The 56527-nt window shown below is 67.3% G+C and carries 56 protein-coding genes (2 of these 56 cut by a window edge); 38 read left to right on the top strand and 18 right to left on the bottom strand.

Features of this window, described 5'->3' with window-relative positions:
* From HZI36_RS08070 to HZI36_RS08030, 9 genes are all read right to left on the bottom strand, one after another.
* Positions 1-970 carry the 5' portion of an ATP-binding cassette domain-containing protein gene (locus HZI36_RS08070; protein WP_179402118.1) on the bottom strand. 578 nt of this gene lie to the left of the window's left edge, so 970 of the gene's 1548 nt are visible here — the first part of the coding sequence; the start codon lies at positions 968-970; the stop codon falls past the left edge of the window.
* The gene (locus tag HZI36_RS08065) at positions 967-1875 is read right to left on the bottom strand and encodes a branched-chain amino acid ABC transporter permease (protein WP_179402117.1); all 909 of its coding nucleotides are present in this window, start codon (positions 1873-1875) and stop codon (positions 967-969) included. The genes HZI36_RS08070 and HZI36_RS08065 overlap by 4 nt, the downstream gene beginning before the upstream one ends.
* 86 nt (positions 1876-1961) lie before the next feature.
* Positions 1962-2849, bottom strand: coding sequence for a branched-chain amino acid ABC transporter permease (locus HZI36_RS08060; RefSeq protein WP_179402116.1), 888 nt, complete (start codon positions 2847-2849; stop codon positions 1962-1964).
* 20 nt (positions 2850-2869) lie between these two features.
* Positions 2870-4036 (bottom strand): amino acid ABC transporter substrate-binding protein, encoded by a 1167-nt coding sequence (locus tag HZI36_RS08055; protein ID WP_218883730.1) that lies wholly within the window; start codon positions 4034-4036, stop codon positions 2870-2872.
* Positions 4037-4163: 127 nt separating this feature from the next.
* Positions 4164-5102, bottom strand: coding sequence for a 3,5-dioxohexanoate:acetyl-CoA acetone transferase (gene kce, locus HZI36_RS08050; RefSeq protein ID WP_179402114.1), 939 nt, complete (start codon positions 5100-5102; stop codon positions 4164-4166).
* An 11-nt stretch (positions 5103-5113) separates the two neighbouring features.
* Positions 5114-6019 carry a 3-hydroxyacyl-CoA dehydrogenase family protein gene (locus HZI36_RS08045; protein WP_179402113.1) on the bottom strand — a complete coding sequence of 302 codons (906 nt, stop codon included), beginning with the start codon at positions 6017-6019 and terminating at the stop codon, positions 5114-5116.
* Positions 6020-6027: 8 nt separating this feature from the next.
* The gene (locus tag HZI36_RS08040) at positions 6028-6831 is read right to left on the bottom strand and encodes an SDR family NAD(P)-dependent oxidoreductase (protein ID WP_179402112.1); all 804 of its coding nucleotides are present in this window, start codon (positions 6829-6831) and stop codon (positions 6028-6030) included.
* Positions 6828-7175 carry a cupin domain-containing protein gene (locus HZI36_RS08035; protein WP_179402111.1) on the bottom strand — a complete coding sequence of 116 codons (348 nt, stop codon included), beginning with the start codon at positions 7173-7175 and terminating at the stop codon, positions 6828-6830. The genes HZI36_RS08040 and HZI36_RS08035 overlap by 4 nt, the downstream gene beginning before the upstream one ends.
* Positions 7176-7177: 2 nt before the next feature.
* Positions 7178-7999, bottom strand: a complete 822-nt coding sequence (locus HZI36_RS08030; protein WP_343050045.1) for a cyclase family protein — start codon at positions 7997-7999, stop codon at positions 7178-7180.
* Positions 8000-8267: 268 nt separating this feature from the next.
* Here HZI36_RS08030 and HZI36_RS08025 point away from each other — a divergent pair, with 268 nt between their 5' ends.
* The 18 genes from HZI36_RS08025 (at position 8268) to HZI36_RS07940 (ending at position 25932) form a co-directional block, all read left to right on the top strand.
* A complete protein-coding gene (locus HZI36_RS08025) occupies positions 8268-9092 on the top strand; it encodes an IclR family transcriptional regulator domain-containing protein (protein ID WP_179402110.1) in 825 nt (274 codons plus the stop codon).
* 270 nt (positions 9093-9362) lie between these two features.
* On the top strand, positions 9363-10040 hold the full coding sequence (locus HZI36_RS08020) for a beta-ketoacyl synthase chain length factor (protein ID WP_179402109.1): 678 nt from the start codon (positions 9363-9365) through the stop codon (positions 10038-10040).
* Complete coding sequence (locus HZI36_RS08015; RefSeq protein ID WP_179402108.1) at positions 10024-10818, top strand: 1-acyl-sn-glycerol-3-phosphate acyltransferase; 795 nt, start codon at positions 10024-10026, stop codon at positions 10816-10818. Before HZI36_RS08020 ends, HZI36_RS08015 begins: the two co-directional genes overlap by 17 nt.
* Positions 10793-11098: a phosphopantetheine-binding protein gene (locus HZI36_RS08010; protein ID WP_179402107.1), complete on the top strand. Its 306-nt coding sequence runs from the start codon at positions 10793-10795 to the stop codon at positions 11096-11098. Before HZI36_RS08015 ends, HZI36_RS08010 begins: the two co-directional genes overlap by 26 nt.
* Complete coding sequence (locus tag HZI36_RS08005) at positions 11095-11349, top strand: acyl carrier protein (RefSeq protein ID WP_179402106.1); 255 nt, start codon at positions 11095-11097, stop codon at positions 11347-11349. Before HZI36_RS08010 ends, HZI36_RS08005 begins: the two co-directional genes overlap by 4 nt.
* Positions 11350-11369: 20 nt before the next feature.
* Positions 11370-12002, top strand: coding sequence for a COG4648 family protein (locus HZI36_RS08000; RefSeq protein ID WP_179402105.1), 633 nt, complete (start codon positions 11370-11372; stop codon positions 12000-12002).
* A complete protein-coding gene (locus tag HZI36_RS07995) occupies positions 11999-13726 on the top strand; it encodes an AMP-binding protein (RefSeq protein ID WP_179402104.1) in 1728 nt (575 codons plus the stop codon). The genes HZI36_RS08000 and HZI36_RS07995 overlap by 4 nt, the downstream gene beginning before the upstream one ends.
* The gene (locus HZI36_RS07990; RefSeq protein ID WP_179402103.1) at positions 13723-15438 is read left to right on the top strand and encodes a glycosyltransferase family 2 protein; all 1716 of its coding nucleotides are present in this window, start codon (positions 13723-13725) and stop codon (positions 15436-15438) included. The genes HZI36_RS07995 and HZI36_RS07990 overlap by 4 nt, the downstream gene beginning before the upstream one ends.
* Positions 15425-17023, top strand: a complete 1599-nt coding sequence (locus HZI36_RS07985; RefSeq protein WP_179402102.1) for an aromatic amino acid lyase — start codon at positions 15425-15427, stop codon at positions 17021-17023. Before HZI36_RS07990 ends, HZI36_RS07985 begins: the two co-directional genes overlap by 14 nt.
* The gene (locus HZI36_RS07980; RefSeq protein WP_179402101.1) at positions 17020-17448 is read left to right on the top strand and encodes an acyl-CoA thioesterase; all 429 of its coding nucleotides are present in this window, start codon (positions 17020-17022) and stop codon (positions 17446-17448) included. Before HZI36_RS07985 ends, HZI36_RS07980 begins: the two co-directional genes overlap by 4 nt.
* Positions 17449-17483: 35 nt before the next feature.
* Positions 17484-18104, top strand: a complete 621-nt coding sequence (locus HZI36_RS07975; protein ID WP_246326999.1) for an outer membrane lipoprotein carrier protein LolA — start codon at positions 17484-17486, stop codon at positions 18102-18104.
* Positions 18104-20521 carry an MMPL family transporter gene (locus HZI36_RS07970; protein ID WP_179402206.1) on the top strand — a complete coding sequence of 806 codons (2418 nt, stop codon included), beginning with the start codon at positions 18104-18106 and terminating at the stop codon, positions 20519-20521. The genes HZI36_RS07975 and HZI36_RS07970 overlap by 1 nt, the downstream gene beginning before the upstream one ends.
* Complete coding sequence (locus tag HZI36_RS07965) at positions 20518-21699, top strand: beta-ketoacyl-[acyl-carrier-protein] synthase family protein (protein ID WP_179402099.1); 1182 nt, start codon at positions 20518-20520, stop codon at positions 21697-21699. The genes HZI36_RS07970 and HZI36_RS07965 overlap by 4 nt, the downstream gene beginning before the upstream one ends.
* Positions 21700-21783: 84 nt before the next feature.
* Complete coding sequence (locus tag HZI36_RS07960) at positions 21784-22275, top strand: hotdog family protein (protein WP_179402098.1); 492 nt, start codon at positions 21784-21786, stop codon at positions 22273-22275.
* On the top strand, positions 22272-22997 hold the full coding sequence (locus HZI36_RS07955) for a 3-ketoacyl-ACP reductase FabG2 (RefSeq protein WP_179402097.1): 726 nt from the start codon (positions 22272-22274) through the stop codon (positions 22995-22997). The genes HZI36_RS07960 and HZI36_RS07955 overlap by 4 nt, the downstream gene beginning before the upstream one ends.
* Complete coding sequence (locus HZI36_RS07950) at positions 22997-24229, top strand: beta-ketoacyl-ACP synthase (protein ID WP_179402096.1); 1233 nt, start codon at positions 22997-22999, stop codon at positions 24227-24229. Before HZI36_RS07955 ends, HZI36_RS07950 begins: the two co-directional genes overlap by 1 nt.
* Positions 24226-25458 (top strand): beta-ketoacyl-[acyl-carrier-protein] synthase family protein, encoded by a 1233-nt coding sequence (locus HZI36_RS07945; RefSeq protein WP_179402095.1) that lies wholly within the window; start codon positions 24226-24228, stop codon positions 25456-25458. The genes HZI36_RS07950 and HZI36_RS07945 overlap by 4 nt, the downstream gene beginning before the upstream one ends.
* A gap of 51 nt (positions 25459-25509) precedes the next feature.
* Positions 25510-25932 (top strand): signal peptidase, encoded by a 423-nt coding sequence (locus tag HZI36_RS07940; RefSeq protein ID WP_179402094.1) that lies wholly within the window; start codon positions 25510-25512, stop codon positions 25930-25932.
* Positions 25933-25947: 15 nt separating this feature from the next.
* On the opposite strand, the gene HZI36_RS07935 is transcribed toward HZI36_RS07940, so the two are convergent.
* Positions 25948-26670: a class I SAM-dependent methyltransferase gene (locus HZI36_RS07935; RefSeq protein ID WP_179402093.1), complete on the bottom strand. Its 723-nt coding sequence runs from the start codon at positions 26668-26670 to the stop codon at positions 25948-25950.
* Positions 26671-26779: 109 nt separating this feature from the next.
* On the opposite strand from HZI36_RS07935, the gene HZI36_RS07930 reads away from it, so the two are divergent.
* Complete coding sequence (locus tag HZI36_RS07930) at positions 26780-28024, top strand: NAD(P)/FAD-dependent oxidoreductase (RefSeq protein ID WP_179402092.1); 1245 nt, start codon at positions 26780-26782, stop codon at positions 28022-28024.
* 155 nt (positions 28025-28179) lie between these two features.
* Here HZI36_RS07930 and HZI36_RS07925 read toward each other — a convergent pair whose 3' ends face one another.
* Entirely contained in the window at positions 28180-28950 is a 771-nt protein-coding gene (locus tag HZI36_RS07925) for a hypothetical protein (protein ID WP_179402091.1), read from the bottom strand.
* A gap of 348 nt (positions 28951-29298) precedes the next feature.
* Between HZI36_RS07925 and HZI36_RS07920 the strand changes: the two genes are divergently transcribed.
* Complete coding sequence (locus tag HZI36_RS07920; RefSeq protein ID WP_179402090.1) at positions 29299-30015, top strand: autoinducer binding domain-containing protein; 717 nt, start codon at positions 29299-29301, stop codon at positions 30013-30015.
* A gap of 6 nt (positions 30016-30021) precedes the next feature.
* Here HZI36_RS07920 and HZI36_RS07915 read toward each other — a convergent pair whose 3' ends face one another.
* The 3 genes from HZI36_RS07915 to HZI36_RS07905 form a co-directional block, all read right to left on the bottom strand.
* Positions 30022-30729: an MgtC/SapB family protein gene (locus HZI36_RS07915; protein WP_179402089.1), complete on the bottom strand. Its 708-nt coding sequence runs from the start codon at positions 30727-30729 to the stop codon at positions 30022-30024.
* 373 nt (positions 30730-31102) lie between these two features.
* Complete coding sequence (locus HZI36_RS07910; RefSeq protein WP_179402088.1) at positions 31103-32266, bottom strand: metallophosphoesterase; 1164 nt, start codon at positions 32264-32266, stop codon at positions 31103-31105.
* 78 nt (positions 32267-32344) lie between these two features.
* Entirely contained in the window at positions 32345-32929 is a 585-nt protein-coding gene (locus HZI36_RS07905; protein WP_179402087.1) for a malonic semialdehyde reductase, read from the bottom strand.
* Between the two features lie 329 nt (positions 32930-33258).
* Here HZI36_RS07905 and HZI36_RS07900 point away from each other — a divergent pair, with 329 nt between their 5' ends.
* Positions 33259-33867, top strand: a complete 609-nt coding sequence (locus tag HZI36_RS07900) for an alpha-ketoglutarate-dependent dioxygenase AlkB family protein (protein ID WP_179402086.1) — start codon at positions 33259-33261, stop codon at positions 33865-33867.
* A 25-nt stretch (positions 33868-33892) separates the two neighbouring features.
* Here HZI36_RS07900 and HZI36_RS07895 read toward each other — a convergent pair whose 3' ends face one another.
* Entirely contained in the window at positions 33893-34579 is a 687-nt protein-coding gene (locus HZI36_RS07895; protein ID WP_179402085.1) for a TetR/AcrR family transcriptional regulator, read from the bottom strand.
* A 66-nt stretch (positions 34580-34645) separates the two neighbouring features.
* On the opposite strand from HZI36_RS07895, the gene HZI36_RS07890 reads away from it, so the two are divergent.
* Positions 34646-36775: an alpha/beta hydrolase fold domain-containing protein gene (locus HZI36_RS07890; RefSeq protein WP_179402084.1), complete on the top strand. Its 2130-nt coding sequence runs from the start codon at positions 34646-34648 to the stop codon at positions 36773-36775.
* A 227-nt stretch (positions 36776-37002) separates the two neighbouring features.
* Positions 37003-37947, top strand: a complete 945-nt coding sequence (locus tag HZI36_RS07885) for an IclR family transcriptional regulator (protein ID WP_179402083.1) — start codon at positions 37003-37005, stop codon at positions 37945-37947.
* 112 nt (positions 37948-38059) lie between these two features.
* On the opposite strand, the gene HZI36_RS07880 is transcribed toward HZI36_RS07885, so the two are convergent.
* Positions 38060-39139 carry a porin gene (locus HZI36_RS07880; protein ID WP_179402082.1) on the bottom strand — a complete coding sequence of 360 codons (1080 nt, stop codon included), beginning with the start codon at positions 39137-39139 and terminating at the stop codon, positions 38060-38062.
* Positions 39140-39590: 451 nt separating this feature from the next.
* Between HZI36_RS07880 and HZI36_RS07875 the strand changes: the two genes are divergently transcribed.
* From HZI36_RS07875 to HZI36_RS07810, 14 genes are read left to right on the top strand one after another with little or no spacing between them, the layout of a single operon-like run.
* Positions 39591-39908 (top strand): non-heme iron oxygenase ferredoxin subunit, encoded by a 318-nt coding sequence (locus tag HZI36_RS07875; RefSeq protein ID WP_179402081.1) that lies wholly within the window; start codon positions 39591-39593, stop codon positions 39906-39908.
* A gap of 1 nt (position 39909) precedes the next feature.
* A complete protein-coding gene (locus HZI36_RS07870) occupies positions 39910-40221 on the top strand; it encodes a recombinase-like helix-turn-helix domain-containing protein (protein WP_179402080.1) in 312 nt (103 codons plus the stop codon).
* 46 nt (positions 40222-40267) lie between these two features.
* Positions 40268-41350, top strand: a complete 1083-nt coding sequence (locus tag HZI36_RS07865; RefSeq protein ID WP_179402079.1) for an aromatic ring-hydroxylating oxygenase subunit alpha — start codon at positions 40268-40270, stop codon at positions 41348-41350.
* Positions 41343-42137: an SDR family oxidoreductase gene (locus HZI36_RS07860; RefSeq protein WP_179402078.1), complete on the top strand. Its 795-nt coding sequence runs from the start codon at positions 41343-41345 to the stop codon at positions 42135-42137. Before HZI36_RS07865 ends, HZI36_RS07860 begins: the two co-directional genes overlap by 8 nt.
* Positions 42138-42162: 25 nt before the next feature.
* A complete protein-coding gene (locus tag HZI36_RS07855; RefSeq protein ID WP_179402077.1) occupies positions 42163-42690 on the top strand; it encodes a cupin domain-containing protein in 528 nt (175 codons plus the stop codon).
* Between the two features lie 18 nt (positions 42691-42708).
* Positions 42709-43611 carry an alpha/beta fold hydrolase gene (locus tag HZI36_RS07850; RefSeq protein WP_179402076.1) on the top strand — a complete coding sequence of 301 codons (903 nt, stop codon included), beginning with the start codon at positions 42709-42711 and terminating at the stop codon, positions 43609-43611.
* The gene (locus tag HZI36_RS07845) at positions 43608-44480 is read left to right on the top strand and encodes an IclR family transcriptional regulator (RefSeq protein WP_179402075.1); all 873 of its coding nucleotides are present in this window, start codon (positions 43608-43610) and stop codon (positions 44478-44480) included. Before HZI36_RS07850 ends, HZI36_RS07845 begins: the two co-directional genes overlap by 4 nt.
* Positions 44477-45274, top strand: a complete 798-nt coding sequence (locus HZI36_RS07840; RefSeq protein ID WP_179402074.1) for an SDR family oxidoreductase — start codon at positions 44477-44479, stop codon at positions 45272-45274. Before HZI36_RS07845 ends, HZI36_RS07840 begins: the two co-directional genes overlap by 4 nt.
* Positions 45267-46940, top strand: a complete 1674-nt coding sequence (locus HZI36_RS07835; protein WP_179402073.1) for a thiamine pyrophosphate-binding protein — start codon at positions 45267-45269, stop codon at positions 46938-46940. The genes HZI36_RS07840 and HZI36_RS07835 overlap by 8 nt, the downstream gene beginning before the upstream one ends.
* Positions 46933-47754: an aspartate dehydrogenase gene (locus tag HZI36_RS07830; protein WP_179402072.1), complete on the top strand. Its 822-nt coding sequence runs from the start codon at positions 46933-46935 to the stop codon at positions 47752-47754. Before HZI36_RS07835 ends, HZI36_RS07830 begins: the two co-directional genes overlap by 8 nt.
* A 12-nt stretch (positions 47755-47766) precedes the next feature.
* Positions 47767-49257 (top strand): aldehyde dehydrogenase, encoded by a 1491-nt coding sequence (locus HZI36_RS07825; RefSeq protein ID WP_179402071.1) that lies wholly within the window; start codon positions 47767-47769, stop codon positions 49255-49257.
* A 17-nt stretch (positions 49258-49274) separates the two neighbouring features.
* On the top strand, positions 49275-50237 hold the full coding sequence (locus tag HZI36_RS07820) for a VOC family protein (RefSeq protein WP_179402070.1): 963 nt from the start codon (positions 49275-49277) through the stop codon (positions 50235-50237).
* Positions 50234-51478, top strand: coding sequence for an NAD(P)/FAD-dependent oxidoreductase (locus tag HZI36_RS07815; protein WP_179402069.1), 1245 nt, complete (start codon positions 50234-50236; stop codon positions 51476-51478). The genes HZI36_RS07820 and HZI36_RS07815 overlap by 4 nt, the downstream gene beginning before the upstream one ends.
* 36 nt (positions 51479-51514) lie before the next feature.
* Positions 51515-52915: an MFS transporter gene (locus tag HZI36_RS07810; RefSeq protein WP_179402068.1), complete on the top strand. Its 1401-nt coding sequence runs from the start codon at positions 51515-51517 to the stop codon at positions 52913-52915.
* 190 nt (positions 52916-53105) lie between these two features.
* Here the strand turns inward: HZI36_RS07810 and HZI36_RS07805 are convergent, their stop codons facing one another.
* Together HZI36_RS07805 and HZI36_RS07800 are read right to left on the bottom strand one after the other, a co-directional pair.
* Positions 53106-53813, bottom strand: coding sequence for a TetR/AcrR family transcriptional regulator (locus HZI36_RS07805; RefSeq protein ID WP_179402067.1), 708 nt, complete (start codon positions 53811-53813; stop codon positions 53106-53108).
* Between the two features lie 68 nt (positions 53814-53881).
* Positions 53882-55228, bottom strand: coding sequence for an MFS transporter (locus HZI36_RS07800; protein ID WP_179402066.1), 1347 nt, complete (start codon positions 55226-55228; stop codon positions 53882-53884).
* 235 nt (positions 55229-55463) lie between these two features.
* On the opposite strand from HZI36_RS07800, the gene HZI36_RS07795 reads away from it, so the two are divergent.
* Positions 55464-56527, top strand: partial view of an alkyl sulfatase dimerization domain-containing protein gene (locus HZI36_RS07795; protein WP_179402065.1) — the 5' portion only. Its footprint extends 229 nt past the window's final position; the window shows 1064 of its 1293 coding nt (coding positions 1-1064); the start codon lies at positions 55464-55466; its stop codon lies beyond the right edge, outside the window.

Here is a 56527-nt window from a genome sequence, read left to right as displayed (position 1 = left end):
CGAGCGTCGTCTTGCCGGCACCGTTGGTGCCCAGAACCGCGATGACTTCGCCGTTGTTCACTTTGAGATCGATGCCATTGAGGACGCGCGCCTGCCCGTAGCCGGCATGGATTCCCCTGAGTTCCAGCACAGGAACCGACCGCGCTGGTTCGACCGGACGGTCACGCCCGACGTCGCCCGGATGAGGTGACGCTGCCGATCGACTGGCAGCCGCGTCGGCCGAACCCTTGCCGTGCGCATGCGCGGTGCCGAGGTACACGGCGGCGACTTCGTCGCTGGTCAGGACCGCTTGCGTGGGGCCCTCCGCAAACGTGCGGCCGAAATTGAGCACGGCCAGGCGCTGGCAGCATTCGCGAACGATCCGAAGCACGTGCTCGATGATGATCATCCCCTGGACTTCGTGCCGCAGCGACTGGATCAGGTCGATGAGTTCGGTGATTTCGCTGTCGACCAGACCGGCGCCGACTTCGTCCAGCAGCAGAAGTTTGGGCTCGAGCGCCAGCGCCCGCGCAACTTCAAGTCGCTTGCGGCGCAGGAGCGGCAGTTGCCGTGCCGGCAGATCCGCCACGTCGAGCAATCCGGTCCGCTCGAGAATGCGGTCGCAAGCGTCGATCGCCTCGTGTTTCGTGGAAAACGAATCAAGGCTGTAACGCGCCGCGAGCAGGTTCTCCCGCACCGTGACGTTCAGGAACGGTCGCGGGATCTGATACGTCCGGCCGATGCCCAATCGTGCGCGCTCCGCCGCCCCGAGCGTGGTGATGTCGCGGCCGTCGAGCCTGACGGATCCGCCGTCGGCGCGGACGGCGCCGCCCAGAAGACCGATCAGGGTGGATTTGCCTGCGCCGTTGGGACCGACGATGCCGACGATTTCTCCCGCGTTGATCGTCAACGACACGTTGTCCGTGGCGACGAGGCCGCCGTAGCGTTTGACGAGATCCGTTGCTTCCAGCAATGGACGTGCGTTGCTCATGATTTGGCCCTGCCTTTGAAAATCGTCTGTCCGACGCCGGCCAGGCCTTGTGGCGCAAAGCGAATGACCAGGATGAGGATGGCGCCCGTGAGCGCCAGATGCAGGGCAGGCCAGTCCGCGAGCAACTCGCCCAGCGTGACCACGAAGAGCGCGCCGATGACGGGGCCTGCGCGCAATCCCTGGCCCCCGATGATGACGATCGACAACGCGCTGACCGTCCATTGCACGCCAAATGCGCCGTATGGCTCCACGGTGCCCAGTTTCAGCGCCTGAAGGCCGCCGGCCACGCTCGTCAGGAAGCTGGATACGACGAAAGCGGCCAGTTTGATTCGGAACGTCCGCACGCCCATCTGGGCCGCCGCATCCTCGTCGTCGCGCACCGCGCGCAACAGGATCGAAAACCGGGAGCGCGTCGCGAGATCCATGGCGACGACGGTCACGACGAGCAGGCCGATCGACATCAGAAACAGGGTGCGTAATCCCGGCGTATCCTTCGCCAGGAAAATCCCCGACGCGCCGCCGAATCCGCTGTAGTTGATCATGAACAGGCGGAGCGCCTCGGCAAGCGCAAGCGTGCCCACGGTGAAGTACAGTCCCCGCAAGCGGAACACCGCGCGCGAGACCGCGATGGCGAGACCTGCGCCGACCAGTCCGGTCAGCGGCAGGGCGGCCAGGAACGGGAGCCCCATGACGTTGACGAGACCCGTCAGTGCATAGGCGCCCGCGCCAAAAAATGCCGCGGTGCCGAGCGACACCAGGCCGCCGTAGCCGGCCATCAGGTTCCACGCCTCGGCAATCGCGATCAGCAACAACAGGCGAAAGCCGATTTCGAGCGCGTAATCACCCATGCGGGGAACCACGATGGCGGCCGCCAGCAGAAGTGCGCCGGCGACCAGGATCGGCATGGCATCCGCGGTGGCGGAATACCGCCTCGTGGGCTGCGGGTGTCGGGACTGTTCTCGTGAAACGGAATCGTTTGTCATTTGAGCCATCACCGAACTCCGGTAACCATGCCCTGCGGCCGCAGCGTCAGGGCGAGCAGAAAGAGAACCAACCCGACCAGGTCGCGGTAGCCGTCGCCGAACAGCAGCGCGCCGACGCTTTGAAGAAGACCCAGCGTGATCCCGGCGACGAGCGTGCCGAAGATATTGCCGATGCCCCCCATCACCACCACGGCGAAGCTCATGAGCAAATAGGTCGAGCCGGTGCTGGGCGTGAACGAGAACGCCGTTCCGATCAGGACGCCGCCCATCGCGGCGCAGGCGGCCCCGAGCGCGAACGTCAGCGCATGCACGCGGCCGACGTCGACACCCATGACCGCCGCCGCCGTCGGATCCGTGGCGGCCGCGCGCAAGTCCCGGCCAAACGCCGACCGGGTAATGAGGGCATGCACGCTCAGCGCAAGCAGCACCGACACGGCGAAACCGATCGCGTATATCTCGGGAACCGTGATGGGGCCGATCCGCAGCGGGTGCGCGGCGTAGGGCGTCTCGATCGCTCTCGTATCCGCGCTGAAGGCGAGCAGATACAGGTTCTGCAAGATGATCGAGACGCCGAACATCGTCATCATCGGCGCTTCCATGCCTTTACCCGCAAGCGGCCGGATCAGCACGCGATGAAACGGCAGGGCGATGGCCGCTGCCGCAAGCGCCACGAGCGGCAACCCCAGCAGCGGATCCACGCCGGCCACGTGAGTCAGGAAGTAGCCGAGATAGGCGCCTCCCACGAGCAGCTCGCCATGCGCAAGGTTGACGAGCTTCATGACGCCCAACGCAATCGACAGGCCCAACGCGGTCAACGCGAGCATGCCGCCGAGCAGCAGGCCTGACGCGAGGCTGCTCGTGACGACGGAGAGATCCGGCAATGAGAATCCTGACATGACTGTTCTCCTGTCATGCGTTAGCGGGCGGCAGGCAGCGGAAAGATCGGCTTCCCGTTTGCCCTGTCTTTGGGCCAGACGGTCACGGCCTTGCCGTCTTGCCACTGCATGACTGCGATCGGGATTCGCGACGTATGCGCGGCGTCGAACGCGACCGGCCCGACGACGTATGTCTTGTTCGTTTTCCCGATCGCATCGTTGATCTTGTCGCGGTCCACGCTGCCCGCTTTCGAAATGGCATCGAGGAGAACCTGCGCGGCCGTGTACGAGTCCGCGATGTGCTGACTTTGGGTCTGCTTCATTTCGGACTCGAAGCGCTTGCCGAGATCCGCCGCGCCGGGATACGGGAAGCTGGGATCCCAATAGCCGCCCACCAGGATGCCGTCCGACAACTTGCCGAGCGCGCGGGCAAACTGCTCCGGCTCGGCGCCTTTTTCCATCACCAGAATCTTTGGCTGGAAGTCGGCGGAGACCATCTGCTTGCGCATCGCGATCGCCTGCGGCGGAATCGCGTCCACCAGGACGATATGCGCGTCGTCGGCCTTGGCTTCGCCGATCATCGACGTGAACTGCTGGGCGTCCACGGGAAACGTGTTCTGCTGGGCGACGGTGAATCCGCCTTGCTTGGCCGCATTCGGCCAGATCAGGCCGCCGACCACTTTGCCGTCCGGACCATTATCCGAAAAGATGGCGATCTTCTTGTTCGTTTCCAGCCGGTAATCCGCGAGCATGCGGAACGGGGCGGTGCCCAGATCGCCCTCGTCGAAGAAGATGTCCCACGCGTATTTCCATTGGCGTACGGACTTGAACGCGCCCAGCGGATCGCAGCCGGACACGATCGGCACCTTCCGGCGCTCGGCGACGAGCGCGCCGGCGTTGACGAGCGCCGGCGTGCACGAACCGAGCATCGCGACCGCACCGTCCCGGGAGATCAGCGTTTCGGTATTGCTCGCGGTCGAATTGGGATCCGTCTTGTCGTCGCGGATGACGAGCTTGACCTTGTGCCTGACGCCGCCGACGTCGATGCCGCCGTTCTTGTTCACATCGTTGATCGCGGTCTCATAGCCCCACTTCTGATAGGCGCCGAAACCAGCGAGCGGACCGGACAGCGGCAAAGACGCGCCGATGACGATGTCGTCGGCGGCAAGGGCCTGGCCCGCCGACGCAAGAACGAGCGCCGCCGCCATCGCATGCTTTAATTTTGTCATCCTAATCATTTGTGTCTCCAGTATTCTTTTGAATCGTTCCGCTTCCGGTATTTCAAGTTCCGCGAATCAGCGTGACGTCAGCGCTATCTCGTTCGAGGCTTCGCTGTCAGAAGGCCACCGCGTCCGCGCCTTTGAGCTGCAGCATGTCTCTCGCTTCGGCGGGCGTCGCGACGTCAAGGCCGAGTTCGTCGAGGATCCGCCGGATCTTCCGCACCTGGGCCGCGTTGCTCTCCGCCATCTGCCCACGGCCGAGGTAAAGACTGTCTTCCAGGCCGACGCGCACGTTGGCGCCCATGACCGCGGCATGCGTCAGCAGACTCATTTGGTGACGGCCCGCCGCGAGCACCGACCATTGATAACTATCGCCGAAAAGGCGGTTTGCCGTGTCCCGCATGAAGGTCACGCATTGCGGGTCGGGGCCGATCCCGCCCAGCACGCCGAAGATCGTCTGAATGAAGAACGGCGGTTTGACCAGGCCAGCGTCGACAAAGTGCGCCAGGTTATAGAGGTGACCCACGTCGTAGCATTCGAATTCGAAGCGCGTACCGCAGCCGTCGCCGAGTTCGCGAAGGATGTGGCGGATGTCGCGGAACGTGTTCCGGAAGATGATGTCCTCCGTTCCTTCCACGTAGGGTTTTTCCCACGGGTATTTCCAGTCCTTGATTTTGCTTGCGACGGGATGGATCGAGAAATTCATCGATCCCATGTTCAACGACGCCATCTCCGGCTTGAAGCGCAGCGGCGGCGCGAGACGTTCTTCAAGCGTCATCTTCGTCGATCCGCCCGACGTGATGTTGATCACTGCGTCCGTGCCGGCCTTGATCGGGACGAGAATGTCGGCGAATACGTTCGGGTCGGCGCTGGGGCGGCCGTCGTGCGGATCGCGGGCATGCAAATGCAGGATGGCGGCGCCGGCTTCGGCTGCGTCGAGCGCCTGTTGTGCGATCTGCTCCGGGGTCAAAGGCAAATGCGGCGACATGGATGGCGTATGGATCGCACCCGTCACCGCGCAGGTGATGATGACCTTGCTGGATTTTTTTGCCATGGTTTTCCCTCTCAGCGGTTTTCAGCCGCGTTCATCTCGATCAAATGCGCCAGTAACCGGGCGCGAAGCGAATCCTGCTCTTCCTGGGGCCAGCGCCGGAATCCCTCGCCGGTTTTCATGCCGAGCCGGCCTTCCCGGACCAGCGATTCGAGGTAGGGCGAAGGGCCGGCGTGGCTTTCGATGTCGGGCAGGAGGACGCGATGGATGGCAAGCGTGAGGTCGGTGCCGACCAGATCCGCATTCTCGAGCGGACCCAGCACCGGCAGACGGCGACCGAAGCTGGCCTTGACGACGGTATCGACCGTTCGTGCGTCGCAGACACCGTTGGCGACCAATGAAATCGCCTCGCGCCAGAGCGCATGCTGGAGCCGATTGCCGATGAAACCGGCGATGTCCTTTTCCACCATCGCGGGCGTCTTGCCCGCGCGCGCCAACAGATCACACATCCGGTGCGCGTGCGCTGCGTCCGTATCCGGCGTCTTGATGACTTCGACGAGCGGGACCAGATAGGGCGGGTTCCACCAGTGAGTGCCCAGCGCGCGGTGTCCCGATACCAGCCGCTCCATGATTCTGGTGATCGGGATCGCCGACGTATTGCTTGCCAGAAGGGCGTCCGCGGGAGCGAGCCGCTCGAGCTGACCGAACAATGCCTGTTTCCACGCAAGATCCTCCGGGCCTGCCTCGAAAATGGCATCGGCATCGCATACCGTTTCGCGCAGGTCGGAAACAGGCGCGATTCGTTGTGCGGCGCGCTCGTCCTGCCCGAGGTCCACGAGGTTTCGTTCGGTGCGCGAGCGCAGGCTGTCCAGCGCGGCACGCTGAACGTCGTGAACCTTGACTAGATGCCCGGCCAGCGCAAAGACCTGCGCAATGCCTTGCCCCATCAGCCCCGCACCGATGACCGCGATTTTTTCCATGGATTGCCTCACCCGGCCGTATAGCCGCCGTCGGCATACACGGTATGGCCCGTGTGGAAATCCGACGCGCGGGAACAAAGGAACAGAAGCGGGCCGGCGAGGTCTTCCGGTTCACCGAGACGCCCCAGCGGCACGCGCGCCAGAAAATCCGCGCGCACCTTGTTGGCCTTCTCGTTGTCCTCGAACATCCACGCGGTCAGCGGCGAGCGAAACACCGTGGGCGCGATCGCGTTCACGGTGATGCCATGCTTTCCCCACTCGCAGCCCAACGCTCGGGTCAAGCCGTCCGTCGCGGCCTTCGATGCGCAATAGGCCGAATATCCCGCCGGATGCCCGAGCTTGCCGCGTGCGGAGGAAACCAGAACGACCTTTGCCTTCGTACCGCGCAGGATGGCGCGCCGGCCAAACGCCCGGCAAAGCAGCCAGGCGCCCGTGACGTTACCGTCCATCACCGCGTCAAAGCGCTCGGGCGACATGTCGGTGATCGGGCACGGATCGTTCATGCCTGATGCCACGACGAGAATGTCCAACGCGCCGTAGGCCGTCAACGCCGCGTCCATCACCGCTTCGCAGTCGGCTTCCGTGTTGGGCCTGCGCGCGACGATATGGACTTCCGCACCGAGTGCTCTGCACTCCGAAGCTGTCTGTGCGACGGTACTTTCGTTTCCGGCGGCCAGAACGAGTCTTGCCCCCGCACCGGCAAGCACTTTTGCCGCAAGACTTCCGAATGCGCCCGATGCACCCGTCACGACAGCGACTTTGTCGCGGATGTCGAAGAGCGAGCGTGGATCCTTCAACCAGTCCGGGTTCATGCTGTTGCCTCCGCATAAGGCATGACGACGATCATCGTCGCGACTTCATTCCCGTGATTTTTGACCTCGCGTATCTCGTCCGCGGGAATGGCGCAACTGTCGAATGGGCCAAGCACCACTTCCTTTTCGGCGGTTTTGACCGTCATCGCGCCGGCGAGGACCACGTACACCTTCTCCAGGGGTGAGCTGTCCGGACCCGCTCCACCGCCCGGCAGAAAATGCGACAGGCCGACCCAGAATTTTTCCGGACCACCGGGCATGAATCCCTGCAGGCGCAGGGAACGCATGTCGTAGTGGTTGGGGGCCGCATAGGGCGCGGCCTCGCCGAAACGCGTGACGTGCATGGTCAGGCTTCTCCGTTCTCGATGCGGTATTGACCGCTCTTGTCCACGATGGCCACGAGGCGAACGATGCAACCGTCGCCCTGCGTCCAGCGCCATGGGAACGCTGCGAACGTCACGCGTTTGCCGGTCACCTTGTCGATCTCGCCGCCGACGTTCTCGATGCCGCAGATGCCGGCGCTCAAGATTGCCTGGTGGCACGGCTCCCAGTCCGGAAAGTCCTCGATGACCTTGCGGCCCGTCTCGCGTTCGTATTCCAGGTTCACTTGCGGGAGCAGGCCGTTGGGCCAGCCGGGGCCATGCGGCCCGATCGCGGTGCCGAGCGGATGATCGAGCGCCTGGGTGTCCGTGCCGATCATCTTGACTTTCTTCTTCGCGAACCATTCGCCGGCTTCCTTGTAGAAGCCGGGCGAGTACGCGTAGTACATGCGGCTGTCGCTGTAGTGCTTGTGCCACCCGGTGTTGACGATGACGATGTCGCCTTCGCGGATCTGCGGGCTCGCTTTTTCAAGATCCTCCGCGGTGATGACTTCCCATTTCCCTTTCGGAATGGACACCACCACGCCGGTGCCGAAGAAATACGGCAGCGGTACTTCGTCCATGAACGGGGTGCCTTCGACCACGTGAGCGGGCGCATCGATGTGGGTGCCCGAGTGCATCACGGTCGTGATGCGCTGGGTCAGTACGCCGGACTTCGCCATGTTGTGAAGGCGCTCGATCTTGACGTCCTCGAAGTACGGCCAGCACGGCTGGCCGAGGCCCCACGGATGGCTGAGGTCGTAGAACTCCAGCCCCATGTCGTTTTTCAGGTTCTCCTGATAGTTCACACCGCGAACCGTAATAGTCATGAACCAGCTCCTTGCTTATGAAAAGGTCAGCGCGGTTGCGCTTTCTTGTGTACCGCAATACAGTACATGTGTATCTCTATGCGGTTGATGTGATCTTAGGACGTTGATCTCCGATCGTCATCGGTAGCTTCCCCATTGGGGATTCCCCTTGGTCGTGCCGACCAAGCGATCGTGTCGAAACGACTCGGATACCGCCGATCCGATCGGGTCTGGCAAACTGTCGAACCACAGCAGAGAGGAATTGACCGTGAACTTGCCGTCCCCCATCGAACCAGCAGGGCAGACCGACCGCGCAGCCGCCACAACGGATCGCTCGGGGGTTCAGGTGATTGCGCGGGCCGCGGCGTTGTTGCGTGCCCTCGGCGAGCACCCTGACGGGCTGACGTTGGGCGAGCTGGCCAAGTTGCTGACGCTGCCGCGCTCGACCGTGCAGCGGATCGTCGATGCGTTGCATGCCGAGAACCTGGTGATCGCCGCGTCGCTTTCGCGGGGCGTGCGTCTGGGCCCCGCGTTGCTTTCGCTGGCGGCAGCGGCACGCTTTGAAATTGCGGAACTCGCTCGGCCTACGCTTCAACAGATCTCGCGGGAATGCGGGGAGACAGTCGATCTGTCGCTGCTTGACGGCGACCGAGTGGTCTTCGTCGATCAGGTGGCGGGCGTGCATCGTTTGCGAGCGGAATCGGATATCGGCGTGTCGTTTCCGCTGCATTCGAGTGCCCCGGGCAAGGCGATCCTGGCAGCCATGGGCCAGGATCATCTGCAAAACCTTCGCCCAGGCTTGAGGCTCGCGCGATTGACGGACAACACGATTACATCGTGGCCCGTACTCGATGAAGTGTTGGATGCCACTCGGGCATCGGGTATCGGAACCGATCTCGAGGAGAATTCCCTCGGGATTTGCGCGGTTGCCGTGGCGCTTCGCTTGCCTAACGGAGACTTGGCCGCCGTGTCGATTCCGGTTCCGACACAGCGTTTCGCCGAGCTGCGCTCACACCTGGAAACATTGCTGCGAGAACACGCCAGCCGCCTCCAGCAGCGGCTGGGCGGCGGCCGTACCGCGCTTCATGTGTAATGCTTCAGCGGTCTTGGCACGTTGTTCTATTGGGAGTCCAGTTGACCGGGGAAAATCGGACACTGGATTCGCAATTAAATGTGTTTGTGTTGCCGCATCTCAATCATGTCGTATCTTGATCGTTGATCTCGCCGAAATATTCTGTTAGATTGCGCGGCATATGGGGTGTATGCGACGGAAATTAAGTAAAAGACTCTGATCCGTCGATCGTGGTTGCATTGACACTAATCAATAAGTTTCTTCCGAGAATATAAAACAACGAGAACGACAATGGCGGATTTGCGTTGGACCATGCCAATCGCCAGTTGGACGTCCATTTCGACCGAGGGGGTGCCGAGCGTCGAATTTGTCGATCCAATGGTGCGCCGCCGACTGAGCCGGTTATCCCGGTTCGCGTTACGGGCCGCTCACGATTGCGCGACCGATTGCCGAGCAGTGCGGATGGTATTTGCATCCCGCCATGGTGAATTGGCGCGCACGACCGGCATTTTAGAAGCTATTCAAACCGCCGAGCCCGTTTCTCCGACCGCATTCAGTCTGTCCGTCCTTAATGCCGCAACAGGCATTTTCGGCATCGCGCGCGCGGACCGGTCTCCCGCCACCGCGGTTGCCGCCGGGACGGAAACGCTGGGTTACGGGCTGCTGGAGGCGTTTGCGCAATGCGACGCGTCGCCATCGCCCGTGCTGCTCGTCTATGCGAACGAGCCGGCCGATCCCGTGTATGGCGACGTCGACCGGGAGCAGGCCAGCGAGGCACTGGCGATCCTGCTCGATGCGCAAGCGGCAACCGGCTATCTGACTTGCGAGGTCGCGCCACGCGCAGTCGGCGCCGGCTGCGAGCTCACGCAAAGCGCGGCGGTCCGGCGCTGCCTGACGGCGCGCACGGATGCGACATGGCAAGGCCGCGGTTCGTCCTGGCGCTGGAGCTGGCGTGATCATGCGGCTTGACTATGGCTGGCGGTTGATCGCGACCGGCGTCAGCCTGTCGTTCTTTGCGCTGTGCGGATCGGCATTCTCGCTGGCCGTCGTCGTGATCGGCGCGTTCTGGTCGCACCGGCGCTCGCGGCAGCGTGCGGTGACGTTCGTGATCCACCACTTCTTTCGCATGCTCGTCGCGGTGCTGCAGCGAATCGGCGTGATGAAGCTCGAGGTGACGGGTGCGGCGCGATTGCGCGAAGGCGTCCCGTCGATCGTCATCGCGAATCATCCGACCTATCTCGACGTGATGGTGCTGCTTTCGTTGACGCCGAAGGCGTGCTGCGTCGTCAAGCGTGCCCACTGGGGCAACCCGTGCTTCTGGGGCATCGTGCGCGCAGCCGAATACGTGAGCAACTCGGATCCCGTCGAACTGGTCGAGGCCGGCACGCGGCAACTGGCGGCGGGCTACACGATGATCATTTTCCCCGAGGGCACGCGCAGCCCCGGCGCGAGTCGCCTGCATGCCTTTTCGCGCGGCTTCGCGCATATCGCGCTGCAATCGCGCAGCCCGATTCAACCGACGCTGATCGATTGCGATCCCCCCGTGTTTACGAAAGCGCTGCGTTGGTATCACGTGCCATCGCGCGCGTTCCGGATGCGGATCGACGTGCTCGATCCGATCGAAGCGGGTCGCCTGTCCGGCGACCACGCGTCGCAGTCGCTGGCGGCGCGCACTATTGCCCAAGTCGTGGAAGCGCATATCACCCAACGCCTGTTTCAGCATGGATACTTTAAAGCTGCGAATTAAACAATTGCTGATCGAGATGCTCGATCTGCACGACATGACGGTCGACGATATCGATGACGACGCGCCTCTTTTTTCAACCGACGGCATCGGGCTCGACTCGGTCGACGCACTCGAAGTCGGCATCATGTTGCGCAAGGAATTTCAACTGACGATCACCGCGAACGACGAACGCACGCGGGACCACTTCCGCTCGATCAATACGCTCGCCGCGTTCATCGCTGGCCAGCAGTCGAATCAGGCATTGAACGAAGCCGCCACGGCAAAGGGGAGTGACTCGTGACTGATGCAGACATCCTTGATCGCATCCGCGTGATTTTCAACGAGAATTTCGCGATCGAGCCGGAACGCGTGACCCCTGACACTCATCTCTTCGAAGAGCTCGATCTCGACAGCATCGATGCGGTCGATCTCGCGATCAAGCTTCAGGAAATGACCGGGCAGCGGATCAAGCCGGAAGAGTTCAAATCGGTGCGTACGGTCGGCGACGTGATCGCCGCCGTTCACACGCTGCTCGCCCGTGCGAAATGTTGAGACACGCGATGAGACACGCGATGAGACACGCGCGCGAGTACGCGGTCGATTCGACATGGCGGCGCCGTATGCGCGTCGCGGCCAGGGTCGCGCTGATGCTGGCTTACCCGTTCGTGTTTTTGCTCGCCTGGCGCGGCATCGCGCCGCGCTACGTCGGCTGCATGCTGATCCTGCTGCTGTGGTTGCAACGCTGGATCGGGACGGGTTCGTTCGCGTCGGCGCTCAATCGGCTCACGCGTGTCGACTGGTGTGTGGCGCTCGTGCTGAGCGCCATCTCGCTGACGATCGCGGTGACCGACAGCGAGATGCTGCTCCGTTTGTATCCGGCGTTCGTCAGCGCCGGTTTGCTCGCCGCGTTCGGCGTGACGCTGTATCGCGGGCCGTCGATGATCGAGAAATTCGCGCGCACACGCGCACGCGACCCGAGCACGGCCGTCGTGCGGTATACGCGGCGGGTCACGCAGATCTGGTGTGCGTTCTTCGTGCTGAACGGCGCGTTTTCCGTCTATACCGCGATGTGCTGGAGCCGTGCCGCGTGGTCGCTTTACAACGGCGCGATCGTCTATGCGCTGATCGGCGCGCTGCTGGTGGGCGAGTGGATCTGGCGACAGTGGTTCGTCATGCCGCGGCACGGCGGAGCCGGGGCCGCATGATCGCTTTGCACGACCTCCTGGCCGCGAGCACGGACACCCGCGTCGCGGTCTGCCGCGACGGTGGCGCGCGTTTCACGCTGGCCGATTTCCGCGCGCGCGCCGATGCCGTCGCGCGCGCGGTGGAATCCGGCGATGCCCGCCGCGTCGCGATCTGCACGGACGATCCTTACGATTTCGCGTGCGCGTTCTTTGCGATCGCGGCAGCCGGGCGCGAAGTCGTCGTTCCGGCGAGTTCGGCGCCGGACTATCTGAGCGAACTCGCGCAAGGGTACGACCAACTGCTCGATGCGCGTGCGCTCGATGCGTGCGCGAACACCCGCTCGACGCCCGCTGCGCCGGCGCTGTCCCGGGCGATCGACGCCCGGGCCGCGATCACGCTCTACACGTCGGGCAGCAGCGGCGTCGCCAAGCCGGTGCGCAAGACGCTTGCGCAATTCGACGCGGAAGTCCGCACGCTGCAGCGAGAGTGGGGCGAATGTGTCGGCGGCGCGGTCACGCTGTCGAGCGTGCCGCATCACCACATTTACGGGCTGCTGTTCAGGATTCTGTGGCCGCTGGCGGCGGGGCGCGCGTTCGACCGCGCCTCGACGCTCGAGCCGCTGCAACTGCGGGACCGGTTGGCCGCTTATGGCGGCGGTGTCGTCGTGTCGACGCCGTCGCAACTGTCGCGCTGGCCGTCGCTGCCGGGATTTGCCGCGCTGGTCCCCGCGCCGCGCGCATTCTTCTCGTCGGGCGGGCCGCTGACGCCGGAGGCCGCGGCGGCGTACGCATCCGCATTCGGCATGGCGCCGCTCGAAATCTTCGGCAGCACGGAGACGGGTGGCATTGCGTGGCGTCGTCAGGATATGACGCGTGCGTGGCAGCCGATGCGCGGCATCGACGTGCGCTGCGAGGAGGACCGTGACGCGGGCCGTGACGCGGGCAGCGACGCGGGCGGCGCATTGTGCGTGCGCTCCGCGCATCTCGGGCACGATGAATGGCACCGCACCGACGATGCGGCCCGCTTCGACGCGGCCGGCCGCTTCGAGTTGACCGGTCGTCTCGACCGGGTCGTCAAGCTGAACGGCAAGCGCGTGTCGCTGCAGGAACTCGAGGCGCGCATCGTCAGGCATCCGTTCGTCGCGCAGGCGGCGGCGACGGTCATCGACGGCATATCGCGTGCGCGGGTCGGGGTGGCCGCGGTGCCGACCGACGCGGGGCGCCGGGCGCTCGAGACCGACGGGCGCCTCGCGGTCGCCGCGGCGCTGCGCCGCGATCTCGGTGCCTACTTCGATCCGGTCGCGTTGCCGCGTCACTGGCGCTTTCGCCGGGCGATGCCGTTCGATGCCCGCGGCAAACTGCCCAAAGCGGCGATCGAGAGCGTATTCGCGCCGACGCCCGAAGGCTTCGAGCTGCTGGCCGAATGGGGCGACGCGAGCAACCTGCATGCGGAGCTGCGCGTGCCGCCGGGGCTGGCGCATTTCGCGGGGCATTTTCCCGGACTGCCGATCCTGCCGGGCGTCGTGCAGATCGACTGGGCCGTGAGGATCGCCAGCCGGGATATCCCCGGCGTGCGGGCTGTCCGTTCGATCGAGCATCTGAAATTCAAGGCGCCGGTGCCGCCGGGCGCGGTGCTTGCGCTGAGCCTCGCGCACGATGCCGATCGCAGGCGCGTGCGCTTCACGTTCCGGCGCGGCGCACGGGAATGCACGTCCGGCGTGATCGCTTACGGAGAGGGCGCATGAAGGTCGGCATCTGCGTCGTCATCCCGATCTACAACCATCGCGACGCGATCGGCGGCACGCTCGCGCGGCTCGTCGTGCACGGGCTGCCGATCATCGTCGTCGATGATGGCAGCGATGCGCAGACGCAGCAGACGCTCGCCGAGCTTGCCGAGCGCCATCGCGCGTACGTGACGCTGCTGCGTTTGCCCGTCAACGGAGGCAAGGGCGCGGCCGTGATGGCCGGACTGCGCGCGGCGCGCGCGAGCGGATACACGCACGCGATTCAGATCGATGCCGACGGTCAGCACGATGCCGCCGATGTGCCGAAATTCGTCGAGGCCGCGCGCGCGACGCCGGACGCGGTGATTCTGGGCCGGCCGCGCTTCGACGAGAGCGTGCCGAAGGCCCGCCTGTACGGTCGCTATCTGACGCACGTGTGGGTGTGGATCGAAACGCTGTCGCTCGACATCCCCGATGCGATGTGCGGCTTCCGCCTCTATCCGCTCGACGCCGTATGCAGGCTGATCGATTCGGTCTCGATGCCCACGCGGATGGATTTCGACAGCGAAATCCTGGTCCGCCTGCACTGGCGCGGGCTGGCGTTCCGCACCATCCCGACGCGCGTGGTGTATCCGGCCGACGGGGTCTCGCACTTCGACGTGCTGTGGGACAACGTGCGCATCAGCGCCAGCCATACGCGGCTCGTCGCGGGCATGCTGGTGCGCGCGCCGCTGCTGCTCGCGCGCCGTCTGATGCCGTCGCGCGGCGCAACCGCCAAAGGCGAACGCGCGCGATCGTGGTGGCGCATGCCCGAGCGCGGCAGCCGCGCGGGGATGGCGCTGCTCGCGCTCAGTTGCCGCTGCTTCGGCACGCGGATCACGTCGGCGTGGCTGTACCCGATCGTCGCGTACTTCGTGCTGACCCACCGCTCGGCTCGCGTCGCGTCGCATGCGTACTTCACCCGGCTCGCGCGCGCATGCCCGTCGGCCGCGCAGTCGACACCCGGGTGGCGCACCGCCTACCGTCACATGCTCGAGTTCGCCCAGTCGGGCTTCGACAAGTTCGTCGCCTGGTCGGGCCGCACCGATCGCCTGCGCGTGCGGTTCGACGACGCGTCCGCGTTCGACGCGCTGATCGCGACCGGGCGCGGCGCGCTCGTGATCGGCGCGCACCTCGGCAATCTGGAAATGACGCGCGCGCTCGCGCTGCGCGACGCACGCACCAAAGTGACCGCGGTCGTCTATACCGAGCATGCCAAACGCTTCAACAGCGTGCTCAGGGGGGCAAACGCGGATTTCGCGAAGCAACTCGTCGAGGTCGCGGATTTCGGCCCCGAAACCGCGATGATGATGCAATCGCGCATCGACGCCGGCGAGCTGCTCGTGATCGTCGGCGACCGAGTGCCTCCGCACGACACCGGCAGGACCGTCGACGCCTGCTTTCTCGACGCTCGCGCGCCGTTCGCGCAGGGCCCGTACGTGCTCGCGCACGCGCTCGGCTGCCCGGTCTACCTGTTCTTCTGTCTGAAGGAAGACGGCGAGTACCGCCTTTACTTCGAACCCTTCGCCGAACGCATTGAGCTGCCGCGCCGCGATCGCGCCGCGCACGTCGCGCAATGGGCGCAGCGTTACGCTGCCCGGCTCGAACACTATTGCCGGAAGGCGCCGTATCAATGGTTCAATTTTTTCGATTTCTGGGCAGGCTCCGATGGAGGTCCGCGTGGCCGAGCATGACCTGATGGACGCGACCGCGGTCGCAAGGAACGATGCGGTGAACGCGACGGTCGTGATCGGCGGACGGCATCTGTCGATCGAGGACGTGCTCGCGATCGCACGCCACGGCGCCTCTGTTGCGCTGAGCGACGCGCCGGCGTGGCGGGCGCGGATCGAGCGCGGCGCCGCATGGTTGCGCGAGTACCTGGCGACAGGCGGCACCGTGTACGGCGTGACGACCGGCTACGGCGACGCATGCGTCGTCGACGTGCCGGCCATGCTCGTCGAGGCCCTGCCGCTGCAGCTGACGCGCTATCACGGGTGCGGGATGGGCGAGCTGTTCGACTCGCAACAGACCCTCGCGATCATCGTCGCGCGGCTCAACTCGCTCGCGTTCGGTTATTCCGGGGTACGGCTGACGTTGCTCGAACGGCTTGCGGATCTCGTCAATCACCGGATCCTGCCGCGGATTCCGTCCGAAGGCTCGGTCGGTGCGAGCGGGGACCTGACGCCGTTGTCGTACGTGGCGGCGGCGCTCGCGGGCGAGCGAACCGTGATGTTCGACGGCAGCGAACGCGCGGCGAACGGCGTATGGCGCGCGCTCGGCCGGGAGCCGCTGACGCTGGCGCCGAAAGAAGGGCTGGCGCTGATGAACGGCACGGCCGTGATGACGGGGCTCGCGTGCCTCGCATTCGCGCGTGCCGATCACCTGACTCGCCTGGCTGCCCGTTTGACTGCGCTGACGACGGTCGCGCTCGATGGCCGCGCGGGTCATTTCGATCCACTCCTGTTCGACGCGAAGCCGCATGCCGGGCAGGCCGACGCGGCGGCCTGGATTCGCGCGGATCTCGCCGGTCGCGACGAGCTGCCGGGGCGTCGCCTGCAGGATCGCTACTCGGTGCGTTGCGCGCCGCACGTGATCGGTGTCGTGCGCGACGCGCTGACGTGGGTGCGCCGGGACGTCGAAAACGAATTGAACAGCGCGAACGATAATCCGCTGATCGATCCGGACGCCGGCCGCGTGGTGCATGGCGGCAACTTCTACGGTGGCCACATCGCATTCGCGATGGACGCGCTGAAGACCGCGGTCGCGAACCTCGCCGACCTGATGGATCGGCAGCTTGCACTGCTCGTCGACGACAAGTTCAGCAACGGCCTGCCGCGCAACCTGACCGGCGCATCGCCCGAGCGCGCGCCGATCAATCACGGCTTCAAGGCGGTTCAGATTTCGGCGTCCGCGTGGACGGCGGAAGCGTTGAAGCACACGATGCCCGCGAGCGTGTTTTCCCGGTCGACCGAATCCCACAATCAGGACAAGGTCAGCATGGGGACGATCGCGGCCCGGGACTGTCTGCGCGTGCTCGCACTGACCGAGCAGGTCGCGGCCGCGCACGTGCTCGCGGCCGTCCAGGCGGTGCGCCTGCGGATGCGGGTCGATCCGGGCACGCAACTGTCGGACGCGCTGCGCGCGTTCGTCGACGATGTCGGCCGGCTGTCGCCGTTCGTCGATGAGGATCGGCCGCTCGAGGCCGAGTTGCGCGCGTTGACCGCGCGGATCGCGGCATGCGCGCCGATCGGCGCGATCCACGGCAAGGAGGTGGCATGAGCGCAGCGTTGTCCCGGCTGACGGCGACCGCGCGCGTCGAGGTGCCGTTCCACGACGTCGACGCGATGAACGTCTGCTGGCACGGGCATTATCTGAAGTATTTCGAAAGCGGCCGCGCGGCACTGTTGCGCGCGATCGACTATGACTATCCGGCGATGCGGGCATCCGGTTACATGTGGCCGGTCGTCGAGGCGCACCTCAAATACGTGCGGCCTGCGGCCTATGGCCAGCGCCTGGACGTGCGTACGACGCTGCTCGAATTCGAGAACCGGCTGAAGATCGGTTACGAGATTGTCGATAGCGAATCCGGAGAACGGCTGACGAAGGGATACACGATCCAGTTCGCAGTCGATGCGGTTACGCACGAGTTGCAGTTCGTCTGCCCGCCCGCGCTGACGGCGCGCGTGGAGGCACGATGCGAGTGATCGGGCGACGTTGGTGCGTGGCGGCGGCATTCGGCATGCTTGCCGTGAGTGCCGCTTGCGCGCAAACCGGCGCGGCCGCGTCGCCGGTTGCCGAGCGGCCGGCCGCCGCATCGCTCGTATCCGGGATTGCCGCGCGGCTCGCGCACGCGGGCGCGATTCGCGCCGGCTTCATCCAGACCCAGACCCTCGCGGCGATGAGGCAGCCGCTCGTCAGCAAGGGTTCGCTGGTGTTCGATCGTGCGGCGGGCGTCATCTGGCAGACGGACGCGCCGTACAAGGCGACCTACGTGATCACCGACGCGGGCGTGCGGGAAGTCGACGCGAACGGGCAGCTCGTTCGCGCGGACGCGGGCGGGCGCGGCGTCGCGCAGGTGTCGCGGATGATGCGCGGGATGCTGGGCGGCGATCTGTCGTCGCTTTACGCGCAGTTCGACGTCGAGGCGAACGGCACGCCGGATCGCTGGCGGATGCTGCTGCGGCCGAACCAGCCGCAGATCGCGCAGGCGATCCGCGAGTTGCGAATGAGCGGAGGCGCTTACCTCGAAACGCTTGTCATCGCGTTTGCGAACGGCAACGTCACGAAGCTCGAATTCGTGAATTCGGCCCGCGTCGATACGCTTGCGCCCGCCGAGCGGGCATGGCTGGGGGCGCGTTGATGGATGTGATGCGCGATTCGACGGATGACGCGGCGCGGCGCGCGCCGGCCTGGCTGCTGCGCGCGGCGTGGTCGCTGGTTGCGCTCGCCGCCGTCGCGTATTGCCTGTGGCGATTCGCCGGCCCGTCGCCACTGCAGACGAATCTGCTCGCGCTGCTGCCGGCGACCGAAGCGAATCCGGTCGCGGAAAAGGCTGTCGATGCGCTGAGCGATGCGCTCGGCGGCAGGACCGTCTACCTCGTCACGGACGCCGATGCGGCGCGCGCGAAGGCCGCTGCGAAAGCGCTGGGCGCGCGGCTCGCGCGAAGCGGCGCATTCCGGTCGGTGACGGTCGAGGTGCCGCCGTTCGATCCGTCGCAGATTGCGGCGACCTATCTGCCTGCACGCTTCGGTCTGCTGACGGACGTGGACCGCGCGTCGATCGAGCGCGGCGACAGGCCGTTGGCCGAATCGCTGGCGCGGCGGCTGTACGGCCCGCCGGTCGACGCGTTGCCGACGGCCGTTTCCGACGATCCGTTCGGCTGGCTCCAGCACTGGCTGGCCGGCTTGCCGCTGTCCTCGTCCGGCCTCGCGCTCGAGGATGGGATGCTCGTCTCTCACCGTGACGGTGCGACGGGCGTGCTCGTGATGACGTCGCTCGCCGGTTCGGCATACGAAACGAAGGTGCAGCAGGCCGTGCGGCATGCGACGGCCGATGCCGAGCAGGCGATCGCGGCGGGCTTCCCGGGGGTGCGGATCGACCGCACCGGCACGGTGTTCTACGCGGACGCGGCGCGCGCGAGCGCGGAGCGCGATGTGCACGTGATCGGTGTGGTGTCGTTGTGCGGCATTGCGCTGCTGCTGATGAGCGTGTTCCGATCCGCGCGCCTGCTCGTGCTTGCGTTCGTGTCGACCGCGTTCGGCATCGTATGCGCGCTGACCGTGACCATGCTGCTGTTCGGCAAGCTGCATCTGCTGACGCTGGTGTTTGGCGCGAGCCTGATCGGCGAGGCCGTCGATTATTCGATCCAGTATTTCATCGTGTACCTGTCGAGCGGCGCGCGCTGGCATCCGCGGCGTGGCGCCGCCGACGTGCGGCCGGCGCTGCTCGTCGCGCTCGCCACGAGCCTGCTCGGGTACGCGATCCTGATGTGGGTGCCGTTTCCGGCGCTCAAGCAGATCGCCTGCTTTGCGATGACGGGCATTCTGTCGGCGTTCGCGGCGGTCACGGGTTTCTTGCCGTTGACGCTTGCCGACGGGCCGAAACGGGTGCCGGTGCGTCTGTTCGCGCGGGTCGCGCGTGCGCTTGCCGTCTGGCGGTCGCTGCTGCGCGGCCGGCGCGCGGCGGTGGCGGCCATGCTGTTCGCGCTCGCCGCCGTGCCGGGCTGGATGCTGCTGACCAGCGACGACGACATCCATTTGCTGATCCAGCGCGATCCGGATCTCGCGCGCCAGGAGCGCGCGGTGCGCGACGCGATCGGGCTGGGGAACACGTCGCAGTTTTTCGTCGTCGAGGGCAGGACGCCGGAACAGGCACTGCGGCGATCCGAGAGGCTGACGGCGGCGCTGAATGCGCTCGGCGGCGATCAGCGCGTGGCGGGGGTGCAGTCGATCTCCGCGTTCGTGCCGTCCGCCGAGCGGCAGGCGCGCAACCGCGCGGCGCTGGCCGCGCGTGTATTCGCCGATCCCGCGGCATTGCGCGCGACGCTCGTGCAGGCGGGTTTTCGGGACGATGTCGCGCGCGCGTGGATCGACGCGTTCACGCACGGGGCGAGCGCGACGCTGTCGGTCGACGCGTGGCTGGCCGCGCGCTGGTCGGCGCCGTTCCGTCATTTGTGGCTGGGCCGGATCGACGGGCGCGAGCCCGTTTATGCGGCGCTGGCGATTCCGGGCCACGTCGACGAGGTGAACCTCGCGGCGCTCGACGCGATCGCGCACCGGATGCCGGGCGTGACGTTCGTCGACAAGGCCGCCAGCGCATCGAGACTGTTCGGCGCATATCGCGTCGATAGCGGCCTGTGGCTCGGCGGCGCGCTCGTGGTGGTCGCCGCGCTGCTGATGTGGCGCTACGGCGTGCGCGGCGGCATCGCGACGACGCTGCCGGTCGTCGGCGCGATCGGCCTGACGCTCGCTGCGTACGGCTATGCGGGCGTGCCGCTGACGTTGTTCAACTGGCTGGCGCTGATGCTCGTGCTCGGTGTCGGCGCGAATTACGCGGTGTTCCTGCGCGAAGGATGCATGCGCGACGCCGCGGATCTCGGCGCGGTCTGGACCGGCGTGCTGCTGTCCGCCGCGACGACGCTGCTGTCGTTCGGGATGCTCGGCGCAAGCGCGATGCCCGCGTTGCGCGCGTTCGGCACGACGCTTGCCCTCGGCATCGTGTTTTCAGTGCTGTTCGCGCCGCTCGCGGTGCCGTCGGGCAAGGAGAGCCGTTCATGAAGCATGCGCCCGTCTTTCTGCATGCGCTCGGCATGGTCAACGCGCTCGGCGGGACCGTGGACGAGATCGTCGACGCGCTCGACGCGCGCGTGTCGCCCGGGATGACGCGGGTGCCCACCCGGCTTGGCGACGCTTATGCCGGATGCGTCGGCACGCCGCTCGACGTTGCGCCGCCCGGTCCGCTCGTGCCTTTCGACTGCCGCAACAATCGCCTGCTGCTGGCCGCAATCGCGCAGATCGCGTCATCGATCGATGCGGCGATCGCGCGCCACGGGCCGGGCCGCATCGGCGTCGTGATCGGGACGAGCACGTCCGGCATCCGCGCGGCCGAGGAGGCATTCGCCCATCGCGCCGCGACGGGCGCGATGCCGCCCGCATTCGATTACCGGCAGATGGAAATCGGCACGGCCGCGCCGTTCGTGAAAGCGGCGCTCGGCGTGGCCGGGCCGGCCTATACGGTATCGACTGCCTGTACGTCGAGCGCGAAGGCGTTCGCCGCCGCGCGCCGCCTGCTGCGCTCGGGTGTCTGCGACGCGGTCGTCGTCGGTGGGGCGGACTCGCTCTGCGAGCTGACGATGCAGGGTTTTGCATCGCTCGAGTCGGTCAGCCCGGTGCGGATGAACCCGATGAGCCGCAACCGCCGCGGGATCAACATCGGCGAAGGCGCGGCGGTATTCCTGATGAGCCGCGACGACGGCGAGATCCGGCTCGCGGGCGTCGGCGAATCGAGCGATGCGCACCACATATCCGCGCCGGATCCGCAAGGGCGCGGCGCGGAGGACGCGTTGCGCGAGGCGATCGCGGACGCGGGCGTGACGCCGTCCGCGATCGGCTACGTGAACCTGCACGCGACGGCGACGCGTCACAACGACGCGATGGAGGCGCACGTGATGGCGCGCGTGTTCGCCGACGGCGTGCCCGCGAGCGGCACGAAGCCGTCGACGGGCCACATGCTGGGCGCGGCGGGCGCCACCGAGCTTGCGTTCGCGTGGCTGACGCTCGCGCGCGCCATGGCGTTGCCGGTACACGCGTGGGACGGCGACGCGGACCCGGCGCTGCCGCCGCTCGATCTCGTGCAGACGGCGCGCCGCCTCGGCGGCGACGCAAGGGACCAATACGTGATGAGCAATTCTTTCGCTTTCGGCGGCAGCAACGCCAGCCTGATTCTGGGGCGCTGAGATGAAACGATCCCCACGCGCACTACGTTCGCTGCCCCCCGTGGGGGCGCTCAATCTCCTTGGGGCGGCCCGGCGGAGATTGAGATGACACGCCCCCCATGTCCGCTTCACACGGAAATTCCGCTGCGACCGGTGCTCGACGTGCTGCCGCATCGCGGCACGATGCTGCTGCTCGACACGATCGAGGGCTGCACGGCCACCTGGATCGACGTACGCGCAACCGCGCGCCCCGACGCGTGGTACGCGGACGCGGACGGCGCGATGCCGGCGTGGCTCGGTATCGAGCTGATGGCGCAGGCGATCGCCGCGCACGTCGGCCTGCTCGCGATGCACGCGGGCGGTCGCGCGCGTCCGGGCGTGCTGCTCGGCACGAGCGGCTACCGTGCGCACCGCCCGGCGTTCGAATCGGGCGCCGCGTTGAGGGTCGAGGCGCGCGAGCTGCTGCGCGGCGACGAAGGGCACGGCGCATACGAATGCGCGATCCATATCGGCGAGCACTGTTGCGCGGAAGCTGTCGTCAAGGTGTATCAGCCGGACGATTTTCAGACCTTCATCGAAGAGCGTTTCAATTCATGACCCGACGAGTTCTCGTGACCGGCGCAAGCCGGGGAATCGGCCGTGCGGTCGCGCTGCGTCTCGCGGCCGACGGCTTCGCGGTGACCGTTCATTGCCGCAGCGGCCGCGACGAAGCGGAGTCGGTCGCCGCGGCGATCGCGCGGCAGGGCGGCACGGCGAGCGTGCTGCAGTTCGACGTGCGCGACCGCGCGGCATGCCGCGCGCAGCTGGAAGCGGACGTCGACGCGCGCGGCGCGTATTACGGAATCGTCTGCAACGCGGGCGTGACGCGCGACGGCGCGTTTCCGGCGCTGTCCGACGAAGACTGGGACATCGTGCTCGAGACGGGGCTCGACGGTTTCTACAACGTCGTCCATCCGCTGACGATGCCGATGGTCCGGCTGCGGCGCGGCGGCCGCATCGTGACGATCGCGTCGGTGTCCGGCGTGATCGGCAATCGCGGGCAGGTCAATTACAGCGCGGCCAAGGCGGGCCTGATCGGGGCGACCAAGGCGCTGGCCGTCGAACTCGCGTCGCGCGGCATCACGGTCAATTGCGTGGCGCCCGGCCTCGTCGATACGGGGATGCTCGACGACATGCCGCTCGAGCATGCGCTGAAGGCGGTGCCGATGGGGCGGGTCGGTCGTCCCGACGAGATTGCGTCGGCGGTCGGCTTCCTGATGTCGGATGCCGCGTCCTACATAACCCGGCAGGTGATCGGGGTCAACGGCGGGATAGTGTGATGAAGCGAGTCGTCGTGACGGGGATGGGCGGCGTGACCGCATTCGGCGAGACGTGGCCGGAGATCGATGCGCGCCTGAAGGCGGCGCGCAACGCGGTGCAGCGCATGCCGCAGTGGGATTGCTACGAATCGCTGCACACGCGGCTCGCGTGCCCGCTGCCGGACTTCGCGTTGCCGTCGCATTATCCGCGCAAGAAGACGCGATCGATGGGACTGGTGTCGATGTATGCGGTGCGAGCGAGCGAGCTCGCGCTGGCCGATGCCGGTCTCGCGGACGATCCGTCGATCAAGGACGGCCGCATGGGCGTCGCGTACGGATCGTCGTCGGGCTCGGTCGAGCCGATCCGCGCGTTCGGCGCGATGATCGAGACCGGCTCGATGCGCGACGTGACGTCGAACAGCTACGTGCAGATGATGCCGCACACGACCGCGGTCAACGTGAGCCTGTTCTGGGATCTGAAGGGGCGCATCGTGCCGACGTCGTCGGCGTGCGCGTCCGGAAGCCAGGCGATCGGCTACGCGTATGAAGCGATCGCGACGGGCAAGCAGCGCCTGATGCTCGCCGGCGGCGCCGAGGAGCTGTCCGGGCCGGCGGTCGCCGTGTTCGACACACTGTACGCGACCAGCACGCGCAACGACGAAGCCGCATTGACGCCGCGCCCGTTCGACGTCGCGCGCGACGGCCTCGTGGTCGGCGAGGGGGCCGCGACGCTGGTGCTCGAGGAATATGAGCACGCGCGCGCGCGCGGCGCGGCGATTCATGCGGAAGTGGTCGGCTTCGGCTGCAATTCGGACGGCGCGCACATCACGCAGCCGACCGCCGAAACGATGGCGGTTGCGATGAGGATGGCGCTCGACGACGCGGCGCTCGATCCCGCGGCAATCGCCTACGTGAATGCGCACGGGACGTCGACCGACCGTGGCGACGTCGCGGAAAGCCATGCGACGCATGCGGTGTTCGGCGAGCGCATGCCGATCAGCTCGCTGAAGAGCTACGTCGGACACACGCTCGGCGCATGCGGCGCGCTCGAGGCGTGGTGGACGATCGAGATGATGAAGCGCAACTGGTATGCGCCGACGCTCAATCTGTCGGCCGTCGATCCGGCGTGTGCGGCGCTCGACTACATCGTCGGCGCCGGCCGTGCGATCGACGCGGAGTACGTGATGAGCAACAACTTCGCGTTCGGCGGGATCAACACGTCGCTGGTCTTCCGGCGCGCCGGTTCGCGATGAACGGCGGGGGACCGTCGCGCGTCGTCGTCACGGGGCTCGGCATCGTGTCGTGCCTCGGCAACGCGCTCGCGGACGTGTCGGCGGCCCTGCGCGCCGGCCGATCGGCCGTGCGCCGCGTCGACGCATGGCGCGCGCGCGGCTTTGCGAGCCAGGTTGCGTGTGTCGCGACGGTCGACGCCGAGACGCCGTTTTCGCGCCGCCACGAGCGCTTCATGGGCGATACCGCGCGCTTTGCCGCGCACGCCGTCGCCAAAGCGATCGACGATGCGGGCCTCGATCCCGCGGCGTTACGCTCGCCGCGCGCGGGCGCGATCGTCGGCTCCGGCATCGGCTCGATCGCCGCATACGACGACGCGATGGCGATCGTGCACGCGCGCGGCATCGACAAGGCGCCGCCTTACGTCGTCCCGAAGGCGATGAGCAGCACGGCGTCCGCGTGCGTCGCCCAGCTGTTCGGGATCGAAGGCGTCGCCTATTCGCCGTCGTCGGCCTGCACGAGCTCGGCGCTCGCGATCGGGCAGGCGATGCATCTGATTCGCACGGGTGCGCAGGACATCGTGCTCGCGGGCGGCAGCGAGGCGCTGCACGACAACATGACGCTGATGTTCGATGCGATGGGCGCGTTGTCGCGCGGCTTCAACGACCGCCCCGAGCATGCGTCGCAACCGTACGGTATCGGTCGCGACGGTTTCGTGATCGCGTCGGGCGCCGGCATGCTCGTACTCGAATCGCTCGATCACGCGGTCGCGCGCGGCGCGCGGATTTACGCCGAGCTGACCGGTTTCGGTCAATGCACGGATACCACCGGGATGGCGACACCGCACGCGTCGGGAATCGCACGGGCGATGCGCATGGCGCTTGGCGCTACGCGGCGACGCCCCGATTACGTGAATGCGCATGCGCCGTCGACGCCGCTCGGCGATGTCGAGGAACTGCGCGCGCTGTCCGCCGTATTCGGCGACGACATGCCCGCGTTTTCGTCGACGAAGGCGATGACCGGCCATCCGCTCGGCGCGAGCGGCGCACACGAGGCGATCTATACGGTGTTGATGATGCGCGACGGCTTCGTGGCGGGGACGGCCGTCGACGGCCCGCTCGACCCGGCAGTCGGCCGTTTGCCGATCGTCCGGGCGACGCGCGATGCGCGCATCGATCGGGCGATGTCGGTGTCGTTCGGTTTCGGGGGCAGTTGCGCGAGTTTGCTGTTGGACGCCTGGAAAGGCGATTGAAGCTGATGTCGATGAACGATGACGACGACAACAACCATGAGGGCAAGAACCATGAAACATAAACGGCACCTGGCTGGCATGCTGATCGCGACGGCGCTGTTGACGGGCTGCGGCACCGTCGTGCGCTCGCTGCCGCTGCCCGCGGATGCGGCTCAGCCGGACGCGTCGGGCGTGAGGCTTTACTTCGGGGCGCTCGCGCATCCGGCGGTGAAAACCGATTTCGGCCAGCATGCGGCGTCGGCACGCGTCAAGCGCGCGGGCGCCGAGCAGCCGACGTGCGATCAGGCGCTCGGCGATGCGCTTGGCCGTCTGCGCGAATACGCGAAGAAGCGCGGCGCGAACGCAGTCGTCAACGTCAATACGCGCTTTCACGACAATCGCTCCGATTCGCAGACTGCCTATACGTGCGGCGTGAGCCCGAGCGCGGGCGCGATCACGGTATCGGGCGACGTCGTGCTGCTCGACGCGCAGTGATGCGGGGGCCGTGCGTCATGCGGGTTTGACCGCCGCCACGTTGACCAGCGTCTCGCGGCGCTTGCCGGGCTGCGGCCGATACAGGCCGAGCCGCTCGAACAGGCCGAAGTCCTTCGCGCGGCTCCACCACAGATACGGCAGCGATACGTTGCGCTCGTCGAACGCGAAACCGGCGTCGCGCAGCATCGCGAGGTAGCCGTTCGCGCTCTTCTGCACGTGCATCGGATGACGAAACAACAGCCGGATGATCCAGGATTTGATGTAGGCATCCGTCGATTCGGCGAACAGCAGCAATCCGTTCGGCTTCAGCACGCGATGGAATTCGGCGAGCGTGCGCTCCTGGTCGACGAGATGATGGAACGTCTGATGGCAGAACACGATATCGACGCTTTCGTCGGCCAGCGGCAGCCGCGCGCAATCGGCTTCGTGCAGATCGACGGGCACGCTACAGCGTTCGGCGGCAACGGCTGCGCAGGCGAGCGATTCGCGGTGGTAATCGACACCCACGATCCTGCCCGGCGAGAACGCGTCCTGCAGGAGGCGGAACGACTTTCCCTGGCCGCAACCCGCGTCCAGCACGACCGGCTCCGACGGCGGCGGCGTGGTGACGAGGCGCTTCAGGTCGGCGATCGCCACGCGCAGCACATGATGTTCCCAGGTGTGCGTGCGCAGGAACCAGATGCCGAATGCGGTTTCGGGGACGTACGTTGTCGCGGCGTGCGTACGGGGAGACGACATGATTTCCTCGGATATCTGTGTTATTTGTCGGTATTTATTGTAAATGGCATTGCGCCGTCGTGAAGTGGAAAGTTCGTACGCCGGATCAATACAAATGAGTCATGACATCATGAATGAAATGAATTTCCGCCGGGTTCGCGCCGATGTCGCGATCATCGGCGCAGGGCCGGCCGGTGCGGTGGCCGCGGCGTTGCTGCGCAAGGCCGGGCGCTCGGTGCTCGTTCTCGAGCGCCAGCATTTTCCGCGCTTTTCGATCGGCGAAAGCCTGTTGCCGCAAAGCATGCAGTATCTGGAAGAGGCGGGTATGTTGCAGTCCGTCGTCGAAACCGGATTCCAGTTCAAGAATGGCGCGTATTTCGTCCACCGCGATCGCGAGGTGCCGTTCGATTTTCGCGATAAATCGACGCCGGGCTGGGGAACCGCGTATCAGGTGGAGCGGGCGACCTTCGACGACGTGCTGATCCGGTGTGCCGCGCAGCAGGGCGCGGACGTGCGCTTCGGTCATTCGGTGCGCGCATTCGTGCCGGGAGACGCGCCGCAACTGGACGTGACCGACGACGCGGGCAACGACTATCGGGTGCAGGCGTCGTTCGTGCTGGACGCGAGCGGATTCGGCCGCGTGCTGCCGCGGCTGCTCGATCTCGAGGCGCCCACGTGCCTGCCGACGCGCGCGGCAATCTTTACGCACGTCGAAGATCGATTGCCGGCGGGCTCGACCGATCGCGACAAGATCTGCATCGCGGTGCATCCGACGCGGCGCGACGTCTGGTATTGGATGATTCCGCTCACGAACGGCCGCTCGTCGGTCGGGTGCGTGGCGGAAGCGTCATTTCTCGATGTGCCGGACGACCGCCGTGAATCGCTGCTGCGCGAACTGCTGCAGACGGAGCCGACGCTCGCGCGTCTCGTGGGTTCGAAGCCTTTCGTGATGCCGGTGCGCCATATCGGAGGCTATGCGTCGAACGTCGAGCGCCTGCACGGCCCCGGCTATGCGCTGCTCGGCAATGCGGGCGAATTTCTCGATCCGATCTTCTCGTCGGGCGTCACGATCGCGATGCGCTCGTCGCATCTGGCCGTGCGTGCGCTCGAGCGGCAGTGGCGCGGCGAGACCGTCGACTGGCATCGGGATTACGACGTCGCGCTGCGCAAGGGAATCGACACGTTTCGCGCGTTCGTCGAGCGATGGTATTCGGGCGAACTGCAGGACATCATCTTTCACGAAAGGAAATCGCCGGAAGTGGGGCGGATGATCTGCGCGATCCTCGCCGGCTATGCGTGGGATGAATCGAATCCGTTCGTGCGCGAACCCGCGCGGCGTCTCGAGGTGCTGGCCGAAATCTGTCGGGCCCGATGACGCAGGGCGGGCGACCAATAAAAAAGCCCGCTGCTGGAGCGGGCCGAAACCATGTTTGGAGACATGGAGGAGACAGATGCAACTTTAAGGGAAAACCCTAAACGTTGCAAGCGCTTTGTTGCAGCGAATGTTGCAGGGAAACCACACGTCGCGCGCTAGCCTCCCGCAGCGTCGCACAGCCGATACTCGCCGATCCACGCCTGCGCGAGCGGCAGTGCGTATTTGTCGCGCATCTCCTCCTCGATCCATGCGCAGGCGGCGCGCGCGCAGTCGTTCAGCGCGTGCCGCATCGTGTGGCCGTTCATGTCGTAGACGAACCGTATGCCGACCGTCGCGTCGGTCAGCTTGCGCTCGAGCCGTTTCAGCCGCAATTGCGGCGCGTGCTGTTGCGTGAGCGCGCGAAGTTCGTCGAAGTGATATTCGAGCCAGTCGGACAGGAACAGCGCATCGCCGCGGCAGGCCAGCCGGAACGCCGCGCCGCGCGTGACGCGCACCGCGGTCGGCATCCCGCACGTCAGCGCGGGGGGCGGCGCGGTTGCGTCATCGGATTCGTCGAAAACCGGCGCGAGCGGGCCGTCGATGCGCCGGTAGGACGGCCAGCTGCGCAGCGTGCGCCACAGCAGCTCGTCGCTCGCCGCGCACGACGGTTGCATCGTTACGTCGTGGAGATCGCCGTTCGATCGCGCGATGTCGCGGATCACCAGCCGCAACGAGCACGGCGGCGCGTCGTCGGCGAGCAGCGTCGCCACGCGCGGCAGGCCGTCTAGCGCCGGCAGCGCGCCGGACGCGCGGAACGCGAGGCCGTGCCGGTCGAGCCGCGCGAGCGCGAGCGGCATCGAAAACAGCGGGTGCGCAACCGTGATGCAGGCGCCGGACGTGCCCGCCGGCCCCGGCATCGCCGCGCGCAACATCGGTAATTGATTCAAGTCGACTCTCCTCGATGGCTGCGCCAGTCGCGCAGCTTGACGCGTACCCAGGCCGCCGGCGCGCGCCGCGACGCCCATTTCATGAGTGAAGGTCCCGTGTGGTCGGCGTGTGGGTATTCGCGCATTACAGCGGCGGGCGGAGAACTGGGAAACTGTCATTTCTGACAGGTGAGCTGGGCGACCGCGTGGAAATCCGGTGGGGAGCAGGTTTTTCCGTCCGGTTGCGGGAGAGGGCGCGCGGCTTGCGTGTAAAATGCTGCGGCGCGTCATCGCCGAATCAACGGGCCGAATCAACGGGCCGCATCACGGTGTCCGGGTGTCGGAGGTGTCGGGGTGTCGGAGAGTCGAATGGAAGTGCGCTGGCAAGACGTCTATCACCAACTCAATGCCGCCGGGGACGAGCAGCAGCTCTTCCGGCTGATCGCGGCCTGCGCGAAGCAGCTCGGCTTCGACTACTGCTGCTACGGGATCCGGATGCCGCTGCCGCTGTCGAAGCCCGCGGTCGCGGTCTTCGATACCTATCCGGACGGCTGGATCGAGCACTACCACCGGCAGAACTACGTCGACGTCGATTCGACGGTTCGCGACGGCGCGGTTTGCCGCGACCTGATCGTATGGCCCGACATCGACGACGTGCGCTCGCCGTTCTGGGAGGACGCGCGCGACCACGGGCTCGTGTTCGGCGCCGCGCAGTCGAGCTGGGGGCCGCACGGCGAGCTCGGGCTGCTCAGCTTCGCGCGCTCCGCCGAGCGGCTCTCGCGCGCCGAGACCGACTGGCTCCGGCCGAACGCGCTGTGGCTCGCGAACCTGTCGCACACGCTGATGAGCGGATTCGTCGTGCCGAAGCTGGCGCCGGAGGTGAACGCCGTGCTGACCGTGCGCGAGCGCGACGTGCTGCGCTGGACCGCCGAAGGCAAGACCGCGTGCGAGATCGGCGAGATCCTCGGCATCGCCGAGCGCACGGTGAACTTCCACATTCGCAACATCTTCGAGAAGCTCGGCGCGACGAACAAGGTGCAGGCGGTTGTGAAGGCGATGTCGGCCGGGCTGCTCGACACGCGGTGAACGCCGTCACTCCATCATCGGCTCCGCTTCCTTCGCGGTCCAGCTCACGCTCGAGATGCTCTTTTCCATGCTGATGCGGCTCGCGATCTGCTCGAGCTTCGGCTGATCCTTCGGATGCAGCTTCAGCGTCGCGGTCACCTCGAGCCGGTCCGGCTGGCCGGGGACGTCCTCGCTCGTCAGGCTCTGGAACGACAGCGGCTTCGCGTACATCGAGTTCGACAGCAGCGTGCGGATGTGCACCTCGTCGGCCGCGAGGCAGATGACCGTGATCTGGTATTCGCGGACCAGATCCGCGTTCGATACCGGCGTCGCGTTGATCGCCTGGCTGACGCCGCGCAGCAGCGTGTTCGTCAGCAGCACGACGGCGGTCCCGGTCAGCGCCGGCACGTAATGGCCGGCGCCCGACAGCACGCCGACCGCCGCCGAGCACCACAGCGTCGCCGCGGTGTTGATCCCCTGGATCGACCCCTTGTCGCGCATGATCACGCCGCCGCCGAGGAAGCCGACACCCGACACCACGTACGCGGCGATCTGCGTGACGCCGGCGACGCCGTTGCCGGTCAGCACGCCGAGCGTGACGAACAGGCATGCGCCGCTCGCGACGAGCGTGATCGTGCGCAGGCCCGCGGTGCGCTGCCGGATCTGCCGCTCGAGGCCGATGGCGACGCCGCACGTGAAGGCGGTGAAAAGACGGAGTGCGAATTCGAGAGTCATGTGTTGTCCTGCCGGGCTAGGGGCGCATGCCGGCTCGCGGCGCGCGCCCGATCAGGCGGCGGCGCACGAAAGCGTTGCCGCGCGGTACTGTACCGCGCGAACCGGTCATGCAATGTGAAACGGAGCGGCGTGCCGGACTCGCTGGAACGCGGGCCGGGGCAGGAGGGTCTGCGGCAGGCAGGCGTTCAGGCGGCAGGTTCGGCACGCATCGTGCTGCAACTGTCCACGGTGATTCCTGGAAGATCGAATGGGCGGGATTCTAGTGGGCGGCGCGTGAGTGCGTCAACGGGCATGTGAACGGGCGCGTCGCGGGCACGTCGCGGATGCGCGCGGCCGTGCCCGGACGGCCGCGCCGCTGAGCTCGCGTCGCCGCTCAGCTCGCGTCGCCGCGCACGAGCCGCACGTGCGTGATCTCCGACGGCGCGCCGAAGCGCTTCGGCGGCCCCCAGTAGCCGGTGCCTCGGCTCGTATAGACCCAGAGCCCTTCCCAGCGCGCAAGCCCGGCCGTAAACGGCTGCTGCAGCCGCACGAAGAAATTCCACGGGAAGAACTGGCCGCCGTGCGTGTGGCCGGACAACTGCAGCGTGAAGCCGGCCTCGGCTGCCGCCGGCGCGCTGCGCGGCTGATGCGCGAGCAGCACGCGAATCTGCACGTCGGCGGGCGCGCCGGCGAGCGCCGCGCCAGGGTCGCTGCGGTGCGCGGGATCGAACTGGCCGGCCGAGTAGTCGGTGACGCCGGCGATCACGAGGCGCGCGTCGCCGTGCTCGATCGTCCGGTGCTCGTTGAGCAGCACCTGCAGCCCGAGCCGGCGGAACGCGTCGATCCACTGCTCGGCGCCCGAGTAGTACTCGTGGTTGCCGGTGACGACGTACGCGCCGTGCCGCGCACGCAGCTCGCCGAGCGGCGCCGCGTGATCGGCGAGCTGCGCGACGCTGCCGTCGACGACGTCGCCGGTGACCGCGATCAGGTCCGGCTGCAGCCGGTTCACCGCCTGCACGATCGCCGCGACGTAATCGCGCTTGATCGTGGGGCCGACGTGGATGTCGCTGATCTGCACGATCGAGAAGCCGTGTAGCGCGTCGGGCAGGCCGACGATCGGCACGTCGACGCGCACGACCCGCGCGCGCCGCCGTGCGTTCAGAAAGCCGATCGCGCTGGCGACGAGCGCGAGCGCCGGCACCGCGGTCGCACTCGCGCCGCGCCAGTGCGCGAGCGACACCGCGTGCGGTGCGAGCGCGTCGACGGTCAACAGCGACGCGAGCAGCAGGTCGCGCGCGAACGTCAGCACGAGCAGCGACGAGAAGAAGCCCATCGCGAGCAGGCCGATCCACGCGATGCGGTCGCCGATCGAATGCGATTCGAGCCGGCGCGACAGCATCCCGAGCGGGATCAGCAGGCACGACGCGACGAGCCACAGCGCGCCGGCCACGCGCAGCGTCGGCGACGCGAAATCGGGAATCAGCCGGAAGCCGACGTAGGCGTGCAGCAGCACGCCGATCACGATCAGCCGGAGCAGGAAGCGGGAGATGCGTCGCATGAGGCGGGGCGGTTCAGAGTGGCGTGGTTCGGGGCGGGACGGCGCGCGCGGACGTGACGGGCGCGCGCCGCCGATGCGTCATTCGATGCGCGCGATCTCGTCGAACGCGAAGCGCGGGCTGCGCGGGAACAGCGCGGACGCGTCGCCGTAGCCGAGGTTCACGAGGAAGTTGCTCTTCACCGTCGTGCCCGCGAAGAACGCGTCGTCGACTTTCGCGTTGTCGAAGCCGGACATCGGGCCCGCGTCGAGGCCGAGCGCGCGCGCGGCCATGATCAGGTACGCGCCCTGCAGCGACGAGTTGCGGAACGCGGTCGCGTGGATCAGCGCATCGTTGCCGGCGAACCAGCTGCGCGCGTCCGCGTGCGGGAACAGCTTCGGCAGATGCTCGTGGAACGCGAGATCCATCGCGACGATCGCGGTGACGGGCGCGGCCATCGTCTTCGCGAGATTGCCCTCGGACAGCGCCGGCTTCAGCCGCGCCTTCGCTTCCGGCGACTTCACGAACACGAAGCGCGCGGGGCTCGAGTTCGCGGACGTCGGGCCGAGTTTCGTCAGATCGATCAGCCGATGGAGCAGTGCGTCGTCGACCGGCTTGTCGAGCCACGCATTGTGCGTGCGCGCGTGATGGAACAACTGATCGAGGGCGGAATCGGGTAGCGTCATGGTGGTGTCCGCAAATGGCCGTCGGGTCGTGCCGGACGGCGGGCAGTGGAAAGGCGGCGCCGCGCGTCGATGGCGCGGCGCACGGCGACACCCCGCGATGATAGCCCGATGCGCGCGAACGCACCTGGCGTGGCCGGCGGTGCGCCCGGCTGAGCGCTTGGGGGTGGGTGCCCGGCTGAGCGCTCGGGGTAGGTGCCCGGCTGGGCGCCCGGGGTGGGCGCGCGGGTGGCGCGGCCCGTCGATCCGTTTGCGCCGCGCGAGGCTGCGACGCTTTTCGCCTAGTATGCAGACATGCGGCGCTTTGCCGCCCGCCGCTTTCTTTGCACGACATGTCGACGTTCGATCTTTTCGATGACACGCCCGCGCCCGACGTGGACTGGTATCCGGACTGGCTTTCCCGCGAGCTGGCCGACCGGATGCTGACCGCGCTGATCGACGAGGTCGCGTGGCGCCAGGATGCGATCCGCACGCCGCGCGGCCGCATTCCGCTGCCGCGGCTCACCGCGTGGCAGGGCGAGCCGGACGCCGTCTACGTGTATTCGGGGATCCGCAACGTGCCCGCGCCGTGGACGCCCGCCGTGCTCGAATTGCGGCACGCGGCCGAGCAGATATGCGGCGTGCGCTTCAACAGCGTGCTGCTGAACCGCTACCGCAACGGCAACGACAGCATGGGCTGGCACGCGGACAGCGAGCCCGAACTCGGCGATGCGCCGGTGATCGCGTCGGTGAGCCTCGGCAGCACGCGCGCGTTCGATCTGCGGCATCGCGCGACAGGCGCCGTGCAGACGTATCGTCTGACGCACGGCAGTCTGCTCGTGATGCGCGGCAGCACGCAGGCGCAATGGCAGCACCGGATCCCGAAGGCGCCCGCGGTGCAGGGCGAGCGGATCAACCTGACGTTCCGCCGGATCGCGTCGCCGGCGCGGGCGTCCGGATAGCGGCGCGTGCTTCATCCGGACGGACTCACCGGGGTGCGGACGTCTCCGCCCAAAGCGCCTGCGTCTGCTGCGACGGGGCCGCGCCGAGCATGCTCTCGAAACTGTCGATCAGGCTGGAGACGGCGTATCGGGGCGACCACAGGCGATCCGGCTCGCCGTTGTCGCGACTGGTTTCCCACGCGGCCAGCGCGGCATTGCCGTAGATCCCCACCAGCGACAGCCGGTGATCGAGAATCCGGGGCGGAATCTCGGGCAGTAACGCTCGAATATGGGCGAGGCAACGCTGGTACCCGACGTTCCACTTGTTTTCCAGTGCATCGCGCAAGAAGGCGCGGTTATTGAGCTGCAGATTGGAAATCATCCGGATATACGTCGCCTGGCCCGTGCGGTCGGCGAGGCTCAGCACCGGAAACACCAGCGCTTCCAGCACCGCGCGGAGCGTGACCGCGTGCCCGGCCTCCAGCGCGTCGACGCGCGCCTGGCGTTCCTCATCGATCAGGCGTGCGCCTTCCACCACGAGCTCCCGGGCCAACTCGAGCTTGTTGCCGAAGTAATAGCGCAGTGACGCGCTATTGCGCTGCCCGGCAGCCGAAATGATGTCCTGCACGGACACACCGTCCACGCCCCGTTGAGCAAACAGCCGCTGGGCCTCTTCCTTCAGACGTGTCCGCGTTTCGGCGCCATCCGATCTCAGTGTTTTCCCTGATGTCATTGCTACTTTACCGTTTTCAGTTAATTAACTATAGTTGGTTAACTAACTCGATTGGAGAAACTTGTCGTGAAAATTGTCATTGTGGGTGGAGGCGTAGGCGGGCTGACGACAGCGCTGGCCCTACTGCATCACGGTATCGAGCCGATTGTACTGGAGCGGGCACCGCGGTTGACCGAGGTGGGCGCGGGGGTCCAGATCGCCGCGAACGGGACGATCGTGCTGCGGGAATTGGGGCTCGAGCCGGCGCTCGCGAAGATCGCAACGGTGCCCGAGCGCTTCGATTACCTGGAGTTGTCGACCGGGCGCCTGCTGTACGTCGCGCCGCTCGGAAAGGCGGCGCAAGCCCGTTACGGCGGGCTGCTGTACAACGTCCATCGCGCGGACCTGATCGACTTGCTCGCGAACGCGCTGCCGCCCGGCGTCGTGCGGCTGGGCGCGGAATGCGCGTCCGTGTCGCAGGACGATGATGGCGCCTGTGTGACGCTGCAGACCGGGGAAGTCATTCGCGGCGACGCGGTGATCGGCGCGGACGGCATTCACTCGGCGGTGCGGACCGCGTTGCGGGGGCCCGAGGAGAAGCAGTTCGCGAACATCCTGATGTGGCGCTCGCTCATTCCCGCGGACCGGCTCACGGGCCTGAAGCTGCCGGTCGCGGGCAACAACTGGTTCGGCGTCGGCAGGAATATCGTGTCGTACTGGGTTCGCAAGGATCTCTACAGCATTCTGGCGTCGGTGCCCGCCACGGAAGTGAGCCGCGAGTCGTGGACGCAGTCCGGCGACGTCGCGCAACTGCGGCGCTCGTTCGAGGGGGCCGAGCCGACCGTGCGGAAGATGCTGGAAGCCGTGGATTCGGCATTCATCACCGGGATGTATCACCGCGACCCGATCGAGCACTGGAGCGACGGCCGGATTGCGCTGCTCGGCGACGCGGCGCATGCGATGGTGCCGTATCTCGCGCAAGGGGCCTGCCAGGCGATCGAGGACGCGTGGGCGCTCGCGGTCTGCCTGCGGAACCATGGCCGGGCCGGCGTTCAGGACGCGCTGCTGGAATACGAGCAGCGCCGCCAGCCTCGAACCACGCGGATTCAGGCCGGCGCCCGCTTCGTCGTCGACTGGGCGCACGAGCCTGACGAGGCGCGCGTGCGTCAGCGCAACGGCCGCCTCAAGGGGCTCTCGCGCATCGATCCGCTGGCCGAGGCATCGTGGTCGTTCGCATGGGGGCACGACATCGTTCAGGCGGTCAAGTTGCCGCCCGGCGAGGTCGTCGGGCTCAGCGCGGCGCGCGAAGGCAAGCGCATGGCGCGTCCGGAGAGCCAGCGCGCGTTCGATCTCTGGAAGGGGGTGTTTACGCCGGACGATATCGCCCGGGGCGACCGGGGTCAGCGTGCCGCCTATGAACGGTTCCTGCTGACGCAGTTCCCGCCGCCGGCGAGCGCCGACGTATCGGACGTCGACCTGCACGGGGTGAGCGCGTTGCGGGTGACAACTGCCGGCGCCGCGCCACGTGCGACCGTGCTGCATTTCCACGGCGGCGGCTACGTGCTCGGTTCGGCGAAGAGTTCGGTCGAGTACGCCAGCCGTCTGTCGCGCGCGCTGAACGGCCCGTGCTACACGGTCGACTATCGCCTGGCGCCCGAGCATCCGTATCCGGCGGCGATCGACGATGCATTCGGTGCGTATCGCGGTTTGCTCGCGTCGGGCGTCGACCCTTCGACGCTCTTCCTGAGCGGCGAATCGTCGGGGGGCGGGCTCGCGCTGGCGCTGGCCGCCGCGTTGCGTCGCGCCGGTCTGCCGCTACCGGCCGGCGTGATCGCGATCTGCGCGCTCACCGATCTCACGCTCGGCGGCGCATCGGTTCTGGCGAACTCGGGCGACGACCCGGCCGCCAACCGGGAGACGCTGTCCAATCTCGTCGCGTCGTATTTCCAGGGGCACGAGCCGACGGATCCGATGGTGTCGCCGCTGTTCGCGAATCTCGCGGATCTTCCGCCGGTCTTCCTGTCCGCGGTGCACGGCGAGGTGCTGGAAAGCGATGCGACTCGCTTCGCGGAAAGCGCGAAGGCCGCCGGCGTGGACGTGCAGCTGCGGATGGTGTCCGATTCGGTTCACGTCTTTACGCTCTTCCCGTTCCTGCCGGAGGCTGCCGAAACGCTCGAAGAAATCGGTCAATGGAGCAGGAAGCTGCTGCGGACATGACCGGGCGCCTCGGCGCGCTCGCGATTCCGGCGTCATGCGTTCGACCCGGAGCAGCGGAGGGGGCGGCGATCCGTAGGTAGGGTGCGCCGCCGCTCGCCGGGTTGCGTGACAATGTAATCAGGGCATAATTAACTGCGCTCGAGCGGCCGCTTCGCGTTTGCCCGAAGTTAAAATTGTGAATCAACGGGATACGTTGATTGTTGAACCTCTCTCCACTTCAGGCGCACATGGCCAAAACAACGAAGGGCGACGCCGCGCAGGCGGCCGCCGACGCGAGCGGCGCGCGCCGCGCCGCGCCGGCGGACGATGCGCCGGAGCAGCCCGCCGCCGATGAATCGGCCGGCGGCGCGCCGTCGTATCTCGTGCCGGGGCTCGAACGCGGCCTGCGGATTCTCACCGAATTCTCCGCGCGCGAGCAGGTACTCGGCGCCCCCGAACTGTCGAAGCGGCTCGGCATTCCGCGCACGACGGTGTTTCGTCTGCTGCAGACGCTCGAATCGCTCGGCTTTCTTGAGCGGGTGAACGGCGACCGCTATTTCCGGCTCGGCGTCGCCGTGCTGCGGCTCGGCTTCGAATACCTGAACTCGCTCGAGCTCACCGATCTCGGCACGCCGGTCCTCGAACGGCTGCGCGACGCGACCGGCTTCACCACGCATCTGCTGATCCGCGACGAGCGCGATGTCGTGTTCGTCGCGAAGGCGCAGAGCAATACGTCGATGTTCGGCACCGTGAAGGTCCACGTCGGCACGCGAATGCCCGCGCACGCGACCGTGCACGGCCATGTGCTGATGGGCGACCTGACCCGCGACGCGCTGCGCCAGCTCTATCCGGAAAAGCGTCTCGAGCGTTTCACCGAGCACACGCCCGACACGGTCGACGAGCTATACGAGCGCGTGCGTCAGTACGCGCGGCTCGGCTACGCGATGAGCGAATCCGCGTTCGAGTCCGGCATCTCGGCCGTGACCGCGCCGGTGCGCGATCAGTCGGGCGCGATCGTCGCGGCGATCACCGCGACCGTGCCACGCTCGCAGATCGGCGAGGCGCGCGAGAAGGAGCGGCTCGTCGAGGGCGTTTGCGGCGCGGCGGTCGATCTGTCGCAGCGCCTGAACTACCGGCCGCTCGACAGCGATCCGACATTCGCGCATGCGCGGCGGCGGGTGGCGATGTTCTGAGTCGGCGACGCGGCGACGCAAGCACAACGCAAAAAAAGAGCGGCCGAGGCCGCTCTTGTCGTTTGCGGCAGCGCATGCAGGACATGCGCCGCGCGGTTCGTGTGCCGTCCACTCAGAACGAGTGATGAATCCCCGTGAGCACGACGACCTGGTTCGCGGAGCTCGACGTGCCCGCCGTGAAGAACGCCGCTTGCGCGCCGCCGCTCGCGTGCTCGTACAGCACGTTCGCGTAGAGCTGCGTGCGCTTCGACAGCGAGTAGATGTCGCCGAGTTCGAACTGCGTCCAGCGCTTGCCGGAGAGCGTCGACGTCGCCGCGCCGCCCGCGATCGTGTTGAACGCGCTCGTGTTCACGTTCGCGCCGGCGTCGTAGCTCTGGAACGTGTTCGAGAAGCCGTTCGACTGCATCTTCACGCGCGTGTACAGGCCGTGCACGAGCACCGGACCGAAGTTGTACGACGCGCCGGCGCCGATGTTCTCGACCTTGTCGGCCAGATAGCCGGCCGCCGTGTTCTGACCCTGGAAGCTCGCGATCCCGGTCTGGCTGATCAGGATCGAACGGTTGTGCTCATCCGAGTAAACGGCCGCGGCCTTGAACGGGCCGTTCGCGTAGCTGAGGCTCGCGCTGACCGACTTGCCGTTCGAGAAATTCGTCGTGTTGCCCAGCGCCATCTGCGCCGCGCCCGTGATGCCCCAGAAGGTCGGCGAGCGATATTTGACCGAGTTGTTGTACGGCACGTTGCCGGTCAGCGCGAGGCCGTCGATGTTGCCCGGATGGAACGCGTACCAGCTCATCGCGAGATACGCGGTGCTGAGCGGGCCCAGGGAGTCGAACGTCAGCGTGGACTGGCGGCCGAGCGTCAGCGTGCCGTAGGTGTCGGAGCTCAGGCCGACGAATGCGGCGCGGTTGAACAGCGTGTTCGCGGTCGACAGCGCGCCGGTGTTCGTCGCGAAGCCGTTTTCGAGCTGGAAGACCGCGGCGAGCCCGCCGCCCAGGTCCTCGCGCCCACGCAGACCCCAGCGGTCGGGCTGCGTGTTGCCCTGGATTTCCGACCATTTCGTGTGGCCGCCGACGTTGTTCACGTAGGCGACGCCCGCGTCGAGGCTGCCGTACAGCGTCACGCTGCTCTGCGCCCACGCGCCGGACACGGCGCCCATTCCGATGACTGCTGCTGCAATCGCATGCTTGACCATTTGATCTCCTGAATCTTTGCTAGATGAACACGGGGCGTGGCGCGCGAAACGGATGGCCGGCCGCGCCTGGTCGGTCGCGCGCTTTCTCACATTGTTGGGGGCGCTTTTTATGTTCCATATAAGGAACGACGTGCCTCTGGTGGAATGAAGTATAGAGGGCCGAAGACGGTGGAAAAAAATAAATTTTTCGGGTCAGAACGCTCGGGCACACGCGAGGCTGGCCATTGCCGGCGTGCGTGGAATCCCTTATAAACACGTGAAACATAAGAAAAATTCGGGATTTCGCCGATACTGGCGAACAACGCCCGAGCGCACAGTCGGTGTTTTCCCTAGGGCGTGCAGCTTTTCGTTTTTTTCCGTCGAAGTCGCTCCTATAATCACCATCCATAAACTGACGTTCCTAATATGGAACAAACGGAAACCGAAAGTCGATCTGAAGGAAGGGTGTGACATGTCAGAGCAATGGGTTTGCGCCGGACACGCCGGCGCGCTGTCCGAGGACACGCCGGTCGAGTTCAAGCGCGCCGACGGCGTCGAAATCGGGATTTATCGAGTCGGCGACGAGGTGTACGCACTCGAGAACGTGTGTCCGCACGCATACGCGCTGCTGACGCAGGGCTTCGTCGACGAAGGCACCGTCGAATGCCCGCTGCACGAAGCGGTGTTCGACATCAAGACCGGCGAATGTCTGAAGGGGCCCGGCGGCCGTGCACTGAAGCAGTACGCAGTGCGTCTCGCCGGCGAGGAAATCCAGATCAAGGTGGAATGACATGAAGGAAGCGACCGTGAACTTCAATCCGTATCTGAAGCCGTGGAAGGCGCCCGAGCCGAACAACGTCGCGGGCAAGGGGCAGATCGAGCAACCGGGCCAGGTCGAGAACCAGATCTGGCAGACCCGCAAGGCCGAGCCGACCCGGTACGAGAATGACTTCGGCGATGCGCTCGAGCAGGTGTTCGGCGCCGGCGCGACCGAACTCGCCGACGTGGTCGACGGGCTGAACCGTCTCGGCTTCCGCACGCCGGACGGTGCGTTGTGGACCACCGAGCGCTTCCGCTCGGAAGTGGCCTCGCTCGCGGAATGACCGCGCGCCCCGTCGACCCTGACCTCTACGCATCCGGAGCACACTGATGACGTCCCCCGCTCAATCGCATTCCTCCGCCGATCCGGTCCGCGCCTACCTCGACCGCGGCATCAAGAACTACTGGTACCCCGTTGCCCCGAGCTGGCAGGTCGCGAACGCGCCGATCGGCATCACGCGCCTGTCCGAGCAGATCGTGCTGTGGCGCGGTCAGGACGGCAAGGTCCACGCGCTCGAGGATCGCTGCCCGCACCGTGGCGCGCGCCTGTCGCTGGGCTGGAATCTCGGCAACAGCGTCGCCTGCTGGTATCACGGCATCGAAGTGAACGGTGAAGGCACCGTCGAACGCGTGCCGGCCGTCGCGAACTGCCCGATGGAAGGCACGACCTGCGTGAAGTCGTATCCGGTCGAGGAGAAGGCCGGCGCGATCTTTCTGTGGTTCGGCGACGACCTGCACAAGGAACCGGCGCCGCTCGTGCTGCCGGAGGAGCTCGTGTCGGACGAGCACGCGCATTTCCTCTGCATGTCGAACTGGAACTGCAATTACCAGTACGCGATCGACAACGTGATGGACCCGATGCACGGCGCGTACCTGCACGCGACGTCGCACTCGATGGCCGAAGGCGACAAGCAGGCCGACATGCGCGTGCGCAAGACCGAAAGCGGCCTGATGTTCGAGAAGGTCGGCCAGCGCGACGTGAACTTCGACTGGGTCGAGCTCGGCGAGACCGGCTGCCTGTGGATGCGCCTCGCGATTCCGTATCAGCAGAAGTTCGGCCCGGGCGGCAACTTCGGGATCATCGGCTTTGCGACGCCGGTCGACGACGACCATTGCCAGGCCTATTTCTGGCGCACCCGCAAGGTCAGCGGCTGGGAACGCGACGTGTGGCGCTTCCTGTACCGCAACCGCCTCGAGGGGCTGCACTGGGCGGTGCTCGAGCAGGACCGCTACGTGCTCGAAAGCCTCGCGCCGCACGCGCGCGATCACGAGAACCTGTATCAGCACGACGTCGGCATGTCGCGCGTGCGCCGGATGCTGCGCACCCGTGCGCAGGAGCATCTGACCGCGCTCGACGCGCACCGCGCAGCGCAGGCGGCCCAAGCGGCTGCATCGGAGCCGGCACATGGCTGAGCGCGCATCCGCTGAACGCGTGGCGGCCCGCACCGCGATTCCGCTTGCCGGACGGCGCGTGCTCGTCACCGGCGGCGCGCGAGGCCTCGGCGCCGCGTTCGTGAAGTCGCTCGTCGAAGCCGGCGCGCAGGTCGCGTTCGGCGACGTGCTCGCCGACGAAGGCCGCGCGCTCGCCGCGCAGCTCGCCGCCGACGGCCACGCCGCGCATTTCTTCGATCTCGACCTCGCGGAGCCGGCCAGCATCGACGCGTTCGTCGAGCAGAGCGCGGCTGCGCTCGGCGGCATCGACGCGCTGATCAACAACGCGGCGATCACGAACTCGGGCGGCAAGCTGTCGACCGAGCTCGCAGTGCCGACGTGGGACGCGGTGATGAACGTGAACGTGCGCGGCGTCTGGCTCGTGAGCAACGCGGCGCTGCCGCATCTCGCGAAATCGGGCCGCGGCGCGATCGTGAACCTCGCGTCGGATACGGCGCTCTGGGGCGCGCCGAGGCTGCTCGCGTACGTCGCGAGCAAGGGCGCGGTGATCGCGATGACGCACGCGCAGGCACGCGAATTCGGCGCGCACGGCGTGACGGTCAATGCGATCGCGCCGGGGCTGACCGAAGTGGAAGCGACCGCGTACGTGCCGGCCGAGCGCCACGCGTACTACATGCAGGGCCGCGCGCTGACGCGCTCGCAGGTGCCCGACGACGTGACGGGCCCGGTGCTGTTCCTGCTGTCGGACGCGGCGCGCTTCGTGACGGGACAACTGCTGCCGGTGAACGGCGGCTTCGTAATGAACTGATGGTTTCACTCTGAAGGAGAGGAAGATGGCGGACACCGCAATCGAGCGCAAGTCGTGGGATCAGCCGGACGGCGCGAGCTTCACGGACTGGATGGAAGGGCGCGTCGCGCGCTATGCGACGCGTCGGTACGACTGGGATGCGCTGAAGTTCCAGGCCGATTACGACCCGAAATACCGCCGTGCGCAGATGCGCTACGTCGGCACGGGTGGCACGGGCGTCGCGAAGGACGTCAACACGGTGCCGGCCGGCAACTTCACGTTCTCGACGATGGTGATTCCGGCCGGCAACATCGGCCCGAGCCACATCCACACCGACGTCGAGGAAATCTTCTTCGTGCTGCGCGGCAAGATGAAGGTGATCTGCGAGCGCGACGGCGAGACCTGGGAAGCGATCCTCGGCGAGCGCGACCTGATCTCCGTGCCGCCCGGCGTGTATCGCACCGAGATCAACATCGGCGAGGAAGACGCGCTGATGTGCGTGATGCTCGGTTCGTCGACGCCGATCACGCCGACGTATCCGCCTGATTCGCCGCTCGCGAAGATCAAGCGCTAAGCGGGAACGGGTGAAGCAATGAGTGTCATCGACAAACGCGAAAGCGACCGCATCGCGGCCTTCGTGGCGCTGCTCGAGAAGTTTCCCGAGCAGCGTGGCGAAGCCGGCGCCGCGGGCACGATCGGCTACCGCGAGGCCGGCGCCGCGCAAGCGGACACGCTGCCGGTCGTGCTGCTGCACGGCATCGGCTCGGGCGCCGCGTCGTGGGTGCGTCAGCTCGACGTGCTCGGCGCGTCGCGCCGCGTGCTCGCGTGGGACGCGCCCGGCTACGGCGCGTCGACGCCGGTGCACGGCGCGTCGCCGGTCGCCGCCGACTATGCGGCGTCGCTGAACGCGTGGCTCGATGCGCTCGGCATCGCCCGCTGTGTACTGGTCGGGCATTCGCTCGGCGCGATCGTCGCGGGTGGCTTCGCCCGCACGATGCCCGAGCGGATCGCGGGCCTGCTGCTGATCTCGCCCGCGGGCGGCTACGGCAGCGCGCCCGCCGAGTTGCGCGACGCGCGCCGCGACGCGCGGCTCGCGATGCTCGCGGAGCTCGGGCCCGCCGGGCTCGCGGAGAAGCGCAGCGCGAACATGGTGTCCGGCTTCGCGAGCGAGGACGCGCGGGCATGGGTGCGCTGGAACATGGCGCGGATCATTCCGCCCGGCTACGCGCAGGCGACGCATCTGCTCGCGAACGCGGACCTGGCGGCCGATCTTGCGGGCTATCGTGACTTCGGGGGCCGCGTCGCGGTCGCGGTCGGCGCGCAGGACGCGATCACGCCGCCGGAAGCCTGCGAACGGATCGCGGCGGCCGCGCACGTCGGGCTGCAGGTGATCCCGCAGGCCGGCCATGCGGGCTACGTCGAATCCCCCGATGCGTATACCGCGTTGATCGACGGCTTCTGCCGGCGGTGCGACACCGAGCGGAGGCACGGATGAGCGAGCCGGTGGCGAAGGAAGTCGAAGGCGCGGACGGCGCGGACGGCGTGAAAGCCGAAGCGAACTACGTGGTGCCGGGCCTCGAGCGCGGGCTGCGGATCCTCGCGGAATTCTCGCCGCGCGAGCCGGTGCTCGGCGCGCCCGAACTGTCGAAGCGGCTCGGCATTCCGCGCACGACGGTGTTCCGTCTGTTGCAGACGCTCGAATCGCTCGGCTTCCTCGAGCGCGCGGACAAGGACCGGAACTACCGGCTCGGCGTCGCGGTGCTGCGGCTCGGCTTCGAGTATCTGAGCTCGCTCGAGCTGACCGATCTCGGCCTGCCGGTGATCGAGAGCCTGCGCGATGCGACCGGCTTCACGACGCACATCGTGATCCGCGACGGCCGTGACGTCGTGTTCGTCGCGAAGGCGCAGAGCCAGGCGTCGGCATTCAGCTCGGTGCGCGTGAACGTCGGGACGCGGCTGCCCGCGCACGCGACGACGCACGGCCACGTGCTGATGGGCGACCTGTCGCTGAAGGAACTGCACGCGCTGTATCCGGAAGGCTGGCTCGACTGCGTGACGAAGATGACGCCCGAATCCGTCGACGCGCTGTATCAGGTGATCCGCGAGGACGCGTTGCGCGGCTACGGGATCGGCAACTCGGCGTTCGAGCGCGGCATCTCGGTCGTCACGGCGCCGGTGCGCAACGACACGCAGAAGATCGTCGCGTGCATCACGGTGACGGTGCCGCGCCCCGAGATCGACGACACGCTGATCGAGCAAGGACTGATCGACAAGGTGCAGCGCGCGGCGGCGGAACTGTCGCGGCGCCTGAATTATCGCTCTGACGAAGAGAGCACGTACTTGAAAGCATTAGGACTCCGATGATCCAGATCGATTTGACCGGCCAGGTCGCGGTGGTGACGGGCGGTTCGTCCGGCATCGGGCTCGCGACGACCGAATTGCTGCTGAGCGCGGGCGCATCCGTCGCGATCTGCGGCCGCGACGCCGCGCGTCTCGAGCGTGCCGAAGCGGCGCTGAAAGCGAAGTTCGCGGGCGCGCAACTGCTCGCCGCGCAATGCGACGTGCTCGACGCGGACGACGTCGCGCGCTTCGCGCAGACCGTGTCCGACCGCTTCGGCCGCGCGGACATGCTGATCAACAACGCGGGGCAAGGGCGCGTGTCGACGTTCGCGGACACGACCGACGACGCGTGGCGCGACGAGCTCGAGCTGAAGTACTTCAGCATCATCCGCCCGACGCGCGCGTTCCTGCCGCTGCTGCGCGACGCGCAAACGCCGACGATCACCTGCGTGAACTCGCTGCTCGCGCTGCAGCCGGAGCCGCACATGGTCGCGACGTCGTCGGCGCGCGCGGGCGTGCTGAGCCTCGTGAAGTCGCTCGCGAACGAGCTCGCGCCGCAGCGCATTCGAGTCAATTCGATCCTGATCGGCATCGTCGAATCGGGGCAATGGCGCCGCCGTTACGAGGCGCAGGCACAGCCCGGCGAAAGCTGGGAAGACTGGACGGGCGAACTCGCCCGCAAGAAGAACATTCCGCTGAACCGCTTCGGCCGGCCCGACGAGGCCGCCTGGGCGCTCTTTTATCTCGCAACGCATCTGTCGTCCTACACGACCGGCAGCCATATCGACGTTTCTGGAGGCTTTGCACGCCATGTCTAACAAAACCCGAACCACGGCTGGCGAGCTGATTGCCGCCTTCCTCGAACAGTGCGGCGTGAAAACCGCCTTCGGTGTGATCTCGATCCACAACATGCCGATTCTCGACGCGATCAACACGCGCGGGAACATCCGCTACGTCGGCGCGCGTGGCGAAGCGGGCGCGGTGAACATGGCGGACGGCCTCGCACGCGTGTCGGGCGGCCTCGGCGTCGCGTTCACGAGCACCGGCACCGCCGCGGGCAATGCCGCCGGCGCGATGGTCGAGGCGCTGACGGCCGGCACCGCGATGCTGCACATCACCGGGCAGATCGAAACGCCGTATCTGGATCAGGATCTCGCGTACATCCACGAGGCGCCGGACCAGTTGACGATGCTGCATTCGGTGTCGAAGGCCGCGTTCCGCGTGCGGACGGTCGAGACCGTGCTGCCGACGATCCGCGAAGCGGTGCGCATCGCGCAGACCGCGCCGACGGGCCCGGTGTCGGTCGAGATTCCGATCGACATCCAGGCTGCCCTGATCGACTGGCCGGAAGACCTGGCGCCCGCGCACGTGACGGTTCGCGAGCACGACGAAGCGCGTGTCGAGAAGCTCGCCGACGCGCTCGCGCAGAAGCGCCGCCCGCTGCTGTGGCTCGGTGGCGGCGCGCGCCATGCGCGTGAAGAGGTCGAGCGCCTCGTGAAGCTCGGCTTCGGCGTCGTGACGAGCGTGCAGGGCCGCGGCGTGCTGCCGGAAGATCACCCGGCGACGCTCGGCGCGTTCAACGTGCATTCGGCGGTCGAGGCGTTCTACAAGACGTGCGATGCGCTCGTCGTCGTCGGCTCGCGCCTGCGCGGCAACGAGACGCTGAAGTACAAGCTCGGCCTGCCGCAGCCGCTGTTCCGCGTCGATGCGGACGCGCTCGCCGACAACCGCGGCTATCGCAACGAGCTGTTCGTGCACGGCGACGCGAAGCGCGTGCTCGCCGAGCTGGCCGATCGCCTCGAAGGCCGGTTGAACGTCGATCCGCAGTTCGGCGCCGATCTGGCCGCCGCGCGCGAGCGCGCGGTCGCGGACGTCGCGGAGGGCCTCGGGCCGTACAAGCAGCTCGTCGACACGCTGCAGGGCGCGGTCGGCCGCGACTACAACTGGGTGCGCGACGTGACGATCTCGAACAGCACGTGGGGCAACCGCCTGCTGCAGATCTTCGAGCCGCGCGCGGGCGTGCATGCGCTCGGCGGCGGGATCGGCCAGGGGATGCAGATGGCGATCGGCGCGGCGCTGGCCGACGCGGCCGCGAAGACGGTCTGCCTGGTCGGCGACGGCGGCCTGATGGTCAACGTCGGCGAACTCGTGACCGCCGTGCAGGAAAACGCCAACGTGATGATCGTGCTGATGAACGACCAGTGCTACGGCGTGATCCGCAACATTCAGGACGCGCAGTATGGCGGCCGCCGCTGCTTCGTGCAGCTGCATCAGCCGGATTTCGCGCAGTTCTGCGCGAGCTTCGGCCTCACGCACCACCGAATCACGTCGCTCGACCAGGCGGAAGCGATCGTCCGCGAAGGGATCGAGAAGAAGGGCCCGGTGCTCGTCGAAGTCGACATGCTGTCGGTCGGCTCGTTCGCTTCCGCGTTCGCGGGCCCGCCCGTGAAGAAGGACACGCCCGAGGAGCGCCAGTATGCGTAACGTGCCTGCTCAAGCGCCGGTCGACGTCGCGATGATCGGCTTCGGCGCGATCGGTGCGACCGTCTACCGCGCGGTCGAGCACGACGCTGCGCTGCGCATCGCGCACGTGATCGTGCCCGAGCAGCAGTGCGCGGCCGTGCGCGACGCGGTCGGCGACGGCGTCGAGGTCGTGTCGTCGGTCGGCGCGCTGTCGCGCCGCCCCGAGTTCGTGCTCGAATGCGCGGGCCACGGCGCGCTCGTCGATCACGTCGTGCCGTTGCTGAAGTCGGGCGTCGATTGCGCGGTCGCGTCGATCGGCGCGCTGTCCGACCTCGCATTGCTCGACGAGCTGCAGAAGGCGGCCGAAGACGGCGGTGCGACGCTGACGCTGCTGTCGGGCGCGATCGGCGGGATCGACGCGCTCGCGTCCGCGAAGATGGGCGGCCTCGACGAGGTGGTGTACGTCGGCCGCAAGCCGCCGCTCGGCTGGCTCGGCACGCCGGCGGAAGAAGTGTGCGACCTGCGCGCGCTGGCCGAAGAGAAGGTGATCTTCGAAGGCAACGCACGCGACGCCGCGCGCCTGTATCCGAAGAACGCGAACGTGGCCGCGACGGTCGCGCTCGCGGGCCTCGGCCTCGACGACACGCGCGTGCGCCTGATCGCCGACCCGGCGATGACGCGCAACGTGCACCGGTTTACCGCGCGCGGCGCATTCGGCGAGATGTCGCTCGAGATGAGCGGCAAGCCGCTGCCCGACAACCCGAAGACGTCCGCGCTGACCGCGTTCAGCGCAATCCGCGCGCTGCGCAACCGCGTGGCCCGCTGCGTGATCTGACCTGGATCCATCATGACTGCATTCGATTCCTCTCTCGTGCCGAACGGCGAAATCCTCGTCGGCGGCGAATGGCGCAACGGCCGTGGCGCGAAGACGCCGAACTTCTATCCAGCCGACCAGTCGCTGAACGCCGAAATCCACATGGCCGACGCGGCCGACGCGACCGAGGCCGTCGAAGCGGCCGACGCTGCGTGGCGCAAGTCGGACTGGGCGGGCCTGAAGCCGCATCAGCGCGCGAGCGTGATGTACCGGATCGCGGACCTGATCAACGCGAACCACGAAGGGCTCGCGCAGCTTCAGCGCCGCGACAACGGCAAGCCGATCAACGAGACGCGCGCGCTCGTGACGAGCGCCGCGAACACGTTCCGCTACTTCGCCGCGTGCGCGGAGACGATGGAGGAAGAGCTGACGCCGTCGCGCGGCGACTACATGACGATGAGCGTGCACGAGCCGCTCGGCGTCGTCGCCGCGATCACGCCGTGGAACTCGCCGATCGCATCCGACGCGCAGAAGCTCGGCCCGGCGCTCGCCGCGGGCAATGCGGTCGTGCTGAAGCCGGCCGAGGTGACGCCGCTCGCGTCGCTCGCGCTCGCTCGCCTGTGCGAACAGGCCGGCGTGCCGCGCGGCGTGTTGTCGGTGATCCCGGGCAAGGGCTCGGTCGTCGGCGACGTGCTGGTTCGCCATCCGCGCGTGAAGAAGGTGTCGTTCACCGGCGGCACCGAAGTCGGGCGCGGGATCGCGCGCCTCGCCGCGGACAAGCTGATGCCGGTGTCGCTCGAGCTCGGCGGCAAGTCGCCGACGATGGTGTTCGACGACGCCGACCTCGATCACGCGGTCAACGGCGTGCTGTACGGGATCTTCAGCTCGTCGGGCGAATCGTGCATCGCGGGCTCGCGCCTGTTCGTGCAGCGCGGAATCTACGACGCGTTCATGGCGCGTCTCGTCGAAGGCGCGCGCAAGCTGCGCGTCGGCGATCCGACCAGCGAGCGCACGCAGATGGGCCCGCTGATCACCGGCCAGCATCGCGAATCGATCGAGCGCTACGTCGCGCTCGGCCGCGAGGAAGGCGGCCGCGTGCTGTGCGGCGGCGAGCGTCCGACCGGCGAAGGCCGCGACAACGGTTTCTTCTATCTGCCGACGATCCTCGACGGCCTGACCAACGACGCGCGGATCTGCCAGGAAGAAATCTTCGGGCCGGTGCTGGTCGCGATGCCGTTCGACGACGAGGCCTCGCTGCTGAAGGAAGCGAACGACAGCGTGTTCGGCCTCGCGGCCGGCATCTGGAGCCGCGACTACAAGCGCGCATGGCGGATCGGTCGCGCGCTGGAGACGGGCACCGTGTGGATCAATACGTACAAGCAGTTCTCGATCTCGACGCCGTTCGCCGGCTTGAAGGATAGCGGGATGGGCCGCGAGAAGGGCCGTCTCGGCATCCGCGAGTACATGCAGCAGAAGAGCCTGTACTGGGGTTTGAACGACGCGCCGCTGCCGTGGGCGAACTGAGCGAAGGGGATCAAGCAATGACCATTCTGGGTATCGAACAGATCACTTACGGCGTCGACGATCTCGCGACGTGCCGCCGCTTCTTCGCCGACTGGGGCCTGAAGGAAGTCGCGCACGACGATTCGCGCGTGCGCTTCGAGACGCTGAACGGCTGCACCGTGCTCGTCGTGAAAGCCGACGATCCGTCGCTGCCGCCCGCGTTCGAGGCGGGCCCGACGCTGCGCGAAGTGACGTGGGGCGTCGCGACGCCGGCCGAGCTCGACGCGGTGCGCGCGAAGCTTGCCGGCCAGCCCGGCTATTACGCGCAGGACGGCGCGGTCGGCTGCATCGATCCGAACGGGATGGCGATCCGCATCGAAGTGACGCGCAAGCGCGCGCTCGACCTGAAGGGCTCGCCGTCGAACGTGTGGGGCGACACGCCGCGCGTCGATACGCCGAGCCCGATCTACGAGCGCGCGGAGCCGGTCGAAGTTGGCCACGTCGTGTTCTTCACGAACGCGCTCGACGCGCAGGAGAAGTTCTATCACGAGCTGCTCGGCTTCGAGACGTCGGACCGCTATCCGGGCCGCGGCGCGTTCATGCGCTGCGCACCGCACGGCGGCCACCACGACCTGTTCCTGCTCGCGCTGCCTACGGCCAAACGCGGCCTGAACCACGTCGCGTTCACGGTGCGCGACATCCACGAGGTGTTCGGCGGCGGGCTGCACATCGACCGCTGCGGGTGGCAGACGCAGCTTGGGCCGGGCCGGCATCCGGTGTCGTCCGCGTATTTCTGGTACTTCCAGAATCCGGCCGGCGCGCTGATCGAGTACTACGCGGATGAAGACGTGCTGACGCCGGACTGGCAGCCGCGCGACTTCGAGCCGGGCCCGACCGTGTTCGCCGAGTGGGCGGTCGACGGCGGCCTCGACGGCAACACGCGCCGGCAGAAGAACGCCAAGGCGCCGGAAGGCAAGTTCATGACGGAGCGCAAATCATGACCGACGCAAACTCGCAGGACGGCGCGGCGCCACAGACGGTCGTCGTGATCGGCGGCGGACAGGCCGCCGGCTGGGTGCTGAAGACGCTGCGCGCGGAAGGCTTCGCGGGCCGTCTCGTGATGATCGCGGACGAGCCGCATCTGCCGTACGAGCGTCCGCCGCTGTCGAAGGCGGTGCTCGCGGGCGACGCTCACATCGAGACCGTGCGCGTCGTGCATCCGGAAGAGTTCGCATCGCTGAACGTCGAAGCGTGGCAGCCGGAACGCGCGGCGTCGATCGATCGCGCGCGCAAGGTCGTGCGCACCGAGAGCGGCCGCGAGATTGCGTACGACCGTCTGGTGATCGCGACCGGCGGCGCGTCGCGCAAGCTGCCGGATTCGATCGTGAAAACGCCGAACCTGCATTACCTGCGCACGCTTGACGAAGCGGACGCGCTCGGCGGCAAGCTGCGCACGAACACGCGCGTGCTCGTGATCGGTGGCGGCTGGATCGGCCTCGAAGTCGCGGCGACCGCGCGCAAGCTCGGCGTCGAAGCGGTCGTCGTCGAAGGCGCGCCGCGACTGTGCGGCCGCTCGGTGCCGCAGATCGTGTCGGACTTCCTGCTCGACCTGCATCGCGGCAACGGCGTCGACGTGCGCCTCGGCGCCTCGCTCATGTCGCTCGACCCGCAGCCGGACGACGCATCGAAAGTGCGCGCGACGCTCGCGGACGGCACGACGATCGACGCGGACTTCGCGGTCGCGGGGATCGGCCTCGCGCTGAACGCATCGATCGCGACCGACGCGGGCCTCGCGGTCGACGACGGGATCGTCGTCGACGAGTTCGGCATGACGAGCGACCCGGCGATCTTCGCGTGCGGCGACGTCGCGAACCATCACAACGCGTGGTTGAAGCGCCGCGTGCGGCTCGAGTCGTGGGCGAACGCGCAGAACCAGGCGATCGCGGCCGCGAAGGCATTGCTCGGCGTGCGTGCGCCGTACGCGGAGATTCCGTGGTTCTGGTCGGATCAGTACGACGTGAACCTGCAGATTCTCGGCGAGCTGCCGGCTGACGCGCGGCTCGTGGTGCGCGGCGATCTCGCCGCGAAGCGGGCGACGCTGTTCTTTATCGGCGACGGGCATGTGAGAGGTGTCATCGCCGTCAACAACGCACGCGAACTGAAGCTCGCGCGCAAGTGGATGAATCAGGGCCGTACGGTGGATATCGAAGCCCTGTCGGACACGACGAAAGCGCTGGCCTGACGGCCGCGGCGCGAGACTTACGGAGAGAGACACCTCATGAGCACACTTGACAACGTCGTGGCCGGCGGGGCCGCGATGGACGGCGCTGCGTCCACGCAGGGCGCGATCATCGCGCGACTCGAGCGGCTGCCGGCGAACGCGATGCAGATCCGCGCGCGTATTCTGATCGGCACCGCGACCTTCTTCGACGGCTTCGACGTGATCACGATCGCGGCGACGCTGCCGCTGCTGATCCACAAGTGGGGGCTGTCGCCGACGCAGGTCGGGCTGATGATCGCGTCGGGCGCGATCGGCCAGCTGATCGGCGCGTTGATGTTCCCGGCATTCGCCGAGAAGCACGGCCGCGTGAAGGCGATCGTGTGGAGCTCGGCCGTGATCGGCGTGACGAGCATCGCGTGCGGCTTCGCGCCGTCGTTCCAGGTGTTCGTGCTGCTGCGGATCCTGCAGGGGCTCGGGCTCGGCGGCGAGCTGCCGGTCGCCGCGACGTACATCAACGAGATCACGCGCGCGCATGGCCGCGGCCGTTTCGTGCTGCTGTACGAAATCGTGTTCCCGATCGGCCTGCTCGCGTCGATGGCGCTCGGCGCGTATCTCGTACCGCGCTTCGGCTGGGAGATCATGTATTACGTCGGCGGGCTGCCGCTCGTGCTGTCGCTCGTGCTGTCGCGTCTCGTGCCCGAGTCGCCGCGCTGGCTCGCGGCGCGTGGACGCCTCCCGGAAGCGGGGCAGGCCGTCGCGGCGTTCGAGGCGACGGTGAAGACGCCGCTCGCGCCGGTCACGCAGGCGGCCGAATTCGATGCGCTCGTGCGTCAGCATCCGAAGCGCAACATGTTCGACCTGTTCGGCCCCGCGTACCGCAAGCGCACGATCGCGGTCGCGACGCTGTGGGCGACCTGCGGCTTCATCCAGTACGGCCTGTCGACGTGGTTGCCGACGATCTACAAGAACTTCTATCACGCGCCGCTGCAGCTCGCGCTGAACCTCGCGGTGATCGGCTCGGTGATGGGCGTGCTCGGCTCGGCCGCGTCCGCGCTGTTCGTCGACATGCTCGGGCGCAAGCCGGTGATCATCTGGTCGTTCCTGCTCTGCGCGTTGTCGATGGCGCTGGCCGGCTTCTACCACGCGTCGTCGGTGTACGTGGTCGCGACGTTTTGCTCGCTCGCGCTCGGCCTGATGGCGTCGGGCTTCATCACCGCGTACGTGTATACGCCGGAGCAGTATCCGACGAGCATCCGCGCGTCCGGTTGCGGGCTCGCGAGCGCATGGCTGAAGATCGCGTCGTTCGTCGCGCCGATGATCGTGCCGCACGCGATCATCGGTGGCGACCTGAGCCCCGCGTTCTACCTGATCGGGGTCGTGCCGCTGATCGCCGCGATCACCGTGCATCTGATCGGAATCGAAACGAAGGAAACGGTGCTGGAGGCGCTCGAAGCCTGAGTGGCTTGTCAGGCCGGCTCGTCAGGCTGGCTTGTCAGGCCATTACGCCGGTCATGTCGCGCGATGCGCGGTGTGACCGGCGTTGTCGTTTGTGGGCGGGACGTCAGCGGGAAGCGGCGCAGCGCGGGTTCCGGGCTGCGCGGCGAAACGTCGGGGGGACGGCGGTCGGGCGGTCTCGGGCGGACGGCGGTCAGTCGGACAACGGCGCGGCGCGCCGCGTGCGCTTCGGCCTGGGCTTGCTGACCGGCGCGGTCAGCGCGGCCGTGCAGTAGTCGACGAGCTCCGCGATCGGCGGCTTCTCGGTGTCGCTCTGCCGCCGCCGGCTCCACTGCGCGAGCGAGTAGACGACGTTGTCGTTGAACCAGATCTGGCGCAGGCCCATGACCTTCTGCGGAATGTCGGGGAGCGCGGCCGCGATCATTTTGCGCACGCGCTTCACGCCCGAGATCGCGCTCGAGTCGATCATCTCCGAGTTCACGAGCTTCGGGCTGAACGTCGCCTGCGCGAGCACGGACACGTAATGCGCGCCCCAGGTCGTGTTGGAGATCGTGTCCGCGAGCGCGCTGATCGTCGCCTCGACGATCGCGCGCACGTCGGTGTCGAGGCCGGCCGCCTCGATCCTGTCGAGGTAGCGGTTGCGGATCGCATTGACGTGCGTGAGCCGCAGGTTCAGCAACTGGCTGACGAGCGCCTCGCGCGAGCCGAAGTGATAGTGCAGCGCGGAGCGGTTGCGCTGCCCGGCCTCGACGACGATCTGCCGCAGCGGCACCAGCTCGACGCCGTGCTCCGCGAACAGGCGCTCCGCGATTTCGAGCATGCGCCGCGCGGTGTCGTTCTCGAGCGTGTCGCTGACGGGGTTCATCAACGCGTCGAGGGTATGGTGGCGGGCCGGGCTCATGGGCGGACTGGAGTAGGAGTAATGGCGGTGATTATCACCGCACGGGCTTTTCGCGGGCAAGCCGGCGATTACGTCTGACCATAGAGGCGCTTCAGCGCGCGGGCGGGGTGCTGGCCGATCAGCACCGCGAGCGCGCCGACGATCATCACGCCGCCGCAGATCGCGAAGCCTTGCTCGAAGCCTTGCGGGCCGATGTGCGCGTGCGCCTGCAGCAGCCGGCCCATCACGACCGGCGCGATCATGCCGGCGCTCGTTGCGACCGCGACGGTCATCGCGACGACCGCGCTGCGTTGCGCATCGGGCACGATCTCGCCGACGATCGCCGGCCCGAGCGTGAACGCGGTCTGCGGCAGCGACACGGCGACCGCGATCAGCGCGACCTTTTCGAGCGGCGTGAGCGGCAGCGCCGGCAGCGCGATGAACAGCATGCCGCCGATGCCGACGCAGGCGGCGGCGAACACCGCCCGCGCGGCGCGCGACGACGCGCCGCGACGCAGCATCCGCTGCGACCATCCGCAGAGGCCGACGTTGATCGGCATCCCGATCGCGACGACGAACGAGAACATCCGGCCGGCGCCGATCGCATCGTAGCCGAGCCCGCGCTCGAGGTACGACGGCAGCCAGGTCATCAGCAGCGCGATGCCCCAGTACGCGGCGAAGCCCGCGAGAAAGCCGGTCCAGATGGTCGGGTCGCGCAGCAGGCGCAGATACGGAATGCGCACCGGCGCGTTCGCATTCGCGTTCGTGTGCGCGTGATGCGGCAGTTGCGTCGTCAGCGTGCCTTCGCGGCCGAAGCAGAGCCAGCCGATGCCCCACAGCGCGGACGCCACCGCGAGCACGACGAAGTTCGCGCGCCAGCCCCAGTCGCGCGTGATGAACGGCACGCCGAGCCCGGCGAGCAGCAGGCCGATCACCGCGCCCTGATTGATGATCGACACCGGCAGGTTGCGCTTCTCGTGCGGGAACCACTTGTACAGCGCGTGAACCGACACGGGGTAGCCGGGCGCTTCGCCGATCCCGAGCAGCACGCGCAGGACCACGAGCGACGTTGCGCCGGACGCGAGCGACACCGGGAACTGGATGACCGACCAGAACGCGGCCATGCCGAGTAGCAGCCAGCGCGCGGGCACGCGATTGCCGACGAAGCCGACGACGGCGGCGGACAGCGAGAACAGCCAGAAGAAACTGCCCGCGATTACGCCGAACTGCGTGGGGCTCAGGTGCAACTCGCGCATGATCGGCACGGCGACCATGCCGAGCACGACCTTGTCGAGGAAGTTGATCGCGGCCAGCGCGGTCAGCCAGATCGTGATCGCCCACGCCTTGCGGGGTTCGTACCGTTGCGCGTGCGTGACGCCCGGCGCGCGGGATTGCGCGCGTTGCACGGCGTCAGAGGTGGCGGGCGCTTCTGCCATCTTCAACACTCCTTCATAGGCTTCGTAGGGGCCGGATTTCGCGGGCATCGCGTGCCGCATGTGGCCGGATTTAATTCGACGTATTAGATTAAGCGACAGCTTATTTTCTCCGGATGCGGGCGAGTAGTGGGGTTTCCCCGGTCAGTAAGCGAACCGTGCAGGCCGCTTGACATTCGGATCGCTTCGGCTAAATTGATCGACTCGTGTAATCATGGGTATTAAATCGGGAGGCGAGATGGGGACGAATGAAGCGGACGTGGGCAGGAAGGAGCGGGCGAGCCAGGCCGCGGCGGATCATTCGCCGCTCACGAGCGGCGACGGAATCGAGCCGGTCGCGGACGGCGTGTGGCTGCTGAAGGGGCAGGGGCGGAGCTTCGTCGTCGAGATCGACGAGGGGCTGGTCGTCGTCGACGCGGGGCCGGGCGGCAGCGTGACCGCGGGGATGATCGAGCACCTGCGCGGCGTCAGCGCGCGGCCGGTCGTCGCGCTGTGCTACAGCCACGGTCACGGCGGGTACAACGTCGGCGTGCCGATGTGGCTCGACGATGCCGCGAAGCGCGGCCATCCGCGGCCGCGCGTGATCGCGCATGCGAACGTGCCCGCGCGTTATGCGCGCTACCGGCGCACGGCGGGGCTGCAGAACCGGATCAACGAACTGCAGTTCCGGCGCGCGGCCGGCGGCATGCGCTCGATGATGCAGTTGACCGACCCGGGCGAGACCTACACGGAGCGTCTCGTGATCGGCGACGGCGCGCGGCGCGTCCATCTGCTGTGGGCGCCGTCGGAGACCGACGACGTGACGGCCGTCTGGGTGCCGTGGGCGCGCGTGCTGTACGGCAGCGCGTCGATCATCAGCGGGATCCCGAACATCGGCACGCCGTTCCGCACGATGCGCGACACGCTGCGCTGGGCGACGACGCTCGAGCGGCTGATGGACCTGCGTCCGGTGACGGTCGTGCGCGAATTCGGCGACGTGATCGTCGGCGACGAAGACGTGCAGCGCGTGCTCGGCCATACGGCGGGCGCGCTGCGCTGGCTGCACGCGGAGGTGGTGCGGCTGATGAACGAGGGCCGGGGCGAGCGCGAGCTGCTGGCCGAGATCGTCTATCCGCCGGAATGGTTCGACGTGCCGTGGATGAGCCCGAACTACGGGGACCCGAGCTACATCGTGCGCGACATCTATCGCTCGGAGAACGGCTGGTGGGACCGCAACCCGACGAGCCTGCATCCGGCGTCGCCGGCGGCGGCGGGGGCGGAGGTGGCCGCCGCGATCGCGGACAAGGCCGCGCTGATCAGTCA

It is taken from the genome of Burkholderia guangdongensis, from assembly GCF_013403875.1.
GTDB classification, from domain to species: domain Bacteria; phylum Pseudomonadota; class Gammaproteobacteria; order Burkholderiales; family Burkholderiaceae; genus Burkholderia; species Burkholderia guangdongensis.
This window is presented reverse-complemented; position numbering and strand designations above follow the sequence as displayed.

Coding starts and splice junctions, on each gene's coding strand:
- HZI36_RS08065 (WP_179402117.1), bottom strand. CDS start 1,875: ATGCCGATCCTGGTCGCCGGCGCACTTCTGCTGGCGGCCGCCATCGTG.
- HZI36_RS08060 (WP_179402116.1), bottom strand. CDS start 2,849: ATGTCAGGATTCTCATTGCCGGATCTCTCCGTCGTCACGAGCAGCCTC.
- HZI36_RS08055 (WP_218883730.1), bottom strand. CDS start 4,036: ATGGCGGCGGCGCTCGTTCTTGCGTCGGCGGGCCAGGCCCTTGCCGCC.
- kce (WP_179402114.1), bottom strand. CDS start 5,102: ATGGCAAAAAAATCCAGCAAGGTCATCATCACCTGCGCGGTGACGGGT.
- HZI36_RS08045 (WP_179402113.1), bottom strand. CDS start 6,019: ATGGAAAAAATCGCGGTCATCGGTGCGGGGCTGATGGGGCAAGGCATT.
- HZI36_RS08040 (WP_179402112.1), bottom strand. CDS start 6,831: ATGAACCCGGACTGGTTGAAGGATCCACGCTCGCTCTTCGACATCCGC.
- HZI36_RS08035 (WP_179402111.1), bottom strand. CDS start 7,175: ATGCACGTCACGCGTTTCGGCGAGGCCGCGCCCTATGCGGCCCCCAAC.
- HZI36_RS08020 (WP_179402109.1), top strand. CDS start 9,363: ATGGCGGATTTGCGTTGGACCATGCCAATCGCCAGTTGGACGTCCATT.
- HZI36_RS08010 (WP_179402107.1), top strand. CDS start 10,793: ATGGATACTTTAAAGCTGCGAATTAAACAATTGCTGATCGAGATGCTC.
- HZI36_RS08000 (WP_179402105.1), top strand. CDS start 11,370: ATGAGACACGCGCGCGAGTACGCGGTCGATTCGACATGGCGGCGCCGT.
- HZI36_RS07995 (WP_179402104.1), top strand. CDS start 11,999: ATGATCGCTTTGCACGACCTCCTGGCCGCGAGCACGGACACCCGCGTC.
- HZI36_RS07990 (WP_179402103.1), top strand. CDS start 13,723: ATGAAGGTCGGCATCTGCGTCGTCATCCCGATCTACAACCATCGCGAC.
- HZI36_RS07980 (WP_179402101.1), top strand. CDS start 17,020: ATGAGCGCAGCGTTGTCCCGGCTGACGGCGACCGCGCGCGTCGAGGTG.
- HZI36_RS07975 (WP_246326999.1), top strand. CDS start 17,484: ATGCTTGCCGTGAGTGCCGCTTGCGCGCAAACCGGCGCGGCCGCGTCG.
- HZI36_RS07970 (WP_179402206.1), top strand. CDS start 18,104: ATGGATGTGATGCGCGATTCGACGGATGACGCGGCGCGGCGCGCGCCG.
- HZI36_RS07965 (WP_179402099.1), top strand. CDS start 20,518: ATGAAGCATGCGCCCGTCTTTCTGCATGCGCTCGGCATGGTCAACGCG.
- HZI36_RS07960 (WP_179402098.1), top strand. CDS start 21,784: ATGACACGCCCCCCATGTCCGCTTCACACGGAAATTCCGCTGCGACCG.
- HZI36_RS07955 (WP_179402097.1), top strand. CDS start 22,272: ATGACCCGACGAGTTCTCGTGACCGGCGCAAGCCGGGGAATCGGCCGT.
- HZI36_RS07950 (WP_179402096.1), top strand. CDS start 22,997: ATGAAGCGAGTCGTCGTGACGGGGATGGGCGGCGTGACCGCATTCGGC.
- HZI36_RS07945 (WP_179402095.1), top strand. CDS start 24,226: ATGAACGGCGGGGGACCGTCGCGCGTCGTCGTCACGGGGCTCGGCATC.
- HZI36_RS07940 (WP_179402094.1), top strand. CDS start 25,510: ATGAAACATAAACGGCACCTGGCTGGCATGCTGATCGCGACGGCGCTG.
- HZI36_RS07935 (WP_179402093.1), bottom strand. CDS start 26,670: ATGTCGTCTCCCCGTACGCACGCCGCGACAACGTACGTCCCCGAAACC.
- HZI36_RS07930 (WP_179402092.1), top strand. CDS start 26,780: ATGAATGAAATGAATTTCCGCCGGGTTCGCGCCGATGTCGCGATCATC.
- HZI36_RS07920 (WP_179402090.1), top strand. CDS start 29,299: ATGGAAGTGCGCTGGCAAGACGTCTATCACCAACTCAATGCCGCCGGG.
- HZI36_RS07915 (WP_179402089.1), bottom strand. CDS start 30,729: ATGACTCTCGAATTCGCACTCCGTCTTTTCACCGCCTTCACGTGCGGC.
- HZI36_RS07910 (WP_179402088.1), bottom strand. CDS start 32,266: ATGCGACGCATCTCCCGCTTCCTGCTCCGGCTGATCGTGATCGGCGTG.
- HZI36_RS07905 (WP_179402087.1), bottom strand. CDS start 32,929: ATGACGCTACCCGATTCCGCCCTCGATCAGTTGTTCCATCACGCGCGC.
- HZI36_RS07900 (WP_179402086.1), top strand. CDS start 33,259: ATGTCGACGTTCGATCTTTTCGATGACACGCCCGCGCCCGACGTGGAC.
- HZI36_RS07895 (WP_179402085.1), bottom strand. CDS start 34,579: ATGACATCAGGGAAAACACTGAGATCGGATGGCGCCGAAACGCGGACA.
- HZI36_RS07885 (WP_179402083.1), top strand. CDS start 37,003: ATGGCCAAAACAACGAAGGGCGACGCCGCGCAGGCGGCCGCCGACGCG.
- HZI36_RS07880 (WP_179402082.1), bottom strand. CDS start 39,139: ATGGTCAAGCATGCGATTGCAGCAGCAGTCATCGGAATGGGCGCCGTG.
- HZI36_RS07875 (WP_179402081.1), top strand. CDS start 39,591: ATGTCAGAGCAATGGGTTTGCGCCGGACACGCCGGCGCGCTGTCCGAG.
- HZI36_RS07870 (WP_179402080.1), top strand. CDS start 39,910: ATGAAGGAAGCGACCGTGAACTTCAATCCGTATCTGAAGCCGTGGAAG.
- HZI36_RS07865 (WP_179402079.1), top strand. CDS start 40,268: ATGACGTCCCCCGCTCAATCGCATTCCTCCGCCGATCCGGTCCGCGCC.
- HZI36_RS07860 (WP_179402078.1), top strand. CDS start 41,343: ATGGCTGAGCGCGCATCCGCTGAACGCGTGGCGGCCCGCACCGCGATT.
- HZI36_RS07855 (WP_179402077.1), top strand. CDS start 42,163: ATGGCGGACACCGCAATCGAGCGCAAGTCGTGGGATCAGCCGGACGGC.
- HZI36_RS07850 (WP_179402076.1), top strand. CDS start 42,709: ATGAGTGTCATCGACAAACGCGAAAGCGACCGCATCGCGGCCTTCGTG.
- HZI36_RS07845 (WP_179402075.1), top strand. CDS start 43,608: ATGAGCGAGCCGGTGGCGAAGGAAGTCGAAGGCGCGGACGGCGCGGAC.
- HZI36_RS07840 (WP_179402074.1), top strand. CDS start 44,477: ATGATCCAGATCGATTTGACCGGCCAGGTCGCGGTGGTGACGGGCGGT.
- HZI36_RS07835 (WP_179402073.1), top strand. CDS start 45,267: ATGTCTAACAAAACCCGAACCACGGCTGGCGAGCTGATTGCCGCCTTC.
- HZI36_RS07830 (WP_179402072.1), top strand. CDS start 46,933: ATGCGTAACGTGCCTGCTCAAGCGCCGGTCGACGTCGCGATGATCGGC.
- HZI36_RS07825 (WP_179402071.1), top strand. CDS start 47,767: ATGACTGCATTCGATTCCTCTCTCGTGCCGAACGGCGAAATCCTCGTC.
- HZI36_RS07820 (WP_179402070.1), top strand. CDS start 49,275: ATGACCATTCTGGGTATCGAACAGATCACTTACGGCGTCGACGATCTC.
- HZI36_RS07815 (WP_179402069.1), top strand. CDS start 50,234: ATGACCGACGCAAACTCGCAGGACGGCGCGGCGCCACAGACGGTCGTC.
- HZI36_RS07810 (WP_179402068.1), top strand. CDS start 51,515: ATGAGCACACTTGACAACGTCGTGGCCGGCGGGGCCGCGATGGACGGC.
- HZI36_RS07805 (WP_179402067.1), bottom strand. CDS start 53,813: ATGAGCCCGGCCCGCCACCATACCCTCGACGCGTTGATGAACCCCGTC.
- HZI36_RS07800 (WP_179402066.1), bottom strand. CDS start 55,228: ATGGCAGAAGCGCCCGCCACCTCTGACGCCGTGCAACGCGCGCAATCC.